Source organism: Kitasatospora sp. NEAU-CNBT7, assembly GCF_057220535.1.
The window spans coordinates 1-57,671 of the sequence record NZ_JBXQQB010000019.1 but is presented as its reverse complement, the minus strand read 5'-3'; the positions used below and the strand labels follow the sequence as shown (position 1 = coordinate 57,671).

Genomic DNA, 57,671 nt, shown 5'->3' with positions numbered 1-57,671 from the left:
GGCTCACCAACCCGCGGATGAAGGACCTGCACGGCATCCTGTCGATGGGCGAGACCGCCGAGGAGGTCGCCGCCCGCTACGGCGTCAGCCGCGAGGACCAGGACGCGTTCGCGCTGCGCAGCCACCAGCGGGCCGCTGCGGCCCGCAAGGACGGGCACTTCGACGCCGAGATCCTGCCGGTCGAGCGGCCCGACGGGGTGACCGTGGGCCAGGACGAATCGATCCGCGAGGACACCACCCTGGCCAAGCTCGCCGCCCTCAAGCCCGCGTTCCGGCCGGGCGGCACCGTCACCGCCGGCAACGCCTCACCGATGAACGACGGCGCCGCCGCGCTGCTGCTGGTCAGCGAACAGGCCCTGAACGAGCTGGAGCTGGAGCCGCTCGGCCGGTACGCCGCGGGCGCCTCGATGGGCGTCCACCCGGACGTGATGGGCATCGGCCCGGTCCCGGCCACCCGCAAGGTGCTGGGCCGCCTCGGCTGGTCGGTCGCCGACGTCGAGGAGGCGGAGTTCAACGAGGCCTTCGCCGCCCAGGCACTCGCCAGCGTCCGGGAGCTCGGCTTCGACCCGGAGCTGGTCAACCCCTCCGGCGGCGCGATCGCACTCGGCCACCCGCTGGGCAGCTCGGGCGCCCGGATCCTCACCACCCTGCTGCACCGGATGCGCCGGACCGGCGCCCGCCGGGGCCTCGCCACCATGTGCGTGGGCGTCGGCCAGGGCAGCGCCGTCCTGGTCGAGAACGCCTGACCCGCCGACACCTCCTGAACCCCCCTCACCCAGCAAGGAGAATGCAGTGACACGTTTCGCAGGCAAGGTCGCCGTGGTCACCGGCGCCGCCCAGGGCATCGGCGCGGCCACCGCCCGGCGCCTCGCGGAGGAGGGCGCGGCCGTGGCCGTGGTCGACCTCAGCGCCGAGCGGGCCCAGGAGACCGTGGACGCGATCACCGCCAAGGGCGGCACAGCAAAGGCGTACGGCTGCGACGTGGCCGACTACGACGCGGTGGAGGCCGCCTTCGCCCGAGCCGCCGAGGAGCTCGGCGGGCTGCACATCCTGGTCAACAACGCCGGGATCACCCGCGACAACCTGTTCTTCAAGATGGCCAAGGCCGACTGGGACGCCGTCCTGACGGTCAACCTGACCAGCGCCTACAACTGCAGCCACGTGGCGCAGAAGTACATGGTGCAGCAGAAGTACGGGAAGATCGTCTCGCTCAGCTCGCGCTCCGCCCTCGGCAACCGCGGCCAGGCCAACTACGCCGCCGCCAAGGCCGGCATCCAGGGTCTGACCGCCACCCTCGCGATCGAGCTCGGCCCGTTCAACATCAACGTCAACGCGGTCGCGCCCGGCTACATCGCCACCTCGATGACCGCCGCCACCGCCGAGCGGGTCGGCGCCTCCCCCGAGGACCACCAGGCCCAGGTCGCCGAGCGCACCCCGCTGCGCCGGGTCGGGCAGCCCGAGGAGATCGCCTCGGTGGTCGCCTTCCTGGCCTCCGAGGACTCCTCGTACGTCAGCGGCCAGACCCTCTACGTGAACGGCGGCGCACGCTGATTGATCGTCAGCTGATGCCCTGAGCAGGGACCTTACCAAGAGCAGGGCCGCTCTTTACCTGATCCGGTGGCCTGCACAGACCACCCGGACGGCCCCGCTCTGACTATGGAAGGCCCGCTCGACTGCCGATGGGATATGGGGGCCGGTCGCCGAGGCCGGCTCCCATCCTCCCGAGGAGTCCCATGGGCATCACCCCCGCCACCGCGGGTCCCCGACGCTCCGTCACCGCGCGCACCCTGGCGCTGTTCGCCGTCGGGGCCACCGCCCTCACCGGCGCGACGGTCACCGCGCAGACCGCGACCGCCGTGGCCGGCCACGCGGCCGGGCAGGCCACCGTCCAGGTCCGGCCCGCCTCCAGCGGCCACATCAGCCGGGCCGCGCTGGCCGCGCCGATACCGACCTCCGACTGCGTGGCGAAGCTGGCGATCCACTGCTACTCCCCGCTGCAGTACCGCACCGCGTACAACCTCGGGCCGCTCTACCACGACGGCGTCACCGGCAAGGGCCGGACGATCGTCATCGTCGACTCCTTCGGTTCCCCGACCATCCAGCACGACCTGGAGGTCTTCGACAAGCAGTGGGGCATCCCCGACACCCAGGTCGAGGTGGTCAAGTGGGGCAACGTCCCGCCCTTCGACCCGACCAACGGGGACCACACCGGCTGGGCCGGTGAGACCACCCTGGACGTCGAGTACGCGCACGCCATCGCACCCGACGCGCACATCGTGCTGGTGGAGACCGGGGTCGCCGAGACCGAGGGCGTGGTCGGCCTGCCCGAGATGATGGACGCCGAGAAGGCACTGATCAAGTCCGGCCGCGCGGACGTGATCTCGCAGAGCTTCGGCGCCACCGAGAACACCTTCCCCGGCTTCGACAAGGGCAACTTCAAGTCGCTGACCGACCTGCGCTACGCCTTCCAGGCCGCCGCCGCCAAGGACGTCACCGTGCTCGCCGCCTCCGGCGACGCCGGCGCGACCGACGCGATGGAGAACGGCAGCGACCTGTACCCGTACAAGGTCAACTCCTGGCCGTCCTCCGACCCGCTGGTCACCTCGATCGGCGGCACCCAGCTGACCCTCGACAACGACGGCAAGCGGACCGCCCCCGACAAGGTCTGGCACGACGACTACGGGGCGGCCGGCGGCGGCGTGTCCGGTGTCTTCGACCGCCCGTGGTACCAGCTCGGCGTCGCCAAGGTCACCGGCAACCACCGCGGCACCCCCGACATCAGCATGAGCGCGGCCGTCGACGGCGCCGCCTGGACGTACGAGTCCTACGACCCGACCCGGGTCGGCTGGCACCTGACCGGCGGCACCAGCGAGGCCACCCCGATCTTCTCGGGCATCGTCGCGCTGGCCGACCAGCTGGCCGGCCACCGGCTCGGCCAGCTGAACTGGCGGCTCTACGCGCTCGCCGGGCTGCCCGCCCAGTGGAGCGGCATCACCGACGTCACCGCCGGTGACAACTCCTGGGACACCGTGACCGGCTACCAGGCCGCCAAGGGCTACGACCTGGCCTCCGGCCTCGGCACCATCGACGCCAACCGCTTCGTGCGCGCGCTCGCGGGCCGCTGACCCACGACCGCCCCGCCCGGCCCAGCGCCCTCCGTCCGGCCCCGCCCTCCAGCGCGGGCCGGACGGGGGGCGCAGCCGTCGGCGCCCCTCGGGGCCCGTCCGACCGGCCACGTCGGGCCGGCCCGGTGGCGATGGGGAGCCCGGCCGGGCGGACGGGCACGGTGGCGGTGGGGGGCCCGGCCGGGCGGACCGGCGAAACGCCCTCTGCTGATCCGGATCGGGAGTGATTCGCGGGTGCGTCCAGCTGGGGGCGCCTCCGGGCCCGGGGTCGGTGCCGGCGCCGGGGCACCACTCGGCAGGAGGCTGGGGTGGGGCGCCTCCCGGCCGGGTGGGCTGGCGAAGCTCCGCCATGCTCAGCCGCGCCCGGGCTGTTCGCGGCTGCGTCCAGCCGCGCAACTCCCGCTGGGGGCCGGGGGCCGGGGCACCTCCCCGCCGGGTGGGTCGGCGAAGCTCCGCCGTGCTCAGCCGCACCCGGGCCGTTCGCAGTTTCGTCCGAGCACGCACCTTCCGGCCGCAGGCCGGGGCCGGGGCACCTCCCCGCCGGGTGGGCCGGCGAAGCTCCGCCGTGCTCAGCCGCACCCGGGCCGTTCGCGGTTGCGTCCGGCCGGGGGCCGGGGGCGGCAGGACGCCGTGTGCCCGGTGGGAGTCGGCCGGGCGTGATCCCGGGAGCGGCCGGGCGGCCTGTGTCAGTCCGCCGCCGGCACCGGCGGCGGCTCCGCCGCCGCCTTGGCGTCGACCAGCTGCCGCAGGTAGCGCTCCGCGGCCCGCAGCTTGCGGCCGTCGGGGCCGGGCAGGTGTGCCCGCAGCTCGATGATGTCGGGCGCGACCCCGATCGCCTCCGCCGGGCTCTCGATCGCCCGCCAGCACGCCTCCGCGTTGGCGGCCGCCTGCTGGGCCTCGGGGTGCTCGGGGCCCTCGGTGCGCAGCAGGGTCAGCGCGACCTCCCGGTAGAGGTCCGCGGCGACGGCCGGACGGCCCGCCAGCCGGGAGACGTGCGCCCGTACCTGACGCACCTGCAGCACCACCGGGGCGACCGGCCCGAACGCGGCGACCGCCCGTTCCTCCAGGGTCCGGGCCAGACCGGTGGCGGTGTCGTGGTCGCCGTTGTCCGCGCTGCGGACGATCACGCCGATCTCCTCGCGGTAGGCCGCAAACGGGTCGGCCGATGCCCGGCGCTCGGTGCTCGACTGCTCGGTGCCGGACGACCCGGTGCCGGGCTGCTCGACGGCAGGCTGGTCGGCGGCGGGCTGCTCGACGGCGGGCTGCTCAGCGGCTGCGGCCGGCGTCTTGGCGAGCCGCACCGGCGGCTCCGCGGCCGGGGCCGGAACGCCCTTCGCCAGCCTCACCGTGGGCCCGGCGGCCTCGGTGGCCTCGGCGGGCACGACGGTCCCGGCGCCCTTGAGCAGCGACACCGGGTTGATCCGGCGGGGGGTCAGCGGAACGTCCGGCTTGAAGAACGACACCGGCACCCGCGGCCGCCTGCGCTGGTCGGCCGCCGTCGGCCGGTCCGCTCCCGGCTCCGGCTGGCGGACCGTCGGGCGCGCCGCCGGCCGGGCCGCCTTCGGCATCACGGCGGCGGGCCGCGGGCCCTGGTACGGCTGGGCCCCCGCGCCGCCGCCGATCTGACGGGCGGTGTTGCGGAAGACCGGCCGGTCGGGGGCGTGCGCGGTGATCGTGACGACGTCCGGACGCAGCACCGAGTGCACCTGCTGCCGCACCTGTTCGGGCGTCAGGACGGCTTCGAGTCCGGGGCGGCCGCCGTGCAGCGCCTCGATCAGGGCGCGGGTGAAGGTGCCGATCTGGTCGGGGTCCGCGCTGACCGCGGCCCACAGCGGGACGCCGTCCACCAGTGGGGTGATCGCGCTCTGCACCTGCGGCATGGCGGCCTGGTCGGCGCTCAGGTCCGCGAGCACCAGGGTGTCCCACTCCGCCGGCCGGTGCCGCAGCTCGCCCGCCAGCGCCTGCCAGGGCAGGCTCTCGCCCGCCTTGCCGTCCCGCAGGGTCAGGTGCAGCTGGCCGCTGCGGCGGTCCGCCACCAGGTGGCCACCGAGGTGCACCAGCAGCGGGCCCTGGTGCCGGGCCGCCGCCCGCAGGTGGGCCAGCACGCTCTGCGGGTCGCAGGCGCCCGGCAGGTGGACGGCGTCGACGGCGTCGGCGACCAGCAGCATCTGCGGGGGGACGGCCGCGAGCATCGCTGACAGCACCGGGGCCTGCCCGGAACCGGCGCGGCCCCACGGCCGGCGGCCCGAGCCGCCGTAACCGCCCTCGATCACCAGGATCCGGCCGCGCGCACCACGGCCGGTCTGCGGCTCCACCCCGGCGCCGGGCGCCGGTGCGGGCGCCGTCACCGGGGCCGGGCCCGCGGCGGGCGGCGGCACCGGCAACTGGATGGCGGGCATGGTCATGGTCCAGCCGGTGGAGGGGACCGGTGCGGGCGCCGTCGGCGGGGGCGGCGGGATCCGGCCGGACGGCAGGCGCACGGTCCGCTCCGCCGACGGGTCATCAGGGCCGGATCCGTTCGGCAGCGCCACGGTCTCCTCGATACCGAAGGACCGCCACTCGTCGCCGCCAGGCGTCGTCGTCACGTCCGCCACTACCGGTCACCGCCCCGCCCGCCGCCGCGCGACGTCCCGCTGTCCACTGTGGCACCCGCGCCACGCCCGATTTCGCCACCATAAGGGGTCGTCCGGGCGACGGGCCAGGCCGGGTGCCGAACGCCGGAGGATCACGGAGCCGCCGCCACCCCGGGGATCCTCCGGATTCCCCGCACTGTGTCAGGACTTGACCGCGACGTGGCCGATCACGACCGTCACAGGGCGGACGACGACCGCCGCAGCGCCGTACGGGACCGGGCCCGACCCCCGCCGAGCGCGGCGTCCTGAGCCCACCGCACCGGAACCACTGCACCGGCGCCCACCGCAGACCGGAACCCACCGCGCCGCAGCCGGCCACGGCGGGGCCGGACACGGCGGCCGCCCGGTGAGCACCGCCGGTGACCGCCGTTCAGTTCCCGGCCACCGCCCCGGGGCCGACCCGCACCTCCAGCAGCGTCTTGCCGACGGTCGCCCTCGACTCGATCGCGGCGTGCGCCTCGGCCGCCCGCGCCAGCGGCAGCCGCCGCCCGATGACCGGGCGCAGCCGGCCCGCCGCCGCCTCGGCGAGCGCGTGGGCGGTGGCCTGTCGCAGCTGGACGGGTGTCGGCTGCGGCCGGAGCAGGGTGACCTGCCGGGCGACGGCCTCCGCGTCCGGGATCGCACTCCACTCACCGCTCGCCAGGCCGAAGCTGACCATCCGTCCGCCGGGCCGCAGCAGTGCGAAGGCGGCCCGGGCGTTCTCGCCGCCGACCCCGTCGAGGACCACGTCGACGCCGTCGAGCCGCTCCGCCCAGCCGGGACGGCGGTAGTCGACGGTCTCGTGCGCGCCGAGTCGGCGGGCGAGCCGCAGCTTGTCCTCACCGCCGGCCGCCGCGACCACGGTCGCCCCGGCAGCGTGCGCCAGCTGGACCAGAAGCGTGCCGACGCCCCCGCCGGCCGCCTCCACCAGGACCCGTTCGCCGGGCCGCGGCGCGGCGGCGCCCAGTTGGAGCACGGCCGTACGGCCGTCGGCGAGCAGCGCCAGCGCCTCGTCCGGCGCGAGCTCCGCGGGTACCTCGTACAGGCCGTCGGCCGGCACGGCCGCGTACTCGGCGTAGCCGCCGGAGCCGCCCGTGGCGGTGACGACCCGCCGGCCGAGCAGGGCCCGGTCGACGCCCGGCCCGGTGGCGGTGACCACCCCGGCGACGCCGTTGCCCGGGATCATCGGCGGCGTGGCCGCGAACGGTCCCCGGCCGGTGGCCCGGAACTGCGTCTCCACGAAGGTGATGCCCGCGTACGCGACCTCCACCAGCACCTGGCCGGGGCCCGGCACCGGGGTCGGCGCCTCCCCCTCGGCCAGGACCTCGGGCCCGCCGAACTCCTTCAACCACACCGCACGCATGACGCCTCCGCCCGCTCGTAACCGCTCGACCCCGTCATCCTCGGAACTGAAGTCCGGTTGAGGTCAAGAGCGGGCGGCCGATCGGACGGCTGCCGGGCCGCCGGCGGGCGTCAGTGCGGGATGGCGTCGATCAGCTCCTGCGCGCCCTGCCGCTTGAGGGCGAGCGCGGTGGCGGTCCCGAGGTCCTCGGGGGAGAGCGCGCCGGCCCACTCGTGGGCGTCCAGGATCCGCTTGCCGTCGGGCGAGAACACCCGCCCGCGCAGCGAGAGCCGGCCGTCCGGCTCGGCCTTGGCGTACCCGGCGATCGGCGAGTTGCAGTGCCCCTGCAGCACGTGCAGGAACATCCGTTCCGCGGTGGCCTCGCGCCAGGTGTCCCGGTCGCCGAGGCCGGCCACGGTGTCGATGGTGGCGGTGTCGTCCTCGCGGCACTGCAGGGCGAGGACGCCCGCGCCGATCGGCGGGCACATGGTGTCCACCGGCAGGATCTCGCTGATCCTGCCGGGCAGGCCGATCCGCTCCAGGCCGGAGACGGCCAGCAGCAGCGCGTCGGCCTCGCCCGCATCCAGCTTGGCCAGCCGGCTGTTGGCGTTGCCGCGCATCGGCACGCACTCCAGGTGCGGGTGGGAGGCGGCCAGCTGGGCGATCCGGCGGACCGAGGAGGTGCCGATCCGGGCGCCGGCCGGCAGTTCGTCCAGGGTCAGCCCGCCCGGGTGGACGACGGCGTCCCGGATGTCGTCGCGGCGCAGGTACGCCGCGAACACGGTCCCGGCGGGCAGCGGGCGGTCGGCCGGCACGTCCTTGAGGCAGTGCACGGCGAGGTCGGCCTCCCCGGCCACCAGTGCCGCGTCCACCTCCTTGGTGAACGCGCCCTTGCCGCCGAGCGCCGCCAGGTCGCCCGTCCAGCGGTCGCCCGAGGTGGTGACGGGCACCACCTCGGTGGCGATCCCCGGGTGCAGCACGGCGAGTTCGGCCCGTACCCGCTCCACCTGGGCCAGCGCCATCGGGGAGGAACGGGACACGATGCGGATCAGCTCAGCGGAGGCCATGGCGCGATGATAGACCGTCAGATCCGCCGCCGAGGAATCGACTCGGCCGACCCGAACCGCTCGATGCCGAACCGCTCGATGCCGACCCGACCGATGCCGACCCGACCGATGCGGGCACGGATCGTCGGGTCGGGCACAGTGGCACCTTCCTAGAGTCGGTGATCGCAAGGGAAGGAGAGACCGGGTGCTGGAACGGCTGAACGAGGCCATGGACCACATCGAGCGCCACCTCGACGGGGAGATCGACGTGGCGGTGCTCGCTCGGACGGCGATGACCTCCGAGTACCACTTCCGGCGGCTGTTCTCCGCGCTCGCGGGGATGCCGCTGTCGGAGTACGTACGGCGGCGGCGGATGACCGTCGCGGGCGCCGAGGTCCTGGCCGGCGGGCGGACGCTGCTGGACGTCGCGGTGAGCTACGGCTACACCTCGGGCGAGGCGTTCGCACGGGCGTTCCGGGCCGTCCACGGCGTGGGGCCGGGCGAGGCCCGGCGCACCGGCGCGGCCCTGAGGTCCCAGCCCCGGATGTCCTTCCGTCTCATCGTCGAAGGGAGTAGCAGCATGCGGTACCGGATCGTGGAGAAGGCCGGGTTCAACGTGGTCGGCAGGTGCGCACGGGTCCCGCTCGTGCACGAGGGCGTCAACCCGGCCATCGCCGAACACATCAGGAGCATCGACCCTGAGACCGTCCGGCGCATCGCGGAGCTGTCCGACCAGCAGCCGGAAGGCATCGTCTCGGTGGTCGAGCACCTCACCGACAGCCGCGAGGAAGGTGTCGAACTGGACTACCACCACGCCGTGGTGACCGGCGCCGAGGCACCCGACGACCTGGACGTGCTGGTCGTCCCGGCGGGCACCTGGGCGGTGTTCGAGAACTCCGGGCCGTACCCGCAGGCGCTGCAGTACCTGTGGCGCGACGTGTTCACCCAGTGGTTCCCGTCCAACCCGTACCGGAGCCGGCCCGGCCCGGAGATCCTGCGCACCCGCCCGTCCCAGGACGGCACGCAGGCCGACTCCGAACTGTGGATCCCCGTGGAGCGGGCCGCCCCCTCGGGCGGCGGCGCGCCCGCGGGCCCGGCTACCGTGGGGGAATGACCGGCACGGCGCAGCCCCCGCTGCTCTTCCTCGACGTCGACGGCCCGCTCATCCCGTTCGGCGCCACCCGGGAGCAACTCCCCGGCGGGTACCCGGTCTTCCGTACCCCCGCCGGGTCCGGGCCCGGCGGGAACCCGCTGCTGGCCAGGATCGACCCCGCCCACGGGCCCCGGCTGGCGGCGCTCGGGTGCGAGCTGGTGTGGGCCACCACCTGGGGCCAGGAGGCGAACGAGTGCGTCGCCCCGCTGCTCGGCCTGCCCGTACTGCCGGTGGCGGCCTGGCCGGAGCCCGCCGAGGACCACGGGATCGGGCACGGGGGCGGGCACGGGGGCGGCCTGCACTGGAAGACCCGGCCGCTGGTCGAACTGGCCGCCGGCCGCCGCTTCCTCTGGGTCGACGACGAGATCACCGAGGCCGACCGGGCCTGGGTGTCGGCCCACCACCCCGGACCGGCGCTGCTGCACCGGGTGGACGCCCGGCGCGGGCTCACCGGCGCCGACTACACGGCCCTCGGCCGGTGGCCGACACTGCTCCGGTCCCGCTGACCACCCGACGAGGGGGCCGGACCGGGTCGCCGGCCCACCGGCACCCCGGCGTCGGGGCACGGGGTGGCCGGTTCAGCTGTCCGGACGGCCGAACCACCGGTCGGCGGCCCGTTCGAACGCCGGACCGTCGGGGTCGCGATCGACCGCCCAGGCCACCGTGCCGTCGGGCCGGACCAGCACGGCGCCCAGGCCGAGGCCGTCCCTCGCCGGGCCGGCCGCGTACCGTATCCGGCCCTGCCGGCCCGTCGCCGGACCGTACAGGGACCGGTCGGCGCCGAAGTCGAGCAAGACGCCACGTCCGTCGTGCATCAGGTCGCCGAGGCGGGTGCCGTCCGCGAGGCGGAAGTCCGGGGCGCTGCGCCCGGTCAGCGGGTGGTCGCCGCCGAGGTCGTAGCGGTGGGACGATCCCGAGGTCCGCTCGAAGACGTAGGTCGTTGCGGCCGGGGTCGCGAGCAGGTCCCGGACCACCCCCTGGAGCGCCCGGGCATGCGGGTCCGGCCGCATGAGCGCCACCTGGGCGCGCGACCAGTCGAGCACCTGCGCGCCGATCGGGTGGCGCTCGCGGGTGTAGGTGTCGAGGAGGCCGTCGGGCGCGTGACCGTGCAGGGACGCCGCGAGCTTCCAGCCCAGGTTCATGGCGTCGCCGAGTCCGAGGTTGAGTCCCTGCCCCCCGAGCGGGGAGTGGATGTGGGCGGCGTCGCCCGCGAGCAGCACGCGGCCCTGCCGGTAGGTCGTCGCCTGCACCGCCCGATCGGTGAAGCTCGAGGCGAGACGGACCTCGGTCAGCGTCACGCCGGTGCCCGAGACACGGCGCAGGACCGCCTGGAGATGGTCGCGGGTCGGCGGCTGCGAGCGGTCGAAGGCGCCGCCGTCGAAATCCACCATGCCGATGTGCCCGGGCACGTGCGTCCGGAGGTACATGCCCGTCGGCGTCAGGTGGAAGCCGGGGCGCAGCTGCTCGGGGTCGGCGACGGTGGCGAGCACGGCGTAGCCGGTGAACTGCGGTTCGGTGCCGACGAACTCGAAGCCCGCGAGCCGGCGCACCGTGCTGCGGCCGCCGTCGCAGCCGACGAGCCAGCGCGCCGCGTACCGGTGCCCGCCGGCCAGCGCCACCACGCCGTCGTCGTCCTGGGTGACGGCCTCCACCGTGGCACCGCGGACGATCTCCACGCCGAGCTCGGCCGCCCGCTCGGTCAGCACGGTCTCGACCGCCTCGAGGTCGGTCATGATGCCGTCCGCCGCCGGGCCGGGCAGCCGGAACGGCAGGGCGGCGAGGTCGACCCCGGCCGGATCGAGCATCATGCCGGCGAAGTGGCCCGCGCTGCGCGGGGCGGCCGGCCCGTCGGCGTCGGCGTCGGCTGCAGCGCCGGGTTCGCCGCGGACGCCCGAGGCCGCGAGCAGCCGGTGCAGCAGCCCCCGGCGGTGGAACGCCTCGAGTGACGCGGCGGACAGGCCCCGGATCCCGAGCGGTTCCGCCTTCCACGGGGAACGGGCCTCCGGCTCCCGCTCGAGCACCAGGACCGAGCGGCCCGCGAGGCCGACCTCGCAGGCGAGGAACAGGCCGACCGGGCCGGCGCCCACGATCACGACGTCGTGCACGAGGTCTCCTCCTCGACGGCTCATCGGCCGTTCCCGGTGATCAGGTCGGTCAGGCCGCGGGCCGTGTTGTCGCGGGAGCCGAGCCCCAGGACCGCGGCACCTTCGAAGACGACGTCCTCGGTGGGGCGGGCGAACATCGCCTGCTCGTACGCGGTGAGCGCGGCCTCGACGTCGTCGGGGTGCGCGGCGACGGCCGTCCCGAGTTCGGCGGCGTCCAGCATGGCCAGGTTGGCGCCTTCGCCGTTCGGGGCCACCAGGTGGGCAGCGTCACCGACCAGGGTCACCCCGGGCACCCGGTCCCAGCGGTGGCCGATCGGCAGGGTGAAGTGGGGGCGCAGGACCGGTGCCGTGTCGCCGTCGGTGATCAGCGCGGTGAGTTCCGGCGCCCAGCCGTCGAACTCCCGCGCGACCCGCGCGGCCGCCGCGGCGGCATCGGTGAAGTCGATGGCGGCGAACCAGTCCTGCGGCTCGGTCAGCGTCACGTACGTGTGCAGGGTGTCGCCGCGCTCCCGATGGGCGAAGATCTCCCTGCCCTGCGAGGGCACGATCATCGACCCGCCGCCGACCGCCTTCGCGGCGGCCGGGTGCCGGGTGTCGGCGTCGAACAGGTAGACCTCGACGAACGACGTACCGGCGTACTCGGGCGTGGCGTCGGAGAGCAGCGGCCGGACCCGCGACCACGCCCCGTCCGCGCCGACCAGCAGGTCGGTGACGACGCTCCCGCCGCCGGCGAACGTCACCTCGTGACGCCCCTCGCCGAGGGCGCGGGTACCGGTGACCTTGTGGCCCCACCGGACGGTACCGGCCGGCAGCGAGTCGATCAGCATCTGCCGCAGCTCGCCGCGCTGCACCTCGGGACGTCCGCCCGTCCCGTCGTCGCCCTTCTCGAACAGCACGGTCCCGTCCCGCTCGAGGACCCGGAGCGACTGGCGGCCCGGCACGACGATGGCACGGAACTCGTCCATCAGGCCGGCCGCCTCGATGGCGAGTTGCCCGTTGTAGTCGTGGATGTCGAGCATCCCGCCCTGGGCGCGCTCGGTCGGGGAGGACTCGGCCTCGTGGACGGTGGCCGGGATGCCGTGGACGTGCAGGACGCGGGCCAGGACGAGTCCGCCGACTCCGGCGCCGATGATCGTGACTGGGCTGTGCACGGTGGTGTCCTTCTGCTGGACCGAGGCCGCCCGGTGTGCCCGGGCCGGCCGCCGCTGGAACGTCGGCCCCCAGAGACTGACGCGGGCCGCTCACACCGGGCACACACGGAGCTGACACGCCGTCCTGCGGCTGGTCGGCGCCGGGTTCGGCGCCCGGTACGGCGTGGCCGAACAGGCCGGACACCGTGCCGATTTGGGGACGCGCGGGTGCGCGGGCGAGGATCGGGACATGGACGGGGACACGCGGCTTCGCCTCACGCTGCTCGACGCCTTTCGGGCGGACCGCGGTGACACTCCCCTGCCCGTACCGGGTGCCCGCCTGCAGGCGCTGGCCGTACGGCTGGCGCTCGCCGGCGGCCGCCCGGTCGCACCCGGTGTCCTGGCCGGCGCGATCTGGGCCGACACCCCGCCGGCCGGCCCCGCCCACGCCCTGCAGACCCTCGTCTCGCGGCTGCGCCGGGCCCTCGGATCGGCCGGCGCCGTCGCGCAGGTCACGGGCGGCTACCGGCTGGACGTGGACGCGGCCGACGTGGACGCGCTGCGGTTCGAGCAGCTCGCCGCCGCCGGCCGCGACCGCCTGCGCGCGGGCGACCCGGGCGCCGCGGCCGCCGTACTCGGCGAGGCCGTGGCACTGTGGGGCGGTCGTCCCGGCGCCGAACCCGCGGCCGTCGCCGCGGTGGCACCCGCCGTCGCGACCCGGCTGGCGCACGCCTCGGTGGAGACCGTCGCCGACCTCGCCGACGCCGAACTGTCCCTCGGCCACGCCGACGCGGCCGCCGCCCGGCTGACCGCACTGCTCGCCGAACAGCCGCTGCACGAGCGGGCGGCCGCACTGCTCATCGACGCACTCACCGCCCAGGGCCGCCAGGCCGAGGCCCTGGCCCGGTACGGGCGGATCCGCGAGGCCCTGGCCGACGCCCTCGGCACCGACCCGGGCGCCGCCCTGCGCGAACGCCACCGACGCCTGCTGCGCGCCGAGCCGCCCGCCCCGGCCGCCGACACCGCGCCGACCCGGCCGGGCAACCTGCCCGCACCGCTGACCGGCCTCATCGGCCGCGACGACGACCTCGCCCGGATCGCCGCACGGCTCGCCGCCGGGCGGCTGGTGACCGTCGTCGGCCCCGGCGGCGCCGGAAAGACCCGGCTCGCCGTCGAGGCCGCCCGCCGCGACCGCCACAAGTACCGCGACGGCGCCTGGATGGTCGACCTCGCCCCGGTCACCGAGCCGGCCAAGGTCGGCTCGGCCCTGCTCGCCGCGACCGGGCCGCGCACCGGCGCCGTGTTCGACGCCCGGACCCGCACCGGGGGCGACGAGCCGGACCTCCTCGCCGACCGGCTCGGCGGCCGGGAGACCCTGCTGCTCGTCGACAACTGCGAGCACCTGATCGACGCCGTCGCCCACCTGGTCGCGGCCCTGCTGTCCCGCTGCCCCGGGCTGCGGGTGCTCGCCACCAGCCGCGAACCCCTGGCGGTCGACGGCGAGGCACTGGTGCCCCTCGGCCCGCTCGCCCTGCCCGGGCCGCACGACGGCGTCGAACAGGCCCGGCGGGCCGCGTCGGTACGCCTGTTCACCGAACGGGCCGCCGCCGTCCGCCCGGGCTTCGGCGTGGACCGGACCACGCTGCCCGCGATCCGGCGGGTCACCCGCGGCCTGGACGGGATGCCGCTGGCCCTCGAACTGGCCGCGGCCCGGCTGCGGACCCTGTCGCTGCCCGAACTCGCCGACGGGCTGTCCGACCGGTTCCGGCTGCTCACCACCGGCAGCCGGACCGCCCTGCCCCGGCACCGCACCCTGCGCGCGGTCATCGCCTGGAGCTGGGACCTGCTCGGCGAACCGGAACGCACCCTCGCCGAACGCATCTCGGTCCTGCCCGGCGGCGTCACCCCGGCCTCGGCCACCGCCCTCTGCGCCGGCACCGCCGTACCGGCGGCCGACATCCCCGACCTGCTCGCAGCCCTGGTCGACCGGTCGCTGCTGCACCTCGCACCCGAGCCCGGCCGCTACCGCATGCTGGAGACCCTGCGCGAGTACGGCACCGACCGCCTGGCCGCCGCGGGCGACCTCGACACCGTCCGCGACCTCGCCGCCGGCCACTTCGCCGAGCTGACCGCCCGGTACGACCCGCAGCTGCGCGGGCCCGGCCAGCTCGCGGCGGTACGGGTCGTCGCCGCCGAGTACGACAACACCCTCGCCGCCCTGCGCCGCCGCTGCGACACCGGCGACGCCCCCGGCGCGACCGCCCTCGCCCTGGACCTGACCTGGTACTGGCAGATGTCCGGCCGACACACCGACGCCGCCTACTGGCTGGGCGAGGCCCTGGCGGTACCCGGCGGCGGGCCGACACCCGACCGCGACTGCGCCCGCGCGATCCACCTCCTCAACCGGACCGGCATCCGGTCGCGGAGGACCGCCGAGGAGACCGCCGCCGACCACGCCGCGATCCGCGAACTGACCGACCGGCTGCTCGCGTACCCGCGACTGCCCGGCCCGTACGGCGCGCTCGCCGCCTTCCCGCCCGCGTTCCGGCAGGAGGCGGAGGGCACCCCCGCGATCATCGAGCGCCTGGCCCACGACGAGGACCCCTGGCTGTCCGGGCTGGCCCGGATGTACCGGGCCCGGTTCGCCGAGAACGCGGGCGAACTCGACCGGACCCGCACCGACGTGACGGCGGCCCTGGCCGCCTTCCGGCAGACCGGCGACCGCTGGGGCCAGGCCAACGTCCTGCCGATGCGCGCCCAGCTGCGCCAGTACGACGACGACCTCGACGGCGCGCTCGCCGACCTGCGCGAAGCCCGTTCACTGGCAGCGGAGTTCGGCCCGCTCAACCCCGGCGACGAGGTGTTCGACGACCTGCGCTGGATCGACCTCCACCTGCGGCGCGGCGACACCGACCAGGTGACCACGACGATCGACTCGGCCCGCGAGCGGGCCCTGCGCGCGAACTCGCCGCAGCTGCAGTACCTGGTCGACGCGTGGGAGGCCGTCTTCCGGACAGGGCTCGGCGACCTCGACCGGGCACGGGAGCTGCTCGACAGCGCCGACCGGGGCCTGGACGGCGACTCCCCGTTCCCCGGCGACCACGCCCGGGCGCTGATCGGCAACGCCCGCGCGTCGCTGCACCTGGAGACCGGCGACCCGGCGGCCGCGGAGACGGCGCTGACGAAGGCCTACGCGGCGGCACTGCAGACCCACGACCTGCCCGTCCTCGCGCTGGTGGCCGTGAACACGGCCGCACTCGCCGAGGCGCAGGGGCGGCACCACCAGTCGGCCGTCCTGCTCGGCGCCGCCGCCCGGCTGCGCGGCGCACCCGACCGCACCGACCGCCAGGTCGTCGGACTCACCCGGCGAGCGCGCGCCGCACTCGGCGAGGAGGCCTTCGCGGCGGCGTACGGGAGCGGCTGGGAGCTGGACGCGAGGACCGCCACGACCGCAGCCGACCCGGCCCGGCTGAGCAGGGCACCCGGGCCGGCCCACCCGGACGGCCGCGAGGGCCCGGCGACCGGGGCGACGGCCGGCGGTCAGCCGCCCGAGAGCAGGTCACGGAGCAGTGCGACGGTGTCCGGGTCGAGTTGACGGCCGGTGCGGCGGCTGAGCGCGTCCAGCCGGTTGACCGCGCGGGCCAGCTGGTCGCGGGCACCGGCCGAGGCGTACGCGTAGAACAGGTCCCGGTGCAGGAGTTCGACCTCGGGGGCGACGGCCAGGGCCCGGAAGATCGCCGCCTCGGCGGTGCGGTGGTCGCCGTACTGCAGCCGGCGGGCGGCGAGCTCGTGCGCGGTGTCGACGATCGCCGCGAGCATGTCCTGCCGCTCGGCCTCCGCCCAGCCGTACGCCCCGGGGGCGGACTCCGCGAACGGCGCCCCCCGCACCAGCGCCAGCGCGTGCGCCAGGGCCGCGTCCGCGGTGCTGCTGGTGCTGCGCATACCGCGCCGGTACAGGCTGCGGAACTCGTCCCAGTCGCAGCTGACGGTGGGCGCCAGGCGGTAGCCCTCGGACTGGTCGGCGGGCAGGTACGCGCGGCCCTCCGCGGAGACGCCGAGCCAGGCCGCCAGCGCGGTGAGCTTGCCGGGCAGCGGGTTGACCGCGTGTCCCGCCGCCGTCGGATGCGGGTCCAGGTGGGCGGCGCCGGGGTGCAGGCTCCGGTCGAGTTCGGTGTGGTCGGTGCCCGGACGCAGCGCCAGGAAGGCCACCAGCTCGGTGAGGTGCGGGAGCGCGCCCGGTTCGGCGGTGCCCGCCGCGCCGAGCACGTCCACCGGACCGAGCAGGCGCAGCCTGGGCGCGGTGCGCAGCGAGTGCGCCTCCGGCGACCGCAGGATCGCCAGCAGGTCGTCGCTGTCGGTCCGGCCGCCGCCCGGCCGCTCCACGGCGGTCGAGGGCGCGGCCGGGGAGGCTGCCTGGGAGGCGGCGGGCCCGTCGGGCCCGTCGGCCGGCCCGGGCGCGGCATCGTGGACGGGCGCGGCATCGTGGACGGGCGCGGCGTCGTGGACGGGCGTGGGCTCCCCCACCGGCGCCGGCGGCCGGGCGCCGGCCGGGCCCGAGCCCGGGCCCGAGCTCGGCGCACCGGCCGCGTGCAGGCCGAGGCCGTTGATGCTGTGCCGGGCCGGTGGCTGCGACGCGGGAGCCGGGAGGGGGGCGGGGGAACCGGGAACGGAGGAACCGGACGCCGGGCGGACGGGCGCCGACGGGCCGGGCGCGGGTGCCACCGGCGCCACCGGGACCACCGCGGCGGCGCTCGGGGTGGTCGGGGCGAGCCCCGCGAACGGGCTCGACCCGGTCCCCACCACCCGGGCGATGACCCGCGGGACGGCTTCCCCGGCCGTCGGGGAACCGACGGCGCCGAGCGCGCCGACGCTCGCCCCGACACCGGCCAGCACCGGTACCGGCAGCGGGAGTTCGGCAGGCTCGAGGTCCGGCCCCGGACCGTCCAGGGTCCAGTCCGGCGCCGGGTGCTGGGTGGTGTCGCCGGAGCTGCGGACCAGCTCGTCGAGGTGGCCGAACTCCTCGCCGCTGAGCCGCTGAAGTTCCACCGACAGGTGCAGGCCGGGGAGGGCCGCCTGGCCGGAGCACGGCAGCGTCCAGCGGGCCACCGGCCCGGCGCCGCGCTCGGGCGCCCTGGTGATGACCGCGAGGCAGGTCCGTGGCCGGCCGTCGAGCAGCCGGCCCAGCTCGGCGGGGACGCTCCCGGCGGGCGGCTGCGCCGACAGGACGATCTCGGGCACCCAGCTCTCGTCGGCGTGGCCCCGGCTGCGGGCGTCCCGCGGACTGGTCGCGTCGGCGGCGACCAGGGTGGCCCGCGCCTTGGCCGTGCGGGGGCCGAGCACCGCGAGCGCCGCCTCGATGGTCTCGTGGTGGTGCACCCGCTCCACGGCGGGCCCGGCGATCGGCAGGTCCGGGCCGAAGCCGACCAGGTGCAGGTGGAGCCGGTCGGCGAGCGGGCTGTGCGCCAGCTCCACGGCCAGCGTCCGCAGCACGTCCGAGGCGTCGTCCGGGTGCCCGGAGAGGTGCACCAGGCGGACGGTCTCCAGGTCGGCGAGGACCACCGAGCCGTCCGGGGAGCTGCCGAGGGTCACCAGCGCCGGGTAAGGCGAGGCGGCCTTGGCGGCCTGGTGGGCGGAGAGCAGCTCGGAGGAGTCCTCCGGGCACCACCAGACGTTCGGGGCGTGCGCGGCCCGGAACGGCGCGATCGGCACGGCGGGCGCGGCGAGGTGCAGCTCGACCGTCCGGCCGGGCGTGACCCGGGCCGCGACCAGGGCGGGCAGCCGCTTGTCGCCGCGCACGGTGTTGCGGGACAGCGTCCGCAGGGCACGGTCGAGCAGGTCGAGGGCGGGAGTGTTCTGGCGCGCCTTCAGCTCCGCCTCGAAGGCGGCGGCGGGCGCGGCGGGCATCGCGATCCGGTGCCGGGGGCGGCGGGCCCGCTGCTGGTCGACCCGGCGGCGGGCCACCGAACCGATCAGCACGGCGGCCAGCAGCACGCTGATCCCGGACGCGGCGAGCGCCACCGAGTAGTCGTCGCTGGGCTTGGCCCGCTGCGCCTCCGCGACCGGGACCGGAGCGGTGTCGGCGGGCGTCTGCGAGCCCGTCGGCTGCCCGGCCGGCGGCTGCGACGCCGAGGGCTGCGCGGCGGACGGCTGCGCGGCGGACGGCTCGGCGCTCGGCGCCGCGCTCGGGGCCGGATCGGCGGCCGGCGGGGTGGCGGGGGTCTCCGGGGCCGGGGTCTGGGCGGCTGGCGGTTCCGGGGCAGGCGCGGGGGCGGCCGGGGTGCCCGGGATCGCCAGGACCATCCCGGGTTCCAGGACGTCCGGGTCGGTCAGCCGTGCGCCGTCGGGCGCCTGGACGCCCTTGTTGGCCTCGAACAGCTGCGGCCACTCGTCCGCCGAGCCGAGCTCCCGCCGGGCGATGGCGGACAGCGTGTCACCGGAGTGCACGGTGACCGAGCCGCCCGCGTGCGGTGCGGCGGGAACGGCCGCTCCGGCCGCCCCCGCGCCCCCCGCGCCGCCCGACGCGTCGTCGGCCTTGGCGTCGGCGGGCATCAGCAGCTGCCAGCCGGGCTGGATCGGCCGGTCCGCGTCGAAGCGGACGCCGGAACTGTCCATCACCCGGCCGTTGTTGAGCTTGGCGATCTCCTGCCAGCGGTCCCCCGAACCGAGTTGGCGCTCGGCGATCGACCAGAGGCTGTCCGCCGGGCGCGAGTCCCGCACCGTGTAGCCGGGCTGCGGGTCGGCCGCGGGCGCCGCGGCCGGGGCGGCGGTCAGCTGGGCGTACTGCGGCGCGGCGGCGAGCTGCGCCGGGGCGGCCTGGACGTGCACCGGCGCGGCGGCGAACGCCGAACCCGCCACCGGGAGCAGCGCCAGCACCGACCCGACCAGCCCGGCGGCCAGCCGCTGGCTCCAGCCCAGCGCGGGGATCCGCCGGGCGACCCGGCCGCGCAGCTGCGCCGGGATCTCCAGCAGCACCGACCCCGCGAAGCAGAGCCACGCCACCCAGCCGACCACGACCAGCGCCCACAGGAACAGCCGGCCGTCGTCCGGGGTGGTGAGCGCGGTCCCGACACCGCCCTGGACCGGATCCCCCATGCCGGCCACCGCGAGGGTGCCGTACAGCAGGACGGCGGGCAGCGCGCCCAGCAGGCCGAGCAGGGCGATCAGCGCGCCGAACGCGCCGAGCACCGAGCCCGCGGTGCGGCGGCGGGCCGGCCGGATCCGGACCGGCTGCCGGCCACCGGGGCCGGCCGGGGCGGAACCGGGCCGCCGGGCGTGGTGGTTGGCTCGTCGCGCGGCCATCAGCCGTTCTCCGCTTCCGTGACGCCGTGCACCAGGACGGCCTTGCCGGTCCCGTGCACCGCGAGCGTGTCGATGTTGATCAGACTGAGCAGCTTGGTGTCGTACTGCGACTCGATGCGCACCGTGACGGTCCTGGCGTCGGGGAACTCCACGTGCGCCGTCAGGTGCAGGTCCGGCAGGTCCTTCGGCCGGTACGTCTGCAGGTAGGAGTCGGCGGCGGCCTCGGCCTCCGCCTGGAGCACCCGGTAGCCGCGCCCTTCCAGCAGGGCCCGCTGGTCGAGTTGCTGGCCCGCCGCCCGGGCGGCCTCCTGGGCGAGCGCGTCGGTCTGCTCCATCGCGCGCAGCCGGCCGCCGAGGTCGAGCACGATGCCGAGCAGGATGACCAGGGCCGCCGCCGTGATCGCCACGAAGACCGAGACCGCCCCCCGGTCGTCCCCCCGCCGCCGGATCCGGTCGGCCGCGCGGCCGGCCGGGCGGACGGCCCGGCGGACGGCGCGCCGTACGGCGGTGCCCTCGGCCCCCGGACGGATCGTCCGAGTGGTCCGCAAACTCATCCGTATCCCCCCTACCCCGCTCAGTTGCCGCGGTACCGGTCGATCACCGAGGTGAACTCTCCGGTGATGGTCGTCTTCCCCGGCGCGCCGTGGAAATTCATCAGGTCCCCCAGCGGGACGGCGCAACTGACCTTCGCCGTCACGGTCCTGACGTCCCCGGTGCCGGTGTGGAGCGTGCCGTACCCGAGCAGGTGGTCGCGGTCCACGGTGCACCTCACCTGCTGCTGGTCCAGCACCGCGGCCGCCGCCTCGGCGGCGGCCGTCCGCGCCCCCTCGTCGTCGCGGGAGAGCGAGGCCGCCCGGGCGGCGGCCCGCGCGGCCGCGTCCACCACCCCGGCCGTGGTCTGCACCCGGCCGGCCGCGACCACGAACACCACGAAGGCCACCAGGACCGGGGCGAGCAGCGCGACCTCGACGGCCACGCTGCCCCGGTCACCACCCCGGCGGCGGGGGTGCCCCCGCCACCGGCCGTACCGTCGGTCGCTACCCGTCCGGGGCGGCGCGATCACGGAGTGCCTCCCGGCGCAGTGAAGCGTTCGCGGGGCGCACGGGCGGTGCGGACGATGGTGCGGCCGTCGACGAACGGCAGCACCGACTGGGTGCGGACCTCCACCACGTACTCCACCGAGTCGGCGTCGGAGCCGTCGTGGGAGACCCGCACCGGCCGGGCCAGGTTGTCGAAACGGCCGAGGAACTCCCCGACCCGCGCGTCCCCGTCCGCCAGCGTGGCCCCACGGACCCGGCCCGCCTCCACCCCTTCGCGTGCGGCGGCGACCGCGGCCTGGCTGGCGTACCACCAGAGCGAGGCCTGCACCACCATCAGCACGATGAACAGCACGGCGGGGAAGAGGATGGCCAGGGAGATGGTGACCGCGCCCCGGTCGGAAGGACGGAGCACGCGCGGGCCGAGGATCACTGTGCGGCGCTCGGGATGTCCGTCGGAATGGTGTTCTTGGCCTTGGTCGCCAGGGTCTTGACGGCCAGCAGCACACCGCCCGCGATGGCGACCATCACGATGACGGCGAGCGCGAGTTCGATGCTGATCGCGCCGCGGTCGCCGGCCGCCCGGGCGGCGCGCAGCCGGCCGAGCCGGTGGTGCAGCACGGGCGCGCCGAGCCGGACGGGGAGCAGGACCTGCAGCAGCAGGAAGGCGAGGAGGAGTCTGATCCGGGTCATGGTGTGGTCTCCAGGACGGGGCGGGGGCGGGGGACGGGCGTCAACTCGCTTGGAGCATCTGGTACAGCGCGGGGAAGACGATCAGCACCGTCATGAGCAGGGTGAGCGCCGTGCCGGGCGCCACCATCCGCTCGCTGTCGGTGTTGGCCTGGGCCAGTTCGGCGGCGAGCAGTTCGCTGCGCAGGCCCTCGGCCCGGGCCCGCAGGGTGTCGTACACGGCGGCGCCGTCGGTGCCGGAGATCCGCATGATGTCGGCGACGTCCTGCAGTGCGGTCAGGCCGAGTTCGGTGGAGAGCGCGTCCAGGCCGTCCCAGGGCGGCAGCCGGTCGGTGGCGGCGCGCTCCAGGGCGTCCCGGATCCGGCGGAACACCGCGCCCCGGCCGACCGCGGCGGCCCGCCGCAGCGCCTCCGCCGGGCCGCTGTCGGCGGCGCGCTCCAGGGCGACCAGTTCCAGGAAGGCCGCGATGCCGTGCAGGTACTCGGTCCTGGCCTCCTTGGCCTCGCCGCTGACCACGCCGTCGGGGACGAACCAGAGCAGCGCGGCCAGCAGCGGACCGGCCACCAGCGGTACGGTGACAGGCAGTTCGAGGTCGGCCAGGGCGGCCATCGCCGAGAGGTAGCCCGGCAGCACCAGCCCGAGCAGCGCGAACAGCAGCTTGTGCGCCATGAACCGGGCCGGGGTGCGGCCGATCAGGGAGAGCTGCTGGTGCGGGATCCGGACCCCGCTGCGGCCGAGCGAGCTCTCCCCGATCCGGTCGTACCAGACGGCGCGGGCGGGCGCGTCCTGCGGGCGCGGGTCGGGCCTGCGGTGCAGACGGTCGAGGGCCTGGCCGAGGTCGGGCGGGGCGGGGCGCAGCTCGGCCGCGAGCAGGGCGACGCCGCCCGCGGCGGCGGCGCCGGCCACGATGGCCCAGGGCGAGATCACCGGACCTCCTTGAGCGGGTGGTCGCCGACCGGTTCCGGTTCGGCGGCGGTCTGCGGGCCGTCGGCCGGGCGGCCGGCCTTGCTGCGGCGGTCGGGCTCCAGGATCCGGGGCAGCGGGCTGTGCGCGGCCAGCGAACGCATCCAGGCGATCACGGCGACGAAGGCGAGGGCGACCACCGCGAGCACGACCTGGCCGAGCGCGGTGCCGTACGGCCGGGTGTACTCGGCGTTGAAGCTGCCGGCCACCACGACCAGCAGGATGATGCCGACCAGCCAGCGGATGGTGGTGCGGTGCTTGGCCCGGTCGGCCTCGATCGCCCGGCGCTGGCGGACCTCCTCGCGGACCGAGGCGGCCATGTCGGCCAGCGCGCGGGCGAGGCCGGGACCGCTGTCCCCGGCCCGCAGCAGCAGCGCGGCAAGCACCTTGTCGGCGGTGGCGTCGGCCAGTTGGTCGCCGAAGGCACGCAGCGCGTCCTCCGGACGCCAGCGGGCCTGCAGCCGGGCGGACAGATCGGAGATCTCGCCCTCCAGGGCGGCCGGGGCGGTCCGCCGGCTGGTCACGATGGCCTGGTTGAGGCCGACGCCGAGCAGCAGGACGTCGGCGAGCCGCTGGGTCCACTCGGCCAGCGCCTCCAGCCGCTCGATCCGGCGGGTGTCGGAGCGGGTCGCGCCGAACAGCCAGGGCAGTCCGAAGACCCCGGCCACCACCAGGACCGCCACCAGCGGGATCCCGGTGTACAGCCAGGCCGTCGGCGCGGCGGCGAGCGCCGCCGCGACCTGGATCCGGCGCAGCCTGGCCACCCGGGGCGCGGCCGCGCCGGGCGCGCCGTACCAGAACACGTGGATCCGGCCGGCCAGCGGGTTGGGCTCGGCCGGCTCGCCCGGGGCGCTGCCGCGCAGCCCGGCCACCAGGGCGACCAGGCCGACGGCGACCAGCAGTCCGCACAGCACGTACAGCAGCATCAGCGCAGCCCTCCGATCCGCAGCGCCAGCGGGGCGGACCAACTCCCGTACGCGGACTGCAGCAGGCCCGCGTCGAACCCGGTCCGGCGCAGGTCGTCCAGGCAGTTCGGCGGCGTGTGCGGCACGGCCCGGGGCTCGCCCAGGTCGGGGCGCGGGCCGAAGACGGTGTTCATCGCGGGGCGGCCGGACTCGCCGAGGCCGGTGACCTCCAGCACGTGCGAGACGAACCGGTGCCGGCGGCCGCCGACCGCGGTCTCGTCGACCATCGCGACGTGCACGATGAAGTCGACGGCGTTGGCGGTCAGCCGGTAGGCGAGGGTGTCGGTCATGTGCGCGCCGTACTCCAGGCAGAGTTCGGCGATCCGGTCGACCACCATCTGCGGGCCGCGGGCGTGCAGGGTGCACATCGAGCCGCCCTCGCCGTTGGTCATCACCCGCAGCATCGGGACCACCTCGGCGGAGCGGACCTCGCCGACGATGATCCGGGAGAGTGTCATCCGCAGCGCGGCCGGGATCAGTTCACCGATCGTCAGCTCCCCCGCCGCGCGGCCGTCGACCCGCTCGCCGTTGCCCTCGCGGGCCTCCATCGGGACGACCTGGCGCAGGTGCCCGAGGGTGTGCAGCCACAGCTCGAACTCCGACTCCAGGGTGCCGACCCGTTCGTCCGGCGGGATCTCGGCGGCCATCGCGCGCAGCAGGCTGGTCTTGCCGACGCCCTGGGTGCCGGTGATCACCACGTTCTTCCGGGCCCGGATCGCGGCGGCCAGGAACGCCGCCAGCGTCTGGTCCACGGTGCCGAGCGCCACCAGGTCGGCCAGGCTCGCGGAGGCGACCCGGTGCCGGCGGATCGCCACGTACGGCCGGGGGGTGACCTCGGTGAGCGCCTGCAGGCGCATCCCTCCCTCCAGCCGCAGCGCCAGGGTCGGGCTGGCGGTGGACAGACTGCGCTCGCCGCCGCCGTGCTGGCGGGCCAGGTCCTGGAGCAGTTCGACCAGTTCCTCGTCGGTGTCGGCGACCGGCGGGACCTGCCGCAGCGGCTGGTGGACCTTGGAGATCCAGACGTCGTCGCAGCCGTTGATCAGGATGTTCTCGATGTCGGGGTCGTCCAGGTACGGCTGCAGCCGCCCGGCCCGGAACAGCAGGTCGAACACGGCCTCGGCGAGCGCCCGGTCCTGCTCCCGGGTGGGCGGGATGCCGTGGGTCTGCGCGTACGCGTCCGACCAGCGGGCCACCGCCTCCTCGATCAGCGCCCGGCCGCGCTGGCGGCGGGTGGCGCGGTCGACCTCGGTGTCCGAGCCGTCGTTCAGCCGGGAGAGCTGCTGGTGCAGTTCGGCCGCGACCTGGCGCTTCAACTCCCGTGCCACCTGCGGGTCGACGGCCGGCCGGGCGCCGGCCGTCGGCGCCCCGGCGACCGGCACCCCCGCGGGCTGGAGCGCGGCCACGGCGTGCGCCGGACGGACCGGCCCGGTGGCCGGGTGGGCGGCCTGCGGGGGCTGGGCGGCCTGCGGGAGCTGCGGCCTGCCCCACGGCAGGCCCGCCGGGTCGGCCGCGGCGGCCCCCGGGTTGAGCGGACTAGCGCGCACGGAGCACCTCCCCGTACGGACCGGTCTGCGGCGCCTGCGGCGCGGGGAACGGCGCCGGTGCGGGCGGCTGCGGCACCGCCGGTGGCGCGATGTGCGGGCTCTGCGGCTGCGGGCTGTGCGGCTGCGGGCCCGGCGGCTGGGTGTGCTGCGGGTGCGGGTGCGGGTAGGCCAGCGGGTGCGGCTCGGCCGGCGGCGCGTACCGGGGGTCCGGCTGCTGCGGGTGCGGTTGTTGCAGGTCCGGCTGCTGCGCGGGCTGCTGCTGGGGCTGGTACGGCTCTCCGTACGGAGGCTGCTGTGCGTACGAGGGCTGCTGCTGGTGGGGCTGGGCCTGCTGCGGCCACCCGGCGGCCTGGGGCTGAGGCTGGAGCTGCGGGTGGGGCTGGGCGGGCCGGTGCACGGTGCCCAGCCGTTCGCGCCGGCGGGCCGTCAGGGTCAGGATCTGGTCGACGGCGCTGCGCGCGGTCCGCATCAGCTCCGAGCGGATGAACCGCCGGTCCGCGGTGTCCCCGCCGTCCGACAGCACCCGGGCGGTGCGCGGGGCGTGCGGGAGCAGGCCGAGCGCCGGGATCCCCAGCTCCCGTGCGATGTCCGCCACCGGGTACGGCCCCTCGGCGATCAGCAGCAGGCCGAGCGCGTCGGCGCCGGAACCGGCCGCCTCCAGGTCCTCGCGCAGCGCCGCCAGCCGGGGCCGCGCGGCGCTCAGGCCGCGCAGCGTGGTCCGCGCGGTGACGGCGACCACGTCGGCCCGGCGCGCCAGCACGGCGCTGGAGCCGGCCGCACCGGAACGCCCGAGGTCGAGGATCACGTCGTAGCCCTGCGGTTCCAGGCCGTGCAGCGCCTCGACCAGCGGCTCCCAGGTGTACGCCAGCCCGGGGGCCTGGGCGGGATCGGTCAGCCCGGGCAGCAAAAGCCGGTCGCCGCCGCCGTCCGGGGAGAGGTCGATCAGCTGGTCCCAGATGGACTGCGCGAGCAGCCCGCGGCGGTCGGCGACGGCCAGGTTGCGCAGCCCGTACACCGCCTCGACCCGGCCCTCGAGAGCACCCGCCACAACGGCCCCGCCGTCCGGGTCGCACTCCACCAGCAGCACCCGGCGGCCCGGCCGCAGCGGCCAGGCCAGCAGCAGGGCGAGGGCCGTGGTGGTGGCACCCGGCGCGCCGGTACCGCCGACGACGGCGATCACGGCCATCAGGCGCCACCCGTCCGGCTCGGCGAGGCGCTGGGTGAACCGCCCGGGCCGGCCGACTCCGACGGGGCTGCGCCGCGGGCACCGGCGCCGCGCGGGGCGAGGATCACCTGGAAGTTGCCGCTCGACACCCAGGCGGCCAGCCGCGGGCCGTCGGCCGGCCCGACGGCCACGTCGATCACCTGGCCGCCGTCGGTGTCCACCTTGCCCACCGTGGTCACCACGGCGGTCATGGTCTCCGGGGTGCGGACCGGCTGGTCCGACTTGGCGGTCGAGACGATCACCACCTGGAGGCCCGGCTGCAGCTTGGCGGCCGGCAGCTGGGTGCGCTTGGCGGCCAGCCCGACGGTCTGCTGGTCGGGCTGCAGAAGCGGTTCGCCGGTCAGGTCGGCCGACAGCACCAGCGCCCCGCGGTGCAGGTCCGTGGTGGCCCGCAGCCCCACCACCCGGGCGCCGTCCCTGGCGTCCAGCGCCTTGATCGCCGGGTCGCTCGCTATGTGCGCCACCACCAGGTCCTCGGCCGTGATGGTCTGCCCCGCCGGAACGTCCCGGGCCACCGCCAGCACCGCGATCCGCTGCCCGCTGCTGTTGTAGAGCACCGCACCGCCCAGCCCGCCCGCGGCGATCAGCGCCACCGCCATCGCCAGCACGGCCGGCCGCCGCCGCCGGGCGCCCAGGTTGCGCGAGGGCGTGCGGGGCACCGGGCGCGCGAGGTCCGGGGCGAGCGCGGCGGTGCCGGGGCTCGGTGACGGGACGGTGCGGTTCTCCACCGGGCTGGGCCTTTCGTACGGGACTGGGCTGGGCTGCGGGTACTGCTGGACTCTCCGGTCACACCGGTCAGTTGAGGACCTGGACCTCGCCGACCCGCAGCGCGAGCAGGTCGCTGTACCTCGTGAAGGTGAAGGAGCGGAACACTCCCCCGGTGTCCGACCGGGTGACCACGACGTTCCAGACCAGCTTCACCGAGAGGTAGTACGCGTCGTTGCGCAGCTTCGCCGAAGCGGTCTTGTACACGAAGCCGCAGGTCGGGCTGGACACGGCGGCCGTTCCGGGCGTGTAGGGGGTCCCCGGGCTGCTCTTGCAGTCGACGGCCGACCCGTCCGAGGGCTTGGGCGAGCTGCCGTCCCCCGACCTGTCGTCCGGGAACCAGTAGACGTGCGCCAGGGTGGCCGTCGCCGTCATGGTGAGCGTGTTGCCCGAGGCGCTCTTGGACTGGGTGCCCGTCGTGGTCGGTGTCGGGGTGTACCAGAACCACACCGGCGAGCCCACTACGGCGGTTCCGGCCGGCGCGACGTGCAGTTCCGGTGCGTCGAGGGTCATCTTGGCGAAGGCCTGGCTGGCCAGCACCCCCGGGCTGTCCGGCGGCGGGCCGCCCGGTGCCTGCGCGAAGAAGGCCGGCGGCTTGGTCGACAACTGACCGCCGACACCACGGCAGTTGACCTCGTAGACGGCGCCGTCGGCCGCGGTGTGCCCGGCCCAGGCCGGATCGCCCGCCGGGGGTTGCGGCTCGGACCGGTGGTAGTAGCACCCGTCCGAGCTGCTGAACCATCCGAGGTCGTCGTCCCAGCACGGCCAGCTCTGCCCGTTCCAGCTGCACATCGGCACGCCGTTGCCGCCACCACCGCCACCGCCGCCGGTCGGCTGCCCGGGACCGGGCGTGGATCCCGGCTCGGTGACGATCACGCAGATATCCCGCACGGTGCAGGGATTCACGTCCCCCGAAGGCCCGTCCGCGAGAGCCGGGGCCAGGCCGCCGGCCACCAATCCGAGTGAGGCGACGAGGCACACGACCAATCGCCGGAGTGTTTTCAGCATGTCCGACCCACTTCGCGTTTGAAGTCCACGATCAGCCATCGCCCGGCCGCTTTGCGCAGGCCGACGGTGGCGACGTATCGGGAAAGCCGCTGCTTGGGATCCTTCGTCGCCTTGGTGACGGCGTCGGCCTGGTGCCAGTCGGTCACATCGAGGCAATCCTCGATCACCGCGGTCTGCGGCTCCGCGGTGAGATCGAGGGCCTTCACGATCGGGGCGTTCCGGGGTGCACCGATCATCACAAGTTTGGCCTCGTGCAACTGGTGCAGGCTCGCGACGGAGTCACTCAACGCCTGCCCGGTGGAGTACAACTGAAGCTGGGAACTGTCCGAATCGGCCTTCCCGAACGCGTCGGTCTGGGCCCCCCACCAGTCCTGATAGGACCTCACGACGATGGCCGCGATGGCCCCTTCCGGGCCGTCCGTCGGTACCGTCGGGTCCGCACCCGAACCACTCGAAGGAGTGACCCCATTCCCACCGGGAACAGTCGCCACAGGAGTACCCAGGCGTTCCGCGGAACCGGCCGAACCGCTGCTGCCGCAAGCACTCAGCACCAGCAGCAGAGCCACCCCGCCAACCCCGACCACCCCAGGGCGCAACACATTTCCGCGCTGCCGCATCGCCCCACCTCGCCGCAGCCGCCACATCCGTGACCATGGCCGCAGAACTTGTCCGCCGTCCCGCTGTGTTGCTTCGGGGCCATCGATTCTTCGCCAACCCACCCTGGCACGGCAACACCCCGGGCGCTCTGACCTTACGCGGAAGGCGGATCCGTTGGGGCACTTTCCCGCCACAGAACTGCCAACAGTTCTTCAGAAAGCGACAATCCGGCCAAGGCGCCCCGCACCGCGGCCCGATTGCGCATCAGCAGCCGCCCGCCGTCGCCCGGCAGCAGCAGCCGGGCCGTCGCCCCGCCGGCCGCCGGGTCACCCCACGCCAACTGCGCCTCCACCGCGGCCTGCAGTTCCTCCGGACCGACCGCGGCGGCGGCCCCGGGGACCCCGTGGTCCAGTACCCGTCCGAGCGCCCAGCTGAACGACCCCTCACCGCCCGGCAGGACGGCGTCCCGGCCGCGCCGCCCGGCCGTGTAGCGGCCGACCCGGCCCCACAGCGGCACCCGGGAGTGGGTGAGCAGCTCACCGGCGCCGTCCTCGCGGGCCAGCGCCGCCCAGGTGTCCTTGTCGGCGACCGCGTCGACCAGCAGCAGGGTCTCCTCCTGGTCGCCGTGGACCATGGCGCTGGTCACCCAGTCCCAGGCGAGCCCGCGCCGGTAGGCGTTGTCCGGGGTGGACCCGGCGGTGACCAGCGCGATCCGGCGGCCGCGCGGGTCGGCGACCAGCTGGCCGAGCAGGCAGACCACCAGCCAGCGGGCGGGACGCTGGGAGGCCTGGCGAAGGGCCGTGAGCATGGCGTTGGCGTCGGCGTCGGCCGGCAGGTGGCTGGTCCGGCAGCCGCGGGTGCCGGCGTCGAAGGCGCGGTCGGGCAGGGTGCGGGCGAGGTCGGCCGCGCCTTCGGCCGCCCGGGCCGAGCCGGCGTACCCGCGCTCGGGCCCGCCGTCCGCGCCGATCACCACCAGTTCGATGCCGCCGCCGGTCATCCGTACCGCCCCCATCCGTACCCGTACCAGTACCCGTGCTCGTGCCCGTGCCCTCGGCTTCCGCCGCGCCGTGGCCGCCGCTCAAGCTACCGCCGCGGCGCCGCCGCCGGGTCCGCAACCAGCGCATCCGGGACCTCCGGGGGCGTGAGGAGGGGACCATGGGCCCTGTCGCCGCTCCGCCGGGCGCTGCACGATCGGGTCATGGACCGTGACGAGCGCGTGGAGGAGCTGGCCGAGGCCGAGTGCCGCCGCCTGCTGGGCACCGTGCCCGTGGGGCGGGTGGTGTACACCGCGCACGCCCTGCCGGCCGCACTGCCGGTGGTGTTCGAGGTCGCCGCGGACGGACGGCTGATGCTGGCCCTGTGCGAGGGCAGCGCGGCCTCCCGGGCCCTGGACGGCACGGTGGCCGCGTTCCAGGCGGACGCCCTGGACCCGGCGGCCCGGACCGGCTGGAGCGTGCTGGTGCGCGGCCGGGCCGAGGTGGTCCGGGACCCGGTCCGGCACGGCGCCCTGCGCGCGGGCGGCCTCGCCCCGTGGGCCGACGGCGGCGCCCCGGTGTACGTGGCGCTCGCCCCCGAACTGGTCTCCGGCCACCGGCTGCGCCCGGCGCCGCGCGCCGCCCGGGGCGGCGTCCGCCGCGCGGCGGCGCCCTCCTGACGGCGGCGGCACCCTCCTGACAGGTGACCGGCGAGTAGGCATACTCTCCGACAGTCGCGGCGGCGGCCCGGGCGGGCCGCGCCGCCGCAGCCCGGAGCCCCTACCCCCATGGAGCGCACCTTGACCACCTTCGCCTCCCTCGCCGACCTGGCCGCCGCGGTCGGCACCGAGCTCGGCACCAGCGAGTGGCACACCCTGGACCAGCAGCGGGTGGACCTGTTCGCCGAGGCGACCGGCGACCACCAGTGGATCCACGTCGACCCGGCGCGCGCCAAGGAGAGCCCGTTCGGCGGCACCATCGCCCACGGCTACCTGACGCTGTCGCTGATCCCCGTGCTGGCCAAGGAGTGCTACCAGGTCGAGGGGGTGCGGATGGCGCTCAACTACGGCTCGGAGAAGGTCCGCTTCCCGGCGCCGGTGCCGGTCGGCACGGCGGTGCGGGCGACCGCGCTCCTGGTGTCGGCCGAGGAGGTGGCGGGCGGGGTGCAGGTGGTGGTCCGTTTCACCATCACCAGCGCGGACTCCGCGAAGCCGCACTGCGTCGCGGACACCATCACCCGCTTCTACGCGGCCTGAGCGCCCGGCGGCCCGGCCGGGGTGGCCGGGGTGGCCGGCCGACCCGGCCGGGGTGCGGACCCCGGCGGGGCCCGGCCGGTCCCGTCCTAGGCCGAACGGTGCGCCTGCGCCGTTTCCACCGCGTGAGCAGGGCATTCGCCCGGTAATGTCCCATTCGACGGCCGTCGTGCGGCGCCGGGCTCCTCCGGTCTCCGTACGCGCCTCGGCATGCCGACCGCCGCCCAGCACGGCCGGCGGTGCCGCCGAACGGATGTCGCTCCCGTGGAGGTGCCGTGCCCCGCCCCGCCCCCTGGATCTCCCGCGCCGCAGGCCGGGCCGCCGGCCGCGCCGTCGACCTGACGCTGCAGCTCGGCGCCGAACTCGCCGACACCAAGCGACTGAAGGCCCTGCCCAGGACCACCTGGCACCGGATGCGCACCGAGGCCTTCGGCGCCGACCCGAGCGGCTACCGGCTCTGGCGGGTGCAGAACTCCCCCAACTTCGCCGAGGGCGCCTTCCGCAACCCCGTCCCCACCCGGCGGCTGGTCTACGAGCGGTCGCCGCTGGAGGCCACCCGGGCCCAGCTGGCCGGTGACAAGACCCGCCGGGCGCCGGCCGCCGCCGTCCCGGTGCACCGGCTGCTGCCCACCGAGCTGGCCACCCGGCCGGCCTCGGGCCTGCGGCTGACCTGGCTCGGCCACGCCTCGGTGCTCGCGGAGCTGGACGGCCGGCGGGTGCTGTTCGACCCGGTCTGGGACGAGCGGTGCTCGCCGTTCTCCTGGATCGGCCCGAAGCGGCTGCACCCGGTGCCGATCCCGCTGCGCGAACTGGGCCCGGTGGACGTGGTGGTGATCTCGCACGACCACTACGACCACCTGGACATGCCGACCGTCAAGGTCCTGGCCAGGACCGGGACCGTGTTCGCCGTCCCGCTCGGGGTCGGCGCGCACCTGGAGCACTGGGGGGTGCCGACCCGGCGGATCGTCGAACTGGACTGGTGGCAGTCGGCCGAGGTGGCCGGGCTGACGCTCACCGCCACCCCGGCCCGGCACTACTGCAGCCGGGGCCCGCGGACCAGCGCCCACTACCTGTGGTCGTCCTGGGTGGTGGCCGGCCCCCGGCACCGGATCTTCCACAGCGGTGACTCCGGCTACTTCCCGGGCTTCACCGAGATCGGCTCCCGGCTCGGCCCGTTCGACGCCACGATGATGCAGGTCGGGGCGTACAGCGACTACTGGCCCGAGGTCCACATGACCCCCGAGGAGGGCGTCCAGGCGCACCGGGACCTCGGCGGGGCGGTGCTGCTGCCGATCCACTGGGGCACCTTCAACCTGGCGCCGCACCCGTGGGAGGAGCCCGCCGAGCGGGCCGTCGCGGCCGCCAGGGCGCTCGGGGTGACGCTGGTCGCGCCGCGTCCCGGCAAGCCGTTCGAGCCGGCCGACCCGCCGGCCGTGAAGCTGTGGTGGCGTCCGGTCGCGGCGATGCCCGAGGAGCCGGCCGCCCTGCGGGTGCCGGAGGACTTCACGGTCGCCGCGCCCGAGAAGCCGGCCAGCGTGGAGGACGACGGCGTCACGGTCTGACCCCGGCCGCGCGGCCCGTACCGGAGTGCCGGTGCGGGCCGCGCGCCGTGCCGGCGTCAGCCGCGGCGGGCGCGGTCGCCCAGCACCAGCCGCCAGGCCCCCTGCTGGACCAGCAGGGTGAGCACGCCCGCCAGCATGATGCCGGCCAGGTTCAGCGCGAGCTGGACGGCCGAGCCCCAGGCCTGTGCGTAGTCGCCGTAGGCGAGCGCCACGGCGGCGTTGGCGGCGGCGGGGACGGTGGTCACCGAGATCGCCACCCCGACCAGGGCGCCGGCCTTGGCGGAGGTCAGCGAGAGCAGACCGACGATGCCGGCCAGGAAGGCGACCACGAAGGACATCGCGTCCGGCTGCCAGATGAACGAGGTGTTCGGCCGGGCCGAGTCGAACCCGGCGCGGGTGAACAGGCCCAGGGCGTCCATCAGCAGGGTGAAGCCGACGGTCAGCACCATCGCCACCGCGAACCCGGCCACCAGCGCCGTCAGTGAGCGCAGCGCGGGCCGGGCCCGCCGCTGGACCAGCGCCACGCAGAGTCCGGCGATCGGGCCGAACTCCGGGCCGACCGCCATCGCGCCGACCACCAGGATCGCGCTGTCCAGCACCGCGCCGCAGGCCGCGAGCATGGTGGCGACCGTCAGGAAGGCGAGGTAGACGACGGTGAGGGTGGACTCCTCGCGGGTGATGTCGGAGACCGCCTCCCAGACCAGCGCGTCGGCGCCCTCGCCGGGTGCTTCCCGCTCGGCCCGGTCGGCGGCGGCCGAGATGGTCAGCCCGACCTCGCTGACGTCGATCGCCCCGCGCTCGCGCAACCCGAGCGCGCGCAGTTCCCCGAGCACCTCGTCGGCGGCCTCCCGCGCCACGTCGCACAGCACCAGGTCGCCCGCTGGCCGCACGGCGCTGCCCGGCAGCAGGACCACGTGGGTCACCCCCACCGCCGAGTCCAGGCGGGTCAGTACGGCGTCGCGGAGGTCGGCGGGGACGATCAGGCGTAGGTGCAGCACGGCGGCTCCGGGGGCGGGTGGGGACGGGCGACCCGCCCACCCTAGGGCCTGCCGGGCGGCGCGACCGGAGTGTCTCGCTGGAACACGTTGCAGGTTCGGCCGTGCCGTCGGCGCCACCCGGGTCGGCGTACCGGCGCGGGCGGTCTGCCAGGATGATCCCGTGACGGATGCCATGAGCAAGGAGACGGCGGACGAGGACGCGGGCCGGTCGTTCGCCGATCTGCTGCGGATCGAGGAGCTGGACGAGAACCTGTTCCGCGGCCGGTGCCACGCCGGGGCGCCGATGCGGGCGTTCGGCGGCCAGGTCGCGGCGCAGGCGTTGACGGCGGCCGGGCGGACCATCGAGCCGCGCCGCCGGGTGCACTCCCTGCACGGGTACTTCCTGCGGCCGGGCGATCCGCAACGGCCGATCATCTACCAGGTGGACCAGGTGCGGGACGGCATGTCGTACGCCACCCGCCGGGTGACGGCCGTTCAGCGCGGCGAGGCGATCTTCACCCTCTCCGCCTCGTTCAAGGTCCCGGAGGCGTCCGGCGAGCGCCAGCGCACCATGCCGCCGGTGCCCGGGCCGGACGAGCTGCCGGACCCGTTCGTCGCCTGGGAGCTCGCCGACCCGGAGGACTTCGCCCGGGCCACCGACTTCCGCGCCCTCGACATGCGGTTCATCCCCGCCGGCACCCCGGGGCTGCCCCCGGAACTCCCGGGCGTGCCGCAGCAGTTCGTCTGGCTTCGAACCGGCACCCCGCTGCCGGCCGAGGACCCGCTGCTCCAGGTCTGCGCCCTGACCTACCTGTCCGACCTCACCCTGGCCTCCACCACCGCCCTGCACCTGCAGCCGCACCGGTTCCAGCGCACCGGGCCGCCGCTGATCACGCTCGCCTCGCTCGACCACGCGATGTGGTTCCACCGTCCGTTCCGGGCCGACGAGTGGCTGCTGTTCGCCCAGCGCAGCCCCTCGGTCTCGGACGGGCGGGGCCTGGCGCTCGGCGAGTTCTACGACCGCGACGGACTGCTGGTCGCCTCCGCGGTGCAGGAGACCCTGGTCCGCGAGCGGCGGCCCGGCGCCAGGTAGGCGGGCGCACCGCTCCCCCGTCGGCCGCGGCCCGGCCGCCCGGCCTGATCAGGCCTCATACCGGCCCGGGCACCCGCCCCGTATCATGGGCGGGTGACCAAGGTTGACCTGTCACCACGGCCGGTGGAGGCGATGTCGCCCCGTCAGCTCGAACGGCGCCGGAGTCTGCTCCGGGCCGCCCTCGCCCTGGTGACCGAGATCGGCGTCGAGCGGCTCCAGATGAAACAGGTGTCGGAGCGCTCCGGGGTGGCGCTCGGCACGGCCTACCGCTACTTCTCCTCCAAGGACCATCTGCTGGCGGCGGCGATCGCCGACTGGCACCGGCTGCTGCTGGCCGACCTGGTGGCCGAACAGCGCGGCGCGCGCTCCGGGCCGTCCGACACCGACCGGACGATCCGCTTCGTCCGGCACGGCATGCGGGCCTACCAGCGGCAGCCCGAACTGGCCAGACTGCGGGTGGCGGTCGCCACCTCGACCGACCCGTTCGCGAGCGAGGCGCTGCAGGGCATGGCCCGGGCCGACCGGGCGGCGCTGGACGCGGTGATGTCGGAGGTCCCGGACGCGGCCGGCGACCTGGTCCGGCACATCGTCGGCCATGCCTGGCAGGGCGAGCTGACCGCCTGGGTGACCGGCCGCGCCACCCTCGACGACGCCCGGCGGCGGCTGGAGGACGTGGTCCGGCTGGTGCTCACCCCGTACGAACCGGCCTGACCGGTCCGGCCCGAACCGGCCTGGGCCTGACCTTGATAGCCCGAACGGGTGAACCTGGACGGGCGCTGCCACCTGCACGGAGGTCTTGACTTCCAGGCCCTGCCCAGACTTAACCCGGACGTATCGACCGTTAACGCCGCCCTGTGATGCTCACTGCCATGAACGCCCAGCCGTCCGCGGCCGCGCCCGCCGCGCAGGCCCGACCCGACACCTTCCCGCTGCCCAAGCGGCACCGGCGCCTGATCGCCTGCACCGCCGTCGCCGCCTCCGTCGCGCTCGGCGCCCTCGGGGTGGGCGCCACCGTGGAGACCGTGCGCCACGGCGTGCCCGCCGCCAGCGCCGCCGCGCTGAAGTGGTGAGGCCCGTGCGGCGAGCGGATACTGCAGGTGACCATAGGTCTTCGGCCCGAGGAGGCACCATGGCTACCGGCACCGTGCGGTCGTACTACCAGGACCACGGCTACGGCTACATCGTCCCCGACGACGGCGGCCCCGAGCTGACCGTCTACTACGACTCGATCATGGGGATCGAGGACCACCGGCTGGAGACCGGACAGCTGGTCGAGTACGACGCCACCATGCAGGAGCTCCGCCCGGTCGCGGAGCGCGTCCGCCCGAAGTAGCCGCACCCGGTACCCGCACCGCACCCGCACCGCGACCGCTCGCGGATCGGCCCCGGCCCCGGAATCACTCCGGTCGGCCGGGGCCGCAGTCCTGCGGGCGGGAGTGGCGGCCCGAGCGCGGTTCCGGCCCGGGGTCGGCCGCCGGGGCGTAGCGGGCGGCGGGGGCCCGCAGCAGCCAGGCCCGCCCGGCCGGGACGATCAGCCGCATCCGCGCCAGCAGGTCCAGGACGTCCCGGCGGAAGGCCGGACGGTCCGCCAGGTACTCGGGGCTCCAGCCGGCCCGCAGACCGTGGTCATCGGTGACGTCGCCGAGGGCGCCGTCTATCAGGGCGTCGGGGATCAGGACGGCCGGCGGCGCGGTGTCCTCCTCGGGCAGCGGCCGCAACTCCTCGACCAGCGCCTGCACCAGCAGCAGCGCGGCCTGGGCGAGGGTGCCGGTCCCGGGCAGCGCGAGGTCGGTGAGCTCGCCCGCCGGGTCGATCAGGGCCACGCCCTCGGCCCGTGCCTCGGTCTGCAGGCCGAGGAAGTCGGCGAACAGCACCGCCTCCGCGCCCCGGCGCCGCAGCAGCCACTCGCGCTCGGCCGGCCGCAGCTCGTCCAGCAGCACCACGGGCGTCTCCACCAGCAGCCGGCGGACCGCCAGTTCCGGTCCGGCGGCGGCCAGCGGCGACGCCGGGGCCAGCGCCGCCGCCAGCTCCCGGTCGACCACCAGGCCGTGCGGGCCGTGGCCGACCACCTGCCAGTCCTTGAGCACGTCCAGCGCCCGCGGGTGCTCGAGGTCGGGGGCCCGGCCGTCGGCCAGCGCGCCGAGCGCCAGCACCAGGCAGGCGTAGGTGGCGGGTTCGAAGCCCGGCAGGGCCCGGCCCGGCAGCGGGGCCTTCTGCAGCCGGGCGTACCGGCCGGCCACCGTCAGCCGGTAGCCGAGGACCTGCTCGAAGCGCTCGGCCAGCCAGTCGGCGTGACGGCGGATCAGCGGGAACCCGGCGGCGTGCGGCCCGCCCTCGGTGACCAGCGGCTGCGCCAGCAGCAGCCGGGCCGCGGTCCGCCGCTCCACGGCCGCGGCCGGCTCGTCCGGGCCGCGCGGCCGCTCCGGCTTGCGGTGCCGGCCCGAACTGCCGCCCGCCCCGGGGGCACCCTGATCGGCGGCGTCGGGCCGGCCCCGGCGGTAGCGCTGCGGCCGGGTGCGCAGCACGGCCGAGTGGTGGGCGGTCGGCCCGTGCCACCAGCTGGTGGTGGTTGCGGCGGGGTCGGCCGGGTCGGGGGCGCCGCCGAGGTGGCGGGCGCCGTAGAGGCCGAACGTCCCGGTGAACAGGTCGTGCGCGGCCTGCGGTGCGGCCTCGGCGAGCCGGGCGGCGAGCGCCTGGGCGGCCGGGTACAGGTCGGCCGACGGCTGGGCCGTGAGCTGCCCCGCCCCGCCCGCGCGCCCGCTCCCCGTGCGACCGCGTGCCTTCCCGGCGCCGGTCGCGTACTCCTGCTGCTCCATGTCGCCCACCAGAGTAGACGGTGGCCCCCGCCCGCCGCAGGCTCGCCCGCCCTCCCGGGCTCCGGCCGCGCCGCGCGCTCCCCGGCCGTACGGCCCCGGCGCCGCCGACCCGCTACGCGCGGGTAACAACCCCTTCCCCGGCTCCGGGGCGGTCCCCTATCGTCTCGGACATGCCGAACCTGCCCGACGTCGTGCTGTGGTCGATACCCGCCTTCGTCCTGCTCGCGGTCGTGGAGATGGTCTCGTACCGGTTCCATCCGGACGAGGACGAGCTCGGGTACGCCGCCAAGGACACCGGCACCAGCCTCGGCATGGGCCTCGGCAGCCTGCTGTTCGACGCCGGCTGGAAGATCCCGGTCGTGGCCGTCTACTCCGCGCTGTACGGGCTGACCCCGCTGCGGGTGCCGGTGCTGTGGTGGACCGTCCCGCTGATGCTGCTGGCACAGGACTTCTGCTACTACTGGCAGCACCGCGGCCACCACGTGATCCGCATCCTGTGGGCCTCGCACGTGGTGCACCACTCCAGCCGGCACTACAACCTGTCGACCGCACTGCGCCAGCCCTGGACCGGCGCCACCAGCTGGGTGTTCTACGTCCCGATGGTCCTGGCCGGGGTGCACCCGGCGGCGCTGGCGTTCTGCTCCTCGGTCAACCTGGTCTACCAGTTCTGGATCCACACCGAGCGGATCGGACGGCTGCCCCGGCCGTTCGAGTACGTCCTCAACACGCCGTCGCACCACCGGGTGCACCACGCCTCGCAGGGCGGCTACCTGGACCGCAACTTCGGCGGCATCCTGATCCTCTTCGACCGGCTGTTCGGCAGCTTCACCGCGGAGACCGCCCGGCCGGTGTACGGCCTGACCAAGAACCTGAGCACCTACAATCCCCTTCGGGTGGCTACTCACGAGTACGTCTCGATCGGCCGGGACCTGGCCGCGGCCGGCAGCTGGGGCGACCGGGTCCGCCACCTCATCAAGGGACCGGGCTGGCAGCCCGGCGCCACCGACCGCCCGGAGGGCATCCCCGCATGAGCATCACCCGACGCCTCCGTACCGCCCGCGGCCTGCTGGCCGGGTACGCCGCCACCTCGGCCGTCCACCTCGGGGCGATAGCCACCGGCGCCTTCGTCCTGCGGCACGCCACCAAGCCGGCCCTGATGCCGCTGCTGGCGGCCCAGACCCTCGCGGCCCGCGGCACCAGGGCCCCGAAGCTGCTGGCACCCGCGCTGCTGCTCAGCGCGGGCGGCGACGTGGCGCTCCAACTCGACGACGAGACCGCCTTCCTGGCCGGGATGGGCTCCTTCGCCGCCGCGCACGTCTGCTACGTGACGATGTTCGTCCAGCAGGGCGCCCTCACCGACCGGCGGCGCACCATCCTGGTCTCGGCGGCCTACGCCACGGCCTGGGCCACACTGATCAGCCGGCTGTGGCCGGGGCTCGGCGAGTTGAGGATCCCGGTGGCGGCGTACAGCCTGCTGCTCGCGTCGACCGCCGTCACCTCGGCCGGGCGCGGCTGGCGGACGGGTCTGGGCGGGGCGCTGTTCCTGCTCTCGGACACCCTGATCGCCACCCGGATCGCGGGCTGGAAGGAGCTGCCCGGCCACGAGCTGCTGATCATGTCGACGTACATCGTGGCGCAGTTCCTGCTGGCCTCCGGCACCCTGGCGGCGCTCGAGGCGGAGGACGCCGACCGGGAGCCGGCGCCCGGCGCGTTCGCCGGACCCGCCGGGGAACGGCTCAGCGCCCCGGCGTGACCACGGGGCGCTGAACGGGATCCGGCCCGGGCGGCCGGCCTTGTCGCGGCGTCAGGACTGCGGGCCGTCCGCGGGGCGCCGGCGCAGCAGCCAGACCCCGGCGATCCCGGCCGCGACCAGCACGCCCCCGGCGGCGAGCTGGCGCCCGTCGGTGTCGATCGAACCGCCGAGGCCGGTCCCGACCGCACCGTGCGGGGCGGCCGGCCCGTCCGGCTGGACGGCCGGGTGGCCGGTCTCCTGCGCGGTGGCGGGGTGGCTGCCCTCCTGGCCGCCGCCGGCGCCCCAGGTGGCGGAGCCGGTGACGGCGACCGCGCCGGTGAAGGTGTCGCCGTTCGGACACTTGCCGTCGATGCCCCAGGAGTTGCCCTGGAGCGCCTTCTTGACGGTGCCGACCAGGTCCTGCTGGGCGACCAGCTTCGCCGGGCCGCTGTACTTGCCGTCGGGGCCGACGGTGAGGGTGGCCGAGCCCCCGGTGAAGGCCTGCGAGTTCGCGGTCACGGTCTTCACCGAGCTGGTGTCACAGGTGACGCTGACGGTCACGGTCTGGCCCGGGGCGCCCTCGGCCGGACTCACCCAGGCGGGAGCGACGTCCTTGGCATGGGCCGTCGGCCCGGCGAGGACGACCATGGCGGTCGCGCCGAGCAGGGCTGCGGCGGCCGTACACGTGCGGCGCATGCCGTACCTCCAGGGGTTCTCGGGTGCAGCGGCGGACGCCCATCGTCCACGTGGTCGAACAGCTGCACCCGGTCACCCGCGACGCTAGGCAGCGCCACGCCGGGCGGCCACCCAACGTGGGCCGTTCGGGTCCGTCCGGTCACTCCGGGTGACCGGACGGGCCCGCCGCGGCGCGGCGCCGCTCAGAGGTCGAGGTCGACCACCACGGGCGCGTGGTCCGAGGTGCCCTTGCCCTTGCGGGCCTCCCGGTCGACATAGCTGTCGGTGACGGCGTCGGCGAAGGGCTTGTTGGCGAAGGTCAGGTCGATCCGCATGCCGCGGTTCTTCGGGAACGCCAGCTGGCGGTAGTCCCAGTAGGTGTAGGGGCGGTCGTACTTCAGCGGGCGCGGCACCACGTCCTGCAGACCGGCGGCGGCCAGCGCGGCGAGCGCGGCCCGCTCCGGCTCGGTGACGTGGGTCTGGCCCTCGAAGGCGGCGACGTCGAAGACGTCCTCGTCGGCCGGGGCGACGTTGTAGTCGCCGAGGACGGCGAACGGGCGGGGGCCGGCCGCGTCCGCCAGGACGGCCTCGCGCAGGGCGGCCAGCCAGTCCAGCTTGTACTGGTAGTGCAGGTGCCCGACCTCGCGGCCGTTGGGCACGTAGACCGACCAGACCCGGACCGGGCCGCAGGTGGCGGCGACGGCCCGCGGCTCGACCTCCGGCAGCAGCGCCCCGTCGGCGAGGTACCCGGGCTGCCCGGGCAGGTCGCGCACCACGTCCTCGAGGCCGATCCGGGACAGCACGGCCACGCCGTTCCACCGCCCGGTGCCGTGCGCGGCGCTCTCGTAGCCGAGCTCCTTGACCGCGTCGGCCGGGAAGGCGTCGGTGGAGCACTTGAGCTCCTGCAGGCAGAGCACGTCCGGCCCGGCGCTCTCCAGCCACTCCAGGAGCTTGGGCAGCCGGGCGGTGACGGAGTTGATGTTCCAGGTGGCGATGCGGACTGTCACGGCTGGCGGCCTTCCCGGGTGCTGCGGACGTGCTGCGGACGAGGGTGGGCGCCACGGCGGACGCCCACCCCGAACATACCGTCCGGCACCGACAGTCCCGGCAGGCTCAGCGGCCGGGGTGCACCACGGCGGCCGAGCCGCCGCCCCGCCGGACCGGCTCCGCCGCCGCCCGCCAGCGGCCGTCCGGCAGCCGCTCCACGCCGGTGGCGGCGCCGATCTCACCGCCGTCGACGAAGACCTGCCCGAGCGCCTCCAGCCGGGCCCGCTCGGGCAGGGCGAGGAAGGCGGGCTCGGCGCTGGTCGCGGCGGTGTTGCGCTGGCTGGCCCGGGGCGCGGCGATCGCCTGCTCCAGGGTCAGGCCGCGGTCGATCCGGCCGAGCACCACCTGCAGGGCGGTGGTGATGATGGTCGAACCGCCGGGCGAGCCGGTGGCGAACAGCGGCCGGCCGTCCTTGAGCACGATGGTCGGCGAGATCGAGGACCGCGGCCGCTTGCCGGGCCCGGGCAGGTTCGGGTCCGGCACCCCGGGGGTGGCCGGCGCGAAGGAGAAGTCGGTCAGCTCGTTGTTGAGCAGGAAGCCCCGCCCGGGCACGGTGATCCCGCTGCCGCCGGTCTGTTCGATCGTCAGGGTGTAGGAGACCACGCTGCCCCAGCGGTCGGCGACCGTCAGATGGGTGGTGCTCGGGCCCTCGTACGTCTCGGTGACTGCCGGGCCGCTGCTCGCGCAGGCCGCCGGGTGGTACGGGTCGCCGGGGGCGAGCGGGCTGGTCAGGGCGTGGTCGGGGTTGATCAGGCAGGCCCGGGCCGCGGCGAACGCCGGGGAGAGCAGCTGCGCGGTGGGGACGTCGGTGAAGCGCGGGTCGCCGACCCAGCGGCCGCGGTCGGCGAACGCGATCCGGCTGGCCTCCAGGAAGCGGTGGTAGTACTGGGTGTCGTCGAGCTTGGAGAGGTCGCTGCGGGCGAGGATGCCGAGCGCCTCGCCGCCGGTGGTGCCGCCGGACGACGACGGGGCGATGCCGTCGACCTCAAGACCGCGGTAGGGGACCCTGGTCGGCTGCTGGACCAGCGCCCGGTAGGCGGCCAGGTCGGCGGTGGTGACCTGGCCGGGGCGGGCGTTGCGCCCGGACGCGGGGTCGACCGGCGGGTGCTGGAGGGTACGGACGATGTCCGCGCCGATCGGGCCGCGGTAGAGCGCGTCGACACCCTTGCGGCCCAGCTCCCGGTAGGTGGCGGCGAGGTCCGGGTTGCGGAACCGCGAACCGACCACCGGGAGCGCGCCGTTCGGCAGGAACAGCTGCCGGGTGGCCGGGAAGTCCTGGAACCGCGCCTGGTTGAGGGCGGTCTGGTCCTGGAACGTCCGGTCGACCGTGAACCCGCGGTCGGCGATCCGCTCGGCCGGGCGCAGCACCTCGCCGAGCGAGCGGGTGCCCCACAGGTCCAGCGCCTTCTGCCAGGTCGCCGGCGTGCCGGGGACGCCCACGGACAGGCCGCTGGTGACCGCGTCGGCGAAGGCCAGCGGCTTGCCGTTCTCCAGGAAGAGTGTCTCGTCGGAGCGGTGGGAGGCGGTCTCCCGGCCGTCCAGGGTGGAGACCCGGCCGGTACGGGCGTCGTAGTAGACGAAGTAGCCCCCGCCGCCGATGCCGGCCGAGTACGGCTCGGTGACCCCCAGCGCGGCGGCCACCGCGACGGCCGCGTCCACCGCGTTGCCGCCGCCCCGCAGCACCTCGATCCCGGCCGCCGTCGCGTCGGCGTCGACACTGGCGACCGCACCCCCGGACCCGGTCGCCTCGGGGCTCTTCGGCGGGGACCCGGCGGCCTGGGCGGGCATCCCGGCCGCACAGACCAGGGCGGCGGCGAGCGCCAGAGCGGGGACGGAGCGGGCCAGGACTCTCATACGGACCTCCTGAGTCGGCGTCAGCTCTCCGTTCTTTCACACCTGTGGTGCACAGGACAACGGCGCATCGGGGCGCGGCCGACCGGAGGACGCCACCCGTTCACCGGCGCCGGAAACGCCGAAGCGGCGCCCCCCGCAGCGACTTCCGTCACTGTGGGAGGCACCGCTTCGCCGGTACTTCCTGGTGCGCGAGGGGGGAGTTGAACCCCCACGCCCTTTCGGGCACTGGAACCTGAATCCAGCGCGTCTGCCTATTCCGCCACCCGCGCCCGAGTGCTGAGCACAACCCTACCCGATCCCCGGCACCGCTCTGACCACCCGGGATGTCCCGGGCCCGCGGCCTACAGCAGCGTGGCGCGCTCGGCGCGGCGGCGCTTGACGGTGCGGAACCGGCGGGCCACCTGGCGGGCCAGGTCCGCCGCGCCGACCAGGCCGGCCTCGTTGCCCAGCGCCGCGGGCACGATCCCGGCCTCCGGCCGGAAGCCGCGGCCGGTGAGGGTCCGGCGGAAGGCGTCCTGGGCCGGGCCGAGCAGCAGGTCGCCGGCCTCGGAGACGCCGCCGCCGACCACGAAGCGGCCCGGGTCGAGCGCGGCGGCCAGGTTGGCGATGCCGACGCCGAGCCAGCGGCCGACCTCGTACAGCAGCTCGACCGCGACCGGGTCGCCGTCCCGGGCCGCCTCGGTGACCAGCGGCCCGGTGATCCCGCCCACCGCGCCGCCGGCCCTGGCCAGCAGCGGCTCGACCACCGGGGACTCCTCCTCCACCAGACCGCGGGCCTCGCGCACCAGCGCGTTGCCGGAGGAGTACTGCTCCCAGCAGCCGCGGTTGCCGCACGGGCAGCGGTGCCCGCCCGGCACCACCTGCATGTGGCCGAACTCGCCGGCCAGCCCGTACTTGCCCCGGTCGACGTAGCCGTCGCGGACCACCGCGCCGCCGATGCCGGTGCCCAGGGTGATCATCACCATGTGGTCCTCGCCGCGCCCGGCCCCGAACCGCCACTCCGCCCAGGCGGCGGCGTTGGCGTCGTTCTCCACCACCACCGGGAACCGCAGCCGCTCGCTGAGCGCGTCCCGCAGCGGCTCGCCGCGCCAGTTCAGGTGGGGGGCGAACAGCACCCGGGAGCGGTCCGCGTCCACCCAGCCGGCCGCGCCGATGCCCACCGCGTGCACGTCGTGCTTGTCGGCCAGTTCCAGCACCAGCTCGACGATGACGTCCTCGACCACCCGGGCGCTCTTGTTCTTGTCGGGCGTCTCGGTCCGGATCCGGTCCAGCACCCGGCCCTCGCCGTCGACCACGCCGGCCACCACCTTGGTCCCGCCGATGTCGACGCCGATGGTCGGCAGCCGGAGCACTCCGGCGGGCAGGGTGCGCCGGCGCCGGTCGGCGCCGCGCGGGCCGAGGCCGAACAGGGTGGGCAGGACCGGCGGCCGTGCGCTGTCGTTCGGGGTGCTCACTGGGGTGGACGCTCCTTCGGGTCGGGTCGGATCGGATCGGGTGCGGGACGGAGAGGGGCCGGGAGGGGCGGGGAGGAGGCGGGTGCGGGACGGGGAGGGACGGGCTGCCTGCCATCCTCCCCCTTGTCACCGCCGCGCAGGGGTCACGGACCGGACGGGGTCGGTGTGGATTTCCGGGCCGTCCGGCGCCGGTCGCGGTCCGGGGTCCCGCTCCTGAGTGATTCCTGTACGGCCGGCCGGGTGACCGGTCTGACGATCCGGCAGGTTCCGCGCCGGGGCTGCGGCCGATCGGCCCGGGCGTACGAGATGATCTGTGCACCCGGAAGAATCGTCCGGTCGGGTGGCAGACTTGGGGGGTTGCCCACCGGAGCCTCACAGAAATGTGATCTTCCTCTCAGCTTCCCCTCAGATTCACCGGCAACTGACCACCCGTCCCACCCCGTCTGATCCTTTGGAGCACGTCCTGGGCGCCCCGAGCCCCGGGCGACCGCAACCCGGATACGAGAAATCCTTCATGCAACTGACTGGCACACCCTTCCTCGTCGTCACGATCATCCTCGTGCCGATCTCCATCGCAGCCGCACTGCTGCTCTGGGGGCGGGTGCGTGGGCCCCGGCCCGTCAAGCTGCTGAGCAGAACGGCCATGATCGTGTTCTGCCAGCTGACGGCGGTGACGACGGTCTTCGTCATGGTCAACAACGCCAACCTGATCTACGGCAGCTGGGACGACCTGCTCGGCACCGGCGACCACGTCCGGGCGGTGCCGAAGGTCCCGGCCGACACCGGCAGCGGCACCGGCTCGGACAGCAAGACCCGGGCCAAGGTGATCCAGTCGTTCACCGGCGTCGGCGACCCGAAGGTGCCCGGCGACGTCAAGAACACCGAGCTGAAGGGCGAGGTGTCCGGCGTGGACGGCGAGGTGCTGGTCTGGCTGCCGCCGCAGTACAACGACCCGGCGTACAAGGACAAGAACTTCCCGGTGGTCGAGCTGCTGCCGGGCTGGCCGGGCTCGTCCAAGACCTGGTTCGGCACGCTGAAGGTGTCCGACCAGCTCAAGCCGATGATGGAGAAGGGCGAGGTGGCGCCGTTCATCCTGGTGTCGCCCCGGACCAACCTGCTGGGCGACGAGGTGGACACCGGCTGCGCCGACGTCCCCGGCAAGGTCAACGCGGACACCTGGCTGTCGCGTGACGTGCCGCAGATGGTGCTGGACAACTTCCGGGCCGACCCGTCGCCCGACCGCTGGGCGGTGGCCGGCTACTCGGCCGGCGGGCACTGCGCCGGCAAGCTTGCGCTGGAGCACCCCAACCGGTACCGGGCCGGGGTCAGCCTCTCGGGCTACAGCGACCCGGGTCAGGAGCCGCACTCGCTGACCGCGAAGGACCCGGCGCTCAAGGAGAAGTCCGACCTGCTGAACATCCTCAAGAACGCCCAGACGCCGCCCAAGGTCGCGCTGTTCGTCAGCGGCAACAAGGGCGACGGGTACGAGGCCGCGGCCGCCCTCAAGTCGGCCTCCAAGGCCCCGACCACCGTCACCGCGGTGGAGACCACCGGCCCGCACGCGAGCGATGTGTGGCGCCCGATGGTCCCCGACGTGTTCAAGTGGCTGACCGGCGTGATCCCGGTCCAGCACTGAGCCTCCCGGCCGTCGACGGCCGACGCGAAGGGCCCCCGCAGTGCGCCGGGGGCCCTTCGCGTCGGTGCGGCCGGCTCAGCGGCGGCGGGCCGAGCGGGGCGCGCGCGGGTACGGGAACAGCCGCGGGCTGCGCTTGGCGGCCACGTCCTCGATCCAGCCGAAGGCCACGATGCACAGGCCGATCAGCGGCCAGGCCAGCAGCATCGGCACCCAGTCGCTGTCCAGCAGCCAGGGCACGTTCTCGGCCAGCACCGGCACGTACCAGGTCAGGCCGAAGAGGCTGATCGCGGCCGTGATGGCCAGGTTGTGCCAGAGGTAGACGGTGACCGCCCGGGAGTTCAGCAGGCTGATCCAGCCCGCCCAGCGCTTGAGCCGCGGCGGCCACTCGTCCCAGGACGGGCTGGCCGCCAGCAGCAGCAGGACGAAGCCGAAGGACCAGACCGCCTGGCCGAGGCTGCTGTCCTCCAGGTTCTGCGGGCCGCCCTCGTCGTTGGTGCCGTTCAGGGTCCACCAGAGCGAGACCGCCATCACGAACGGCACGATCGACGGCAGCACGTACCGCGGGAAGCGGCTGAGCAGCCCCTCCTGGTACGCCATGCCCAGCATCCAGCAGGAGCCGTAGGTGGCGAAGCCGTCGACCACGCTGTAGATCTCCGGGCGGAAGTCGACGTAGCCGAGCTGCATGACCACGCAGAACAGCATGGGCGCCGGCATCACCAGCCACGGGATCCGCCGCAGCAGCGCCAGCATCAGCGGGGACAGCAGCACGAACCACAGGTAGGCCCGCAGGTACCAGAGCGGGCCGGCCGCGTGCTCGCCCCACGCGTGGTCGAGCAGACCGTGGATCCCGGGCAGCGGGTCGCCGTACGGCGGGTCCATCAGCGGCAGGACCCACAGCGCCAGCCGGCCCCAGAAGCCCGCCACGCTGTGCCCGGAGCCGTGCGCGGACCAGCCCTGCAGCAGCATGCCCGGGACCGCGATCAGGCCGAGCAGCCACAGCGGCGGCAGCAGGCGGCGCAGCCGGCCCCGGATCACCGACCAGGTCGGACGGGACAGCGAGCGGGCCATCAGCGACCCGGCCAGCGCGAACATCACGCCCATCGACGGGAAGACGATCGGCAGCCAGGTCCAGGCGAACATGTGCAGGAACACCACCCGGACCAGGGCGAGCGCCCGCAGGAAGTCCAGGTAGCGGTCACGGCCCGGCTTGGCCCGGGCGGCGGGCGTCGCGGTCACCGGCCCGGCGGCGGGAACCGCCGCCGGGGGCCGGACGGCGCCGGGCGGCAGGTACCCGGGGTGGGCGGGCGCGGTCATGCGGGACCTTTCGGGTGGTTGGGGTGGGGCCGGTCAGACCGCGACCGGGACGTCGACCTCGCCGGTGCGCTTGAGCTTCTGCCAGCGCAGCCGGCCGCCGGTCAGCGCGGTGATCCAGGACTGGAGCAGCACCAGGTACATCAGCTGGCGGTAGACCAGCTGCTGGAGCGGCAGCGAGATCAGGTGCCAGGGTTTCTCCTTGTCCAGCCAGAACGCGTACGAGGCGCAGACCAGCTGGACGACCAGCACGGTCAGCCAGGCGGTGAAGGTCTTGGGCGCGTCCACGAAGAGCACCCCGTAGACCAGGAAGACGTCGAAGAGCGGGGCGAGCAGCGGGGCCAGCACCATGAACAGCGCCACCAGCGGCAGGCCGACCCGGCCGAAGCGGCCCGCCGGGCCCGAGGCGAGCACCGCGCCGCGGTGCTTCCACATCGCCTGCATGGTGCCGTAGCACCAGCGGTAGCGCTGCGACCAGAGCTGGCTGATGCTGCCGGGCGCCTCGGTCCAGGCGCGGGCGTTCTCGGTGTAGACCACCTTCCAGCCGTTGACGTGCAGCGCCATGGTGAGGTCGGTGTCCTCGGCGAGGGTGTCCTCGCTCATCCCGCCGGCCTGCTCCAGCGCGACCCGGCGGTAGGCACCGACGGCACCCGGGACGGTGGGCATGCAGCCCAGCTCGTCGTACATCCGGCGGTCCAGGTTGAAGCCCATCACGTACTCGATGTGCTGCCAGGCGCCGATCAGGCTGTCGCGGTTGCCGACCTTGGCGTTGCCCGCGGTGGCACCCACCCGGGGGTCGGCGAAGGGCTGGACCAGCTCGCGGACGGTGGAGGGCTCGAAGACGGTGTCGCCGTCCATCATCACGATCAGGTCGTGGGTGGCGTGCGCGATGCCGGTGTTGAGGGCGGTGGCCTTGCCGGAGTTCGGCTGGCTGATCACCCGGACGCCCGGCAGGGCCAGCTCCTCGACGATCGCGACCGTGTCGTCGGTCGAGCCGTCGTCGATCACGATCACCTCGATCGGGTGCTCGCTGTCGGTGAGCGAGTGCAGGGTGTTGGCGATGCACTCCTGCTCGTTGTAGGCCGGGACCAGGACGGTGACCTTCTCGGTGACCGGCGGCCCCCAGCTGAAGGTCCGGCGGCGGGTGCGCCGGGCGTGCTTGACGGAGAGGAACAGCATCAGCGCGAACCGGCCGAACACCAGCGTGCCGACCACCGCCAGCAGCACGATCAGGGCCGGCATGACGAACACCGCGGCGTGCGCGAGGCCGAGGAAGAGCTTGCCCTCCCACAGCTGGAAGCCGTCGACCTTGGACATCGAGGTGCCGGCGCCGACCGACTCGCTGACGGTGGTGAAGCGGTAGCCCTCGGACTGCAGCCGGGGCATCACGATCTTCAGCGCGGCGACGGTCTGCGCGCGGTCGCCACCGGCGTCGTGCATCAGCACGATGTGGCCGCTGCCGGCCTGCTTGGGGGTGGCCGCCGCGACGATGGCGTCGACGCCCGGGCGCTTCCAGTCGTCGGTGTCCTCGTCGATGAACGCGGTGACGTAGCCGCGGTCGGCGAGCTTCTTGACCACCGGCCAGGTCAGGTCGTCCAGGGCGGAGGCGTCGGAGGAGTACGGCGGGCGGAACAGCGCGCTGTGCACCCCGGCGACGCCGGCCAGGGCCAGCTGGGTCTGGGCCATCTCCCAGGTGATCCGGCGGTCCGACTGGAGGGTGAGGTCGGGGTGGGTGAAGGTGTGCAGGCCGATCTCGTGGCCCTCGGCGAGGATCCGCCGGATCAGCTCGGGGTGGCGGGTGACCATCGAGCCGGTCACGAAGAAGGTGGCCTTGGCGTGGTACTGGGCCAGCACGTCGAGGATCTGCGGGGTCCACACCTCGTCCGGGCCGTCGTCGAAGGTGAGGGCCATGGTGTGGTCCTCGGCCCGGTAGCTCTTGGGGTCCCCGGGCCCGCGGGCGTCGATCACCGGGCCGCCGGTGAGCAGGGCCGGCGGGACGGTGTCCTTGTCGACCGAGACGTTGATCCGGGCGTCGTGGAAGACCTCGTTGGTGACCAGTCCGCGCAGCAGCAGGGTGGCCAGCAGGGTCAGCAGCAGCACCGTCGGCAGGGTGAAGCGCAGGGGTGGTACGGCACGGCGGCGCGGGCGGCTGGCCGCTCGCCTGCCTCGGGATCGCGACATGGCTCGGGTGTCCTTGGAACTGGTGCTCAGCGAGGCTTGGCTGCGGAGGTGGCCGCGTGCGGGCTGGCGGCGCGGGCGCCCGGGGCGGGCGTGGTCTGACCGGGCTTGGCCGAGGTGGTCGTGGTGTCGGCGGCCCCGGCGGCGCCGGTGGGGGTGGCCTTGGGCGTACCGGTCGGCCTGGCGGTGCCGGTGGCGGCGGCGCCCGTACCGGTGGCGGACGGTCTGCCGGTCGGCCTGCCGGTGGCGCTCGGCCTGCCGGTGGCGGCGGACGGGGACGGCGAGGGCGAGGCGGTGCCGGACTCGCCGAGCACCGCCGAGTTGGCGGTGGGCGAGGGCACCGGCATCGCGGGGGCCTGCGCGTTGGAGCCGGCGACGGTGGTCAGCGCGGTGGCCGCGAACCCGGCGCAGGCCACCCCGGCGATCCAGCCGAACCCGCGCAGCGCCCGGCCGCGCCGGCCGCTCTGGTCCACGAAGACGGCCTTGGCGGCGGCCTCGGGGTGGATCACGACGCGTTCGACGATGGGCGCCGGCGGCTGCTCCTGGACCGCGGTCTTGGTCACCCAGGGTGACCGGAGCTGGAGGGTCTCCTCATGCCGTGGCATCGATCCGAACCAGTCGGATGAGGTACGCGGGCTCGGGTCGGTCACAGTACGCAGTCAACTTTCGCAGCCGCGCGCCGGGCCGAATGCGTCGACCGCGAGCGGAGAGGGACGGGTGCGCACGGAGGCCCCCGCACCCCGGGCGGCATCGCGGGGCGAACCGCCCGTATCGAACGGCCCTTCTCCGCACTGCGGTCGAAAGCTACCCCAGAAACCTGATAGAACCCTGATAGGAAAGTAGGCGAATTGACCCGATTTGAGCAGATCTGGGGCCGATCGTCATGAAGTCGTGACCGGATTCCTGGAACTCTTTACCCGCCCCTGTCAAGTACTACGCGAGCTCCAGTGCGAGGTAGAAATCCACCCGGTCCTCCAGCCGGGAGAGGTCACGCCCCGTCAACTCCTCGATCCGGCCGATCCGGTAACGGAGGGTGTTGACATGCACGTGCAGCTGGGCCGCGCACCGCGTCCAGGACCCGTCCGAGCGCAGGAACGCCTCCAGCGTCCTGACCAGATCCGCCTGGTGCTCGATGTCGTACCCGATGACCCGGTCCAGCAGCCGGCTGCGGAACGCCCGGCGCACCTCGTCCGGGACGGCCGCCAGCAGCAGCACGTGCGAGGCCAGCTCCTCGGGGCCGGCCACGCAGACCCGGCCGACCCGGGCGGCCGCGATCCGGCGGGCGTGCCGGGCCTCCTCCAGGGCGCCGCGCAGACCGCCGGCCTCCGCCGCCGGGGCGCAGACACCGACGGTGATCCGCCCCTCGGAGCCGAGTCCGGCCTCCAGCGGGGCCAGCAGTTCGCGCAGCGCCTCGGCGGGCACCGGCGCCTCCAGGGCCGGCAGCACGGCGACCGCGGAGCTGCCGGAGCCGGCCACCAGGGCCCGGTCGGAGGCGTCGGCCAGCGCCTCCTCCATGATCGTCCGCAGTACGCCGTCCGGCAGCCCGGTGCCCTCGGCGCTGAGCACCAGCCAGGTGCCCTCGCCCGCCACCGGCATCGGGGCGGCGCCCTCGTAGCGGACCGCCATCGCGGACGAGGCGTGCAGCGCGCGGCTGATCTCGGCCGGGTCGGCGTCCCGCTGGAGCAGCGTCAGCACCTCGTCGGCGAGCCGGCGGCGCAGCCGGCGGCCCTCGTCCCGGCGGATCCGCTCGGCGGCCACCAGCCGGGACAGGTTCTCGGCCAGCTGCTGGCGCTTGCCGGTCCACTCGGTGACGTCACCGGCGACCGCCAGCACCCAGTCGGCCAGCGGGCTCGGCTCGGCCGGGTCGGCGGCGGCGGGCAGCAGCGAGTACGAGCCGGAGACCAGCCGGGCCCGGTGCGGCGGGCGGCGGCGCTGGCGCTGGGCGGCCAGATGGGTGCGGGCCAGCTGGTCGCGGTCCTCGGCGGAGAGCCGGTCGGCGGGCCCGGCGACCACCCGGCCGGTCGGGGTGAGCACCCAGCAGTCCAGGTCGAGGTCGCCGCCGAGCAGGTCCAGCACGGCGTCCAGGCCGCCGCCGCCGGCCGCCGAGACCAGCATCCGGTGGCGGTCCACCAGCGCGGCGAGGTCCGCGGCCCGGTCGGCCGACACCTGGCGGCCGACGAACTCGGTGACCGCCCCGAAGGCGGTCTGGTCGGGCACCGCCAGCAGCGGCATCCGGTGCCGCCGGCAGGCGTCGATCAGGTCCTCGGGCACCGGGCCGACCTCCGCCTCGCCCGCCGCCAGGGCGACCGCCCCGCCGGCCGCGATGGTGCGCACGAAGCGCTCGGAGTCCTCCGGCGCGGTGCGCCAGAGCATCCCGGTCAGGACCAGCTCCCCACCGTGCAGGTAGCGGCCCGGGTCGTGCAGGTCGGTGGTCATGACACCGCTGACCTGCCGGTCGAGCTCGTCCTCGGCCGCGAGCAGCCGCAGCCCCAACGCACTGGGGGCGAGCAGGTCACGGACGCGCATCCGCAGACTCCTTCGTCTGGAGGGTGGGGGTCGGGCGGGTGTGGGGGTCACAGTGTGCCCCAGCGGACGGCCTCGGCGTTACGTCCGACCGGCGCGCGGGGTCACGGGGTCGTAGCGCGGCAATCACGGCCGGATTACGGTCGTAGTGAGCGGCCGGTAACCGCTTGGACTGGGCGATTGCCCACGTTAGAGGAACGTACAGGATGCCGGGCGGCACCACCGCCGGGGCTTCATGCCATCGGTGACTGCCTGCGGGCGGGCCGTCGGAGGTTCACTGGCCACACGCCGCCGGACACACCCCGGTGACCAGGACTCAACGCCTCGGCAACGGAGCGGTAGCAGAGTCCGAAATCCGAGGGTAAGAACTCCATGCGGCCCGCCCCCGAACGGGCGACCGGATGGGTTCCGGGCACTGTGCCCAACCGTTCCGGCAGGCGACGACTTGAGGAGACACCCGCATGGAGTTCCTTCGGCCCGCTACGTGGGACGAGGCGCTCGCGGCGAAGGCTGAGTACCCGACCGCGCTGCCGATCTCGGGTGGCACGGACGTCATGGTCGAGATGAATTTCGACGTGCACCGGCCATCCGCGATTCTCGACCTCAACCGCATCACCGAGCTCACCGAGTGGTCGAACGACGGTGGTGTGGTGAGACTCGGTGCCGCCGTGCCGTACACCCGGATCATCAACGAGCTGTCCGGCCCGCTCCCCGGCCTCGCGCTCGCCTCCCACACCGTCGGATCCCCCCAGATCCGCAACCGCGGCGGTGTCGGCGGCAACCTCGGCGGGGCCTCCCCGGCCGGCGACGCGCACCCCGCGCTGCTGGCGGCCGGCCGGGACGTGTTCGTCGAGGCCTGCTCGGTCCGCGGCACCCGGATGATCGCGATCGACGACTTCTACGTCGGGGTGAAGCGCAACTCGCTGGAGCAGGACGAGCTGATCCGCGCCGTGCACATCCCGGTCGCGGACGGCCCCCAGCAGTTCTCGAAGATCGGCACCCGCAACGCGATGGTCATCGCGGTCTGCGCGTTCGGCTTCGCCCTGCACCCCAAGAACGGCACCGTCGGCACCGGGATCGGCTCGGCCGCGCCGACGCCGCGCCGGGCCGTGGAGGCCGAGGAGTACCTCCAGGGCGTGCTCGCCGAGCGCGGCCTGTGGGAGTCCGGGGACCTGCTGGGCACCGAGGTGATCCAGCGGTTCGGCGAGCTGGTGAAGGCCGCCGCCTCGCCGATCGACGACGTCCGCGGCACCGCCGACTACCGCCGGCACTCGCTGGCCGTGATGGCCCGCCGCACGCTCACCTGGACGTGGAACGACTACAGCAAGCAGATCAGGAGCGCGGCATGAGGGTGACGTTCACCGCCAACGGCAAGCCGGTCGAGGCCGACGACGTCTGGGAGGGCGAGAGCCTGCTCTACGTGCTGCGCGAGCGGGTCGGCCTGCCGGGCTCCAAGAACGCCTGCGAACAGGGCGAGTGCGGTTCCTGCACGGTCTACCTGGACGGCACCCCGGTCTGCTCCTGCCTGGTCGCGGCCGGCCAGGTGCAGGACCGCGAGGTCCGCACCGTCGAGGGCCTGGCCGAGGACGACGGCGAGCTGGGCCTGGTCCAGCAGGCGTTCATCGACGCCGGCGCCGTCCAGTGCGGCTTCTGCACCCCCGGGCTGCTGGTGCAGACCGACGCGCTGCTCGCCAACGACGCCCAGCCCAGCGACAACGACATCCGCGAGGCACTGTCGGGCAACCTGTGCCGCTGCACCGGGTACGAGAAGATCATGGACGCGGTGCGGCTCGCCTCCGCCCGCACCTGCGCTAAGGCGGTCTCGGAATGAGCACCCGTACCATCCAGGGTCAGAAGAACCTGCAGGACATCCGGCAGGCCAGCAAGGACGGCATCGGCGGCTCGCCGCTGCGGCCCGACGGCAACCTCAAGGTCAAGGGCGAGTTCGCGTACTCCTCCGACATGTGGCACGAGGACATGCTCTGGGGCATGGCGCTGCGCTCGCCGCACCCGCGCGCCAACATCCTGAGCGTCGACATCTCCGAGGCGCTGAAGCTGCCGGGCGTCTACGCGGTGCTCACCCACGAGGACATCCCGGGCTCGAAGTTCTACGGCCTGGAGATCCAGGACCAGCCCGCGCTCGCCATCGACAAGGTGCGCTACCACGGCGAGGCCATCGCGCTGGTCGCGGCCGACCACCCGGAGACCGCCCGCCGCGCGGTGAAGAAGATCAAGGTCGAGTACGAGGTGCTCACCCCGATCGTCACCGAGGAGCAGTGCCTGGCCCCCGAGGTGCACGGCTACGTGCACGAGCCGCACGAGTTCAAGTCGCACGGCCACGGCAACATCTGCCACGAGCAGAAGCTGGTCTCCGGCCTCGGCGTGACCGACGAGGTCCGGGCGCTGGCCGACGTGATCGTCAGCGGCACCTACGAGGTCGGCATGCAGGACCAGGCCTTCCTCGGCCCGGAGTCCGGCCTCGCGGTGCCCGCCGAGGACGGCGGCATCGACCTCTACATCGCCACCCAGTGGCTGCACGTGGACCGCCAGCAGATGGCCCCCGTGCTCGGCCTGCCGGAGGAGAAGGTCCGGCTCACCCTGGCGGGTGTCGGCGGCGCCTTCGGCGGCCGCGAGGACCTCTCGATGCAGATCCACGCCTCGCTGCTGGCCCAGCGCACCGGCAAGCCGGTCAAGATCGTCTACGCCCGGGACGAGTCCTTCTTCGGCCACGTGCACCGCCACCCGGCCCGGATGTTCTACGAGCACGGCGCCACCCGCGACGGCAAGCTGGTCTTCGCCGACTGCCGGATCGTGCTGGACGGCGGCGCCTACGCCTCCGCCTCGCCCGCCGTGGTCGGCAACGCGGCCTCGCTCGGCCACGGCCCGTACGTGATCCCGAACGTCAAGATGCACGCCATCGCGCTCTACAGCAACAACCCGAGCTGCGGCGCGATGCGCGGCTTCGGCGCGGTGCAGGCCGCCTTCGGCTACGAGAGCCAGATGGACAAGCTCGCCGCCGAACTCGGCATGGACCCGGTCGAGCTGCGCCAGCTCAACGCGATGTCCGAGGGCGACCTGATGCCCACCGGCCAGCAGATCGACTCGCCGGCCCCGGTCGCCGAGCTGCTCCAGCGGGTCAAGGACATGCCGCTGCCGCCGCCGCTGGACCTCGACGACCTCGACGTCCGCGCCCTGCCCGGCGCGCTGTCCAACACCTCGCACGGCGAGGGCATCGTCCGCGGGGTCGGCTACTCGGTCGGCATCAAGAACGTCGGCTTCTCCGAGGGCTTCGACGACTACTCCACCGCCCGGGTCCGGCTGGAGGTGATCGGCGGCGAGCCGGTCGCCATGGTGCACACCGCGATGGCCGAGGTCGGCCAGGGCGGCGTCACCGTGCACGCCCAGATCGCCCGCACCGAGCTCGGCGTCGAGCAGGTCACCATCCACCCGGCCAACACCGAGGTCGGCTCGGCCGGCTCCACCTCGGCCTCCCGGCAGACGTACATGACCGGCGGCGCGGTGAAGCTCGCCGCCGAGGCGGTCAAGTACGCGCTGATCGACAAGGGCCGCCGGCGCTACGGCTGGACCCACCAGGACATCACGCTGGCCGGCGGCAAGGTGGTCTCCGAGTCCGCCGGGGTGCTGGTGCCGATGGTCGACCTGCTGGGCGACGAGGCGATCGACCTCACCCGCGAGCACCACCACCGGCCCACCGTGCCGTTCGACAAGGAGACCGGACAGGGCTTCGGCCACGTCCAGTACACCTTCTGCGCCAACCGCGCGGTGGTCGACGTGGACGTGGAGCTCGGCCTGGTCAAGGTGGTCGAGCTGACCGCCGCCCAGGACGTCGGCAAGGCGCTCAACCCGCTGTCGGTGGTCGGCCAGATCCAGGGCGGCTGCACCCAGGCGCTCGGCCTGGCCGTGATGGAGGAGATCATCGTCAAGGACGGGAAGGTGCGCAACGCGTCCTTCACCGACTACCTGATCCCCACCATCCTGGACACCCCGCCGATCCCGGTGGACATCCTGGAACTCCCCGACCCCAACGCCCCCTACGGGCTGCGCGGCGTCGGCGAGGCCCCCACCGTCTCCGCGACGCCCTCCATCGTCGCCGCGATCCGCCAGGCGACGGGCATCGCCCTGAACCGGATCCCGGTCCGGCCCGAGCACCTCACCGGAACGCTCTAGCCCCCAGACGTCCCCGGGGCGGTGACCGTCTTCCCCGCCGCCCCGGGGCAGCTCCACAAGAGCGCACCCGCGCCACCCGTACGCGACCAACGTGCACCATCCCGCTGCCTCCCACGCCGGGGCTCTGCAGCGGTGCGAAGCCCCACCCGAGCGCCGCACGCACCACAGCACGTGCACATCGTGAGTCGAACAGTCCCCCTGCGCCCTGCTCCTATGCCTGGCACACAGGTCGGCTCGCCCACCCCAACCCCCTTTGAACCTTGGGAGTGGACATGACCCGGATCCCGACGGAGCCCGGCACCACTGAAGAAGCACCCGCCGCTGACGAGCCCCTCACCTCGCCACCGGCAGCAGCCCCGCCGAGACACCTCCTGGACGCCTACTTCAAGATCTCCGCCCGGGGCTCCAGCCTCGGCAACGAGCTCCGCGGCGGCCTGACCACGTTCATGGCGATGGCGTACATCGTCCTGCTCAACCCGATCATCCTGAGCGGCGCCGACGTCAACGGCCTCAAGCTGGACCACGCGCAGCTCACCACCGCGACCGCGCTGGCGGCGGCGGTCACCACGATCCTGATGGGCGTGGTGGGCAACGTCCCGCTGGCGGTCGCCGCCGGCCTGTCGGTCTCCGGCGCGATATCGGCGCTGGTGGTCCCGCACACCACCTGGCCGCAGGCGATGGGCCTGTGCGTGATCTACGGCCTGCTGATCGTGCTGCTGGTGGTCTCCGGCCTGCGCGAGAAGATCATGAACGGCATCCCGCTGCCGCTCAAGCACGCCATCACCATCGGCATCGGCCTGTTCGTCGCGCTGATCGGCCTGGTCAAGGCCGGCTTCGTGCACACCGGCGGCCCGACCCCGGTCTCGCTCGGCCCGTTCGGCGAGCTGGCCGGCTGGCCCGTCCTGGTCTTCTGCCTGACGCTGCTGACGATCTTCGTCCTGCTGGCCCGCAACGTCCGCGGCGCGATCCTGATCGGCATCGCCGGCGGCACCGTGGTCGCGTTCGTCGTCAACGCGGTCGCCGACCTGCCCGCCAAGACCTGGAGCAGCTCCGCGCCGGTGTGGCCGGGCAGCCCGGTCTCCGCGCCCGACTTCGGGCTGTTCGGCAACGTCGACCTGTTCGGCGCCTTCGGCAGCCACGGCCTCGGCGCGATCAGCGCCACGGTCGCGGTCTTCACCCTGGTGCTGGCCGGCTTCTTCGACGCGATGGCGACCATCATCGGCGTCGGCACCGAGGCCGGGCTCGCCGACCAGCAGGGCCGGATGCCGGGCCTGTCCAAGGCGCTGTTCATCGACGGCGCCGGCGGCGCGATCGGCGGGGTGGCCGGCGCCTCCGGCCAGACCGTGTTCGTCGAGTCGGCCACCGGGGTCGGCGACGGCGCCCGGACCGGCCTCGCCTCCACCGTCACCGGCGCGCTCTTCGCGGCGATGCTGTTCTTCTCGCCGCTCGCCGCGATCGTCCCGGTCGAGGTCGCCTCCGCCGCCCTCGTGGTGATCGGCTCGATGATGATGAGCCAGGCCCGCCACATCGACTGGTCCGACCGCGAGATCGCCATCCCGGCCTTCCTGACCTGCGTCCTGATGCCGTTCACCTACAGCATCACCGCCGGTGTCGCCGCGGGTGTCATCTCCTACACGGTGATCAAGGCCGGTACCGGCAAGTGGCGCGAGCCCGGCCCGCTGATGTGGATCCTCAGCGTGGTCTTCGTGGTCTACTTCGCGCTCGTCCCGATCAAGGACTGGCTGGGCGTGCACTAGCACCCGCCCACCCCGCCCCGCCGGGGGGGGGGGG

48 protein-coding genes and 1 tRNA gene (1 of these 49 running past the window's edge) are annotated in these 57,671 nt (G+C 74.8%); 20 read left to right on the top strand and 29 right to left on the bottom strand.

Annotated features, from left to right (window positions below):
* From AC2TEW_RS23735 to AC2TEW_RS23725, 3 genes are all read left to right on the top strand, one after another.
* A protein-coding gene (locus AC2TEW_RS23735) for a thiolase family protein (protein WP_484625356.1) crosses the window boundary here: on the top strand, positions 1-746 show its 3' portion. 442 nt of this gene lie to the left of the window's left edge; 746 of the gene's 1,188 nt are visible here — the last part of the coding sequence; its start codon lies off the left edge, out of view; it ends in the stop codon at positions 744-746.
* A 46-nt stretch (positions 747-792) separates the two neighbouring features.
* Positions 793-1,551, top strand: a complete 759-nt coding sequence (fabG, locus tag AC2TEW_RS23730; protein WP_484625355.1) for a 3-oxoacyl-ACP reductase FabG — start codon at positions 793-795, stop codon at positions 1,549-1,551.
* Positions 1,552-1,733: 182 nt separating this feature from the next.
* A complete protein-coding gene (locus tag AC2TEW_RS23725) occupies positions 1,734-3,125 on the top strand; it encodes a S53 family peptidase (protein ID WP_484625354.1) in 1,392 nt (463 codons plus the stop codon).
* Between the two features lie 686 nt (positions 3,126-3,811).
* Here AC2TEW_RS23725 and AC2TEW_RS23720 read toward each other — a convergent pair.
* From AC2TEW_RS23720 to hemC, 3 genes are all read right to left on the bottom strand, one after another.
* Positions 3,812-5,710, bottom strand: coding sequence for a hypothetical protein (locus tag AC2TEW_RS23720; protein ID WP_484625353.1), 1,899 nt, complete (start codon positions 5,708-5,710; stop codon positions 3,812-3,814).
* Positions 5,711-6,128: 418 nt separating this feature from the next.
* A complete protein-coding gene (locus AC2TEW_RS23715) occupies positions 6,129-7,100 on the bottom strand; it encodes a zinc-binding dehydrogenase (protein WP_484625352.1) in 972 nt (323 codons plus the stop codon).
* 110 nt (positions 7,101-7,210) lie between these two features.
* On the bottom strand, positions 7,211-8,146 hold the full coding sequence (hemC, locus tag AC2TEW_RS23710) for a hydroxymethylbilane synthase (RefSeq protein ID WP_484625351.1): 936 nt from the start codon (positions 8,144-8,146) through the stop codon (positions 7,211-7,213).
* 184 nt (positions 8,147-8,330) lie between these two features.
* Between hemC and AC2TEW_RS23705 the strand changes: the two genes are divergently transcribed.
* Both AC2TEW_RS23705 and AC2TEW_RS23700 read left to right on the top strand, forming a co-directional pair.
* Positions 8,331-9,239 carry an AraC family transcriptional regulator gene (locus AC2TEW_RS23705; protein ID WP_484625350.1) on the top strand — a complete coding sequence of 303 codons (909 nt, stop codon included), beginning with the start codon at positions 8,331-8,333 and terminating at the stop codon, positions 9,237-9,239.
* Complete coding sequence (locus tag AC2TEW_RS23700) at positions 9,236-9,784, top strand: HAD domain-containing protein (RefSeq protein ID WP_484625349.1); 549 nt, start codon at positions 9,236-9,238, stop codon at positions 9,782-9,784. The genes AC2TEW_RS23705 and AC2TEW_RS23700 overlap by 4 nt, the downstream gene beginning before the upstream one ends.
* A 72-nt stretch (positions 9,785-9,856) precedes the next feature.
* Here AC2TEW_RS23700 and AC2TEW_RS23695 read toward each other — a convergent pair whose 3' ends face one another.
* Positions 9,857-11,383, bottom strand: a complete 1,527-nt coding sequence (locus AC2TEW_RS23695) for an FAD-dependent oxidoreductase (RefSeq protein ID WP_484625348.1) — start codon at positions 11,381-11,383, stop codon at positions 9,857-9,859.
* 20 nt (positions 11,384-11,403) lie between these two features.
* The gene (locus tag AC2TEW_RS23690; RefSeq protein ID WP_484625347.1) at positions 11,404-12,534 is read right to left on the bottom strand and encodes an FAD-dependent oxidoreductase; all 1,131 of its coding nucleotides are present in this window, start codon (positions 12,532-12,534) and stop codon (positions 11,404-11,406) included.
* A 229-nt stretch (positions 12,535-12,763) separates the two neighbouring features.
* Here AC2TEW_RS23690 and AC2TEW_RS23685 point away from each other — a divergent pair, with 229 nt between their 5' ends.
* Positions 12,764-16,108 (top strand): ATP-binding protein, encoded by a 3,345-nt coding sequence (locus AC2TEW_RS23685; protein ID WP_484625346.1) that lies wholly within the window; start codon positions 12,764-12,766, stop codon positions 16,106-16,108.
* On the opposite strand, the gene AC2TEW_RS23680 is transcribed toward AC2TEW_RS23685, so the two are convergent.
* The 13 genes from AC2TEW_RS23680 to AC2TEW_RS23620 form a co-directional block, all read right to left on the bottom strand.
* On the bottom strand, positions 16,054-19,812 hold the full coding sequence (locus AC2TEW_RS23680; protein ID WP_484625345.1) for a LysM peptidoglycan-binding domain-containing protein: 3,759 nt from the start codon (positions 19,810-19,812) through the stop codon (positions 16,054-16,056). The two genes, AC2TEW_RS23685 and AC2TEW_RS23680, sit on opposite strands and share 55 nt — an antisense overlap.
* Positions 19,812-20,366, bottom strand: coding sequence for a hypothetical protein (locus AC2TEW_RS23675; RefSeq protein ID WP_484625344.1), 555 nt, complete (start codon positions 20,364-20,366; stop codon positions 19,812-19,814). The genes AC2TEW_RS23680 and AC2TEW_RS23675 overlap by 1 nt, the downstream gene beginning before the upstream one ends.
* Before the next feature lie 20 nt (positions 20,367-20,386).
* Positions 20,387-20,788, bottom strand: a complete 402-nt coding sequence (locus tag AC2TEW_RS23670; protein ID WP_484625343.1) for a TadE/TadG family type IV pilus assembly protein — start codon at positions 20,786-20,788, stop codon at positions 20,387-20,389.
* A gap of 83 nt (positions 20,789-20,871) precedes the next feature.
* On the bottom strand, positions 20,872-21,264 hold the full coding sequence (locus AC2TEW_RS23665; protein WP_484625342.1) for a TadE/TadG family type IV pilus assembly protein: 393 nt from the start codon (positions 21,262-21,264) through the stop codon (positions 20,872-20,874).
* A gap of 14 nt (positions 21,265-21,278) precedes the next feature.
* Positions 21,279-21,542, bottom strand: a complete 264-nt coding sequence (locus tag AC2TEW_RS23660; protein WP_033824946.1) for a hypothetical protein — start codon at positions 21,540-21,542, stop codon at positions 21,279-21,281.
* Between the two features lie 40 nt (positions 21,543-21,582).
* The gene (locus AC2TEW_RS23655) at positions 21,583-22,467 is read right to left on the bottom strand and encodes a type II secretion system F family protein (RefSeq protein WP_033824947.1); all 885 of its coding nucleotides are present in this window, start codon (positions 22,465-22,467) and stop codon (positions 21,583-21,585) included.
* Positions 22,464-23,429, bottom strand: coding sequence for a type II secretion system F family protein (locus AC2TEW_RS23650; RefSeq protein ID WP_484625341.1), 966 nt, complete (start codon positions 23,427-23,429; stop codon positions 22,464-22,466). The genes AC2TEW_RS23655 and AC2TEW_RS23650 overlap by 4 nt, the downstream gene beginning before the upstream one ends.
* The gene (locus AC2TEW_RS23645) at positions 23,429-25,012 is read right to left on the bottom strand and encodes a TadA family conjugal transfer-associated ATPase (RefSeq protein ID WP_484625340.1); all 1,584 of its coding nucleotides are present in this window, start codon (positions 25,010-25,012) and stop codon (positions 23,429-23,431) included. The genes AC2TEW_RS23650 and AC2TEW_RS23645 overlap by 1 nt, the downstream gene beginning before the upstream one ends.
* Positions 25,002-26,198 carry a CpaE-like family protein gene (locus AC2TEW_RS23640; RefSeq protein WP_484625339.1) on the bottom strand — a complete coding sequence of 399 codons (1,197 nt, stop codon included), beginning with the start codon at positions 26,196-26,198 and terminating at the stop codon, positions 25,002-25,004. Before AC2TEW_RS23640 ends, AC2TEW_RS23645 begins: the two co-directional genes overlap by 11 nt.
* Positions 26,198-26,965 (bottom strand): SAF domain-containing protein, encoded by a 768-nt coding sequence (locus AC2TEW_RS23635; protein ID WP_484625338.1) that lies wholly within the window; start codon positions 26,963-26,965, stop codon positions 26,198-26,200. The genes AC2TEW_RS23640 and AC2TEW_RS23635 overlap by 1 nt, the downstream gene beginning before the upstream one ends.
* A 67-nt stretch (positions 26,966-27,032) precedes the next feature.
* On the bottom strand, positions 27,033-27,878 hold the full coding sequence (locus AC2TEW_RS23630) for a hypothetical protein (protein WP_484625337.1): 846 nt from the start codon (positions 27,876-27,878) through the stop codon (positions 27,033-27,035).
* Positions 27,879-28,003: 125 nt separating this feature from the next.
* On the bottom strand, positions 28,004-28,576 hold the full coding sequence (locus AC2TEW_RS23625; RefSeq protein ID WP_484625336.1) for a hypothetical protein: 573 nt from the start codon (positions 28,574-28,576) through the stop codon (positions 28,004-28,006).
* 185 nt (positions 28,577-28,761) lie between these two features.
* Positions 28,762-29,619, bottom strand: a complete 858-nt coding sequence (locus tag AC2TEW_RS23620) for a hypothetical protein (RefSeq protein WP_484625335.1) — start codon at positions 29,617-29,619, stop codon at positions 28,762-28,764.
* 186 nt (positions 29,620-29,805) lie between these two features.
* Between AC2TEW_RS23620 and AC2TEW_RS23615 the strand changes: the two genes are divergently transcribed.
* The 3 genes from AC2TEW_RS23615 to AC2TEW_RS23605 all read left to right on the top strand — a co-directional run bounded on the left by AC2TEW_RS23615 (position 29,806) and on the right by AC2TEW_RS23605 (position 32,396).
* Positions 29,806-30,261 carry a pyridoxamine 5'-phosphate oxidase family protein gene (locus AC2TEW_RS23615; protein ID WP_484625334.1) on the top strand — a complete coding sequence of 152 codons (456 nt, stop codon included), beginning with the start codon at positions 29,806-29,808 and terminating at the stop codon, positions 30,259-30,261.
* 108 nt (positions 30,262-30,369) lie between these two features.
* Entirely contained in the window at positions 30,370-30,837 is a 468-nt protein-coding gene (locus AC2TEW_RS23610; RefSeq protein ID WP_484625333.1) for a MaoC family dehydratase, read from the top strand.
* Positions 30,838-31,247: 410 nt separating this feature from the next.
* The gene (locus AC2TEW_RS23605) at positions 31,248-32,396 is read left to right on the top strand and encodes an MBL fold metallo-hydrolase (protein ID WP_484625427.1); all 1,149 of its coding nucleotides are present in this window, start codon (positions 31,248-31,250) and stop codon (positions 32,394-32,396) included.
* 56 nt (positions 32,397-32,452) lie between these two features.
* Here the strand turns inward: AC2TEW_RS23605 and AC2TEW_RS23600 are convergent, their stop codons facing one another.
* Positions 32,453-33,394: a DUF389 domain-containing protein gene (locus AC2TEW_RS23600; protein WP_484625332.1), complete on the bottom strand. Its 942-nt coding sequence runs from the start codon at positions 33,392-33,394 to the stop codon at positions 32,453-32,455.
* A 160-nt stretch (positions 33,395-33,554) separates the two neighbouring features.
* Between AC2TEW_RS23600 and AC2TEW_RS23595 the strand changes: the two genes are divergently transcribed.
* From AC2TEW_RS23595 to AC2TEW_RS23580, 4 genes are all read left to right on the top strand, one after another.
* On the top strand, positions 33,555-34,466 hold the full coding sequence (locus AC2TEW_RS23595) for an acyl-CoA thioesterase (protein ID WP_484625331.1): 912 nt from the start codon (positions 33,555-33,557) through the stop codon (positions 34,464-34,466).
* A 93-nt stretch (positions 34,467-34,559) separates the two neighbouring features.
* Entirely contained in the window at positions 34,560-35,177 is a 618-nt protein-coding gene (locus AC2TEW_RS23590) for a TetR/AcrR family transcriptional regulator (protein WP_082526470.1), read from the top strand.
* A 158-nt stretch (positions 35,178-35,335) separates the two neighbouring features.
* Positions 35,336-35,536 (top strand): hypothetical protein, encoded by a 201-nt coding sequence (locus tag AC2TEW_RS23585; RefSeq protein WP_055731245.1) that lies wholly within the window; start codon positions 35,336-35,338, stop codon positions 35,534-35,536.
* 59 nt (positions 35,537-35,595) lie between these two features.
* Complete coding sequence (locus AC2TEW_RS23580; RefSeq protein WP_484625330.1) at positions 35,596-35,799, top strand: cold-shock protein; 204 nt, start codon at positions 35,596-35,598, stop codon at positions 35,797-35,799.
* Positions 35,800-35,863: 64 nt separating this feature from the next.
* Here AC2TEW_RS23580 and AC2TEW_RS23575 read toward each other — a convergent pair whose 3' ends face one another.
* Positions 35,864-37,282: a DUF2398 family protein gene (locus AC2TEW_RS23575; RefSeq protein ID WP_484625329.1), complete on the bottom strand. Its 1,419-nt coding sequence runs from the start codon at positions 37,280-37,282 to the stop codon at positions 35,864-35,866.
* A gap of 170 nt (positions 37,283-37,452) precedes the next feature.
* Between AC2TEW_RS23575 and AC2TEW_RS23570 the strand changes: the two genes are divergently transcribed.
* Together AC2TEW_RS23570 and AC2TEW_RS23565 are read left to right on the top strand one after the other, a co-directional pair.
* A complete protein-coding gene (locus AC2TEW_RS23570; RefSeq protein WP_484625328.1) occupies positions 37,453-38,313 on the top strand; it encodes a sterol desaturase family protein in 861 nt (286 codons plus the stop codon).
* Positions 38,310-39,035 (top strand): lysoplasmalogenase, encoded by a 726-nt coding sequence (locus AC2TEW_RS23565; RefSeq protein WP_484625327.1) that lies wholly within the window; start codon positions 38,310-38,312, stop codon positions 39,033-39,035. The genes AC2TEW_RS23570 and AC2TEW_RS23565 overlap by 4 nt, the downstream gene beginning before the upstream one ends.
* A 51-nt stretch (positions 39,036-39,086) precedes the next feature.
* Here AC2TEW_RS23565 and AC2TEW_RS23560 read toward each other — a convergent pair whose 3' ends face one another.
* From AC2TEW_RS23560 to AC2TEW_RS23540, 5 genes are all read right to left on the bottom strand, one after another.
* On the bottom strand, positions 39,087-39,710 hold the full coding sequence (locus AC2TEW_RS23560) for a hypothetical protein (RefSeq protein WP_484625326.1): 624 nt from the start codon (positions 39,708-39,710) through the stop codon (positions 39,087-39,089).
* A 182-nt stretch (positions 39,711-39,892) separates the two neighbouring features.
* Positions 39,893-40,696 carry an exodeoxyribonuclease III gene (locus AC2TEW_RS23555; protein WP_484625325.1) on the bottom strand — a complete coding sequence of 268 codons (804 nt, stop codon included), beginning with the start codon at positions 40,694-40,696 and terminating at the stop codon, positions 39,893-39,895.
* 106 nt (positions 40,697-40,802) lie between these two features.
* Complete coding sequence (gene ggt / locus AC2TEW_RS23550) at positions 40,803-42,590, bottom strand: gamma-glutamyltransferase (protein WP_484625324.1); 1,788 nt, start codon at positions 42,588-42,590, stop codon at positions 40,803-40,805.
* 182 nt (positions 42,591-42,772) lie between these two features.
* Positions 42,773-42,859 (bottom strand) — tRNA-Leu (locus AC2TEW_RS23545).
* Between the two features lie 72 nt (positions 42,860-42,931).
* Entirely contained in the window at positions 42,932-44,044 is a 1,113-nt protein-coding gene (locus tag AC2TEW_RS23540) for an ROK family glucokinase (protein ID WP_484625323.1), read from the bottom strand.
* Between the two features lie 514 nt (positions 44,045-44,558).
* Between AC2TEW_RS23540 and AC2TEW_RS23535 the strand changes: the two genes are divergently transcribed.
* Positions 44,559-45,680 (top strand): alpha/beta hydrolase, encoded by a 1,122-nt coding sequence (locus AC2TEW_RS23535; protein WP_484625322.1) that lies wholly within the window; start codon positions 44,559-44,561, stop codon positions 45,678-45,680.
* 75 nt (positions 45,681-45,755) lie between these two features.
* Here AC2TEW_RS23535 and AC2TEW_RS23530 read toward each other — a convergent pair whose 3' ends face one another.
* The 4 genes from AC2TEW_RS23530 to AC2TEW_RS23515 form a co-directional block, all read right to left on the bottom strand.
* A complete protein-coding gene (locus tag AC2TEW_RS23530; protein WP_484625321.1) occupies positions 45,756-46,994 on the bottom strand; it encodes an acyltransferase family protein in 1,239 nt (412 codons plus the stop codon).
* A gap of 33 nt (positions 46,995-47,027) precedes the next feature.
* Positions 47,028-49,172, bottom strand: coding sequence for a bifunctional polysaccharide deacetylase/glycosyltransferase family 2 protein (locus tag AC2TEW_RS23525; protein ID WP_484625320.1), 2,145 nt, complete (start codon positions 49,170-49,172; stop codon positions 47,028-47,030).
* A 26-nt stretch (positions 49,173-49,198) separates the two neighbouring features.
* A complete protein-coding gene (locus tag AC2TEW_RS23520) occupies positions 49,199-49,732 on the bottom strand; it encodes a hypothetical protein (protein ID WP_484625319.1) in 534 nt (177 codons plus the stop codon).
* A 370-nt stretch (positions 49,733-50,102) separates the two neighbouring features.
* Positions 50,103-51,695 (bottom strand): PucR family transcriptional regulator, encoded by a 1,593-nt coding sequence (locus tag AC2TEW_RS23515; RefSeq protein WP_484625318.1) that lies wholly within the window; start codon positions 51,693-51,695, stop codon positions 50,103-50,105.
* 458 nt (positions 51,696-52,153) lie between these two features.
* On the opposite strand from AC2TEW_RS23515, the gene AC2TEW_RS23510 reads away from it, so the two are divergent.
* The 4 genes from AC2TEW_RS23510 (at position 52,154) to AC2TEW_RS23495 (ending at position 57,637) form a co-directional block, all read left to right on the top strand.
* On the top strand, positions 52,154-53,041 hold the full coding sequence (locus tag AC2TEW_RS23510; protein WP_033820102.1) for an FAD binding domain-containing protein: 888 nt from the start codon (positions 52,154-52,156) through the stop codon (positions 53,039-53,041).
* Entirely contained in the window at positions 53,038-53,523 is a 486-nt protein-coding gene (locus tag AC2TEW_RS23505; RefSeq protein ID WP_033820101.1) for a (2Fe-2S)-binding protein, read from the top strand. The genes AC2TEW_RS23510 and AC2TEW_RS23505 overlap by 4 nt, the downstream gene beginning before the upstream one ends.
* On the top strand, positions 53,520-55,880 hold the full coding sequence (gene pucD / locus AC2TEW_RS23500) for a xanthine dehydrogenase subunit D (protein ID WP_484625317.1): 2,361 nt from the start codon (positions 53,520-53,522) through the stop codon (positions 55,878-55,880). The genes AC2TEW_RS23505 and pucD overlap by 4 nt, the downstream gene beginning before the upstream one ends.
* Before the next feature lie 272 nt (positions 55,881-56,152).
* On the top strand, positions 56,153-57,637 hold the full coding sequence (locus AC2TEW_RS23495) for an NCS2 family permease (protein ID WP_484625316.1): 1,485 nt from the start codon (positions 56,153-56,155) through the stop codon (positions 57,635-57,637).
* The last annotated feature ends 34 nt before the right edge of the window (positions 57,638-57,671 follow it).

Bases quoted from the DNA above. Each gene is read 5' to 3' on its own strand.
- pucD (WP_484625317.1), top strand. From the start codon at position 53,520: ATGAGCACCCGTACCATCCAGGGTCAGAAGAACCTGCAGGACATCCGG.
- AC2TEW_RS23685 (WP_484625346.1), top strand. From the start codon at position 12,764: ATGGACGGGGACACGCGGCTTCGCCTCACGCTGCTCGACGCCTTTCGG.
- AC2TEW_RS23510 (WP_033820102.1), top strand. From the start codon at position 52,154: ATGGAGTTCCTTCGGCCCGCTACGTGGGACGAGGCGCTCGCGGCGAAG.
- AC2TEW_RS23680 (WP_484625345.1), bottom strand. From the start codon at position 19,812: ATGGCCGCGCGACGAGCCAACCACCACGCCCGGCGGCCCGGTTCCGCC.
- AC2TEW_RS23515 (WP_484625318.1), bottom strand. From the start codon at position 51,695: ATGCGCGTCCGTGACCTGCTCGCCCCCAGTGCGTTGGGGCTGCGGCTG.
- AC2TEW_RS23585 (WP_055731245.1), top strand. From the start codon at position 35,336: ATGAACGCCCAGCCGTCCGCGGCCGCGCCCGCCGCGCAGGCCCGACCC.
- hemC (WP_484625351.1), bottom strand. From the start codon at position 8,146: ATGGCCTCCGCTGAGCTGATCCGCATCGTGTCCCGTTCCTCCCCGATG.
- AC2TEW_RS23505 (WP_033820101.1), top strand. From the start codon at position 53,038: ATGAGGGTGACGTTCACCGCCAACGGCAAGCCGGTCGAGGCCGACGAC.
- AC2TEW_RS23565 (WP_484625327.1), top strand. From the start codon at position 38,310: ATGAGCATCACCCGACGCCTCCGTACCGCCCGCGGCCTGCTGGCCGGG.
- AC2TEW_RS23570 (WP_484625328.1), top strand. From the start codon at position 37,453: ATGCCGAACCTGCCCGACGTCGTGCTGTGGTCGATACCCGCCTTCGTC.
- AC2TEW_RS23660 (WP_033824946.1), bottom strand. From the start codon at position 21,542: ATGACCCGGATCAGACTCCTCCTCGCCTTCCTGCTGCTGCAGGTCCTG.
- AC2TEW_RS23495 (WP_484625316.1), top strand. From the start codon at position 56,153: ATGACCCGGATCCCGACGGAGCCCGGCACCACTGAAGAAGCACCCGCC.
- AC2TEW_RS23700 (WP_484625349.1), top strand. From the start codon at position 9,236: ATGACCGGCACGGCGCAGCCCCCGCTGCTCTTCCTCGACGTCGACGGC.
- AC2TEW_RS23650 (WP_484625341.1), bottom strand. From the start codon at position 23,429: ATGCTGCTGTACGTGCTGTGCGGACTGCTGGTCGCCGTCGGCCTGGTC.
- AC2TEW_RS23620 (WP_484625335.1), bottom strand. From the start codon at position 29,619: ATGGGGGCGGTACGGATGACCGGCGGCGGCATCGAACTGGTGGTGATC.
- AC2TEW_RS23535 (WP_484625322.1), top strand. From the start codon at position 44,559: ATGCAACTGACTGGCACACCCTTCCTCGTCGTCACGATCATCCTCGTG.
- AC2TEW_RS23575 (WP_484625329.1), bottom strand. From the start codon at position 37,282: ATGGAGCAGCAGGAGTACGCGACCGGCGCCGGGAAGGCACGCGGTCGC.
- AC2TEW_RS23605 (WP_484625427.1), top strand. From the start codon at position 31,248: ATGCGCACCGAGGCCTTCGGCGCCGACCCGAGCGGCTACCGGCTCTGG.
- AC2TEW_RS23560 (WP_484625326.1), bottom strand. From the start codon at position 39,710: ATGCGCCGCACGTGTACGGCCGCCGCAGCCCTGCTCGGCGCGACCGCC.
- AC2TEW_RS23610 (WP_484625333.1), top strand. From the start codon at position 30,370: ATGGAGCGCACCTTGACCACCTTCGCCTCCCTCGCCGACCTGGCCGCC.
- AC2TEW_RS23615 (WP_484625334.1), top strand. From the start codon at position 29,806: ATGGACCGTGACGAGCGCGTGGAGGAGCTGGCCGAGGCCGAGTGCCGC.
- AC2TEW_RS23525 (WP_484625320.1), bottom strand. From the start codon at position 49,172: ATGTCGCGATCCCGAGGCAGGCGAGCGGCCAGCCGCCCGCGCCGCCGT.
- ggt (WP_484625324.1), bottom strand. From the start codon at position 42,590: ATGAGAGTCCTGGCCCGCTCCGTCCCCGCTCTGGCGCTCGCCGCCGCC.
- AC2TEW_RS23530 (WP_484625321.1), bottom strand. From the start codon at position 46,994: ATGACCGCGCCCGCCCACCCCGGGTACCTGCCGCCCGGCGCCGTCCGG.
- AC2TEW_RS23675 (WP_484625344.1), bottom strand. From the start codon at position 20,366: ATGAGTTTGCGGACCACTCGGACGATCCGTCCGGGGGCCGAGGGCACC.
- AC2TEW_RS23715 (WP_484625352.1), bottom strand. From the start codon at position 7,100: ATGCGTGCGGTGTGGTTGAAGGAGTTCGGCGGGCCCGAGGTCCTGGCC.
- AC2TEW_RS23640 (WP_484625339.1), bottom strand. From the start codon at position 26,198: ATGGCCGTGATCGCCGTCGTCGGCGGTACCGGCGCGCCGGGTGCCACC.
- AC2TEW_RS23580 (WP_484625330.1), top strand. From the start codon at position 35,596: ATGGCTACCGGCACCGTGCGGTCGTACTACCAGGACCACGGCTACGGC.
- AC2TEW_RS23725 (WP_484625354.1), top strand. From the start codon at position 1,734: ATGGGCATCACCCCCGCCACCGCGGGTCCCCGACGCTCCGTCACCGCG.